Annotated in this window: 54 protein-coding genes; 26 read left to right on the top strand and 28 right to left on the bottom strand. The window is 72.3% G+C overall.

Translation table 11 applies throughout. The features are described 5' to 3' along the window. Positions 1-169 precede the first annotated feature (169 nt). A complete protein-coding gene (glnA, locus tag AB4Z02_RS13785) occupies positions 170-1,594 on the bottom strand; it encodes a type I glutamate--ammonia ligase (protein ID WP_441971587.1) in 1,425 nt (474 codons plus the stop codon). A 133-nt stretch (positions 1,595-1,727) separates the two neighbouring features. Between glnA and AB4Z02_RS13780 the strand changes: the two genes are divergently transcribed. Next, positions 1,728-2,204 carry an RDD family protein gene (locus AB4Z02_RS13780; protein WP_441971586.1) on the top strand — a complete coding sequence of 159 codons (477 nt, stop codon included), beginning with the start codon at positions 1,728-1,730 and terminating at the stop codon, positions 2,202-2,204. Here the strand turns inward: AB4Z02_RS13780 and AB4Z02_RS13775 are convergent. Both AB4Z02_RS13775 and AB4Z02_RS13770 read right to left on the bottom strand, forming a co-directional pair. Then, a complete protein-coding gene (locus AB4Z02_RS13775) occupies positions 2,188-2,793 on the bottom strand; it encodes a PadR family transcriptional regulator (RefSeq protein WP_056883903.1) in 606 nt (201 codons plus the stop codon). The two genes, AB4Z02_RS13780 and AB4Z02_RS13775, sit on opposite strands and share 17 nt — an antisense overlap. Further along, on the bottom strand, positions 2,790-3,611 hold the full coding sequence (locus AB4Z02_RS13770) for a DUF4097 family beta strand repeat-containing protein (RefSeq protein WP_441971584.1): 822 nt from the start codon (positions 3,609-3,611) through the stop codon (positions 2,790-2,792). Before AB4Z02_RS13770 ends, AB4Z02_RS13775 begins: the two co-directional genes overlap by 4 nt. Positions 3,612-3,746: 135 nt before the next feature. Between AB4Z02_RS13770 and AB4Z02_RS13765 the strand changes: the two genes are divergently transcribed. Continuing rightward, entirely contained in the window at positions 3,747-4,607 is an 861-nt protein-coding gene (locus tag AB4Z02_RS13765) for an ATP-grasp domain-containing protein (protein WP_441971583.1), read from the top strand. Between the two features lie 2 nt (positions 4,608-4,609). On the opposite strand, the gene AB4Z02_RS13760 is transcribed toward AB4Z02_RS13765, so the two are convergent. The 4 genes from AB4Z02_RS13760 to AB4Z02_RS13745 all read right to left on the bottom strand — a co-directional run bounded on the left by AB4Z02_RS13760 (position 4,610) and on the right by AB4Z02_RS13745 (position 7,977). Further along, on the bottom strand, positions 4,610-5,344 hold the full coding sequence (locus AB4Z02_RS13760; protein WP_441971581.1) for a DUF4191 domain-containing protein: 735 nt from the start codon (positions 5,342-5,344) through the stop codon (positions 4,610-4,612). A gap of 19 nt (positions 5,345-5,363) precedes the next feature. Then, complete coding sequence (lipA, locus tag AB4Z02_RS13755; RefSeq protein WP_056883907.1) at positions 5,364-6,401, bottom strand: lipoyl synthase; 1,038 nt, start codon at positions 6,399-6,401, stop codon at positions 5,364-5,366. A gap of 170 nt (positions 6,402-6,571) precedes the next feature. Next, positions 6,572-7,207, bottom strand: a complete 636-nt coding sequence (gene lipB / locus AB4Z02_RS13750) for a lipoyl(octanoyl) transferase LipB (RefSeq protein ID WP_056883908.1) — start codon at positions 7,205-7,207, stop codon at positions 6,572-6,574. 44 nt (positions 7,208-7,251) lie between these two features. Further along, positions 7,252-7,977: a Type 1 glutamine amidotransferase-like domain-containing protein gene (locus tag AB4Z02_RS13745; protein ID WP_441971580.1), complete on the bottom strand. Its 726-nt coding sequence runs from the start codon at positions 7,975-7,977 to the stop codon at positions 7,252-7,254. A gap of 66 nt (positions 7,978-8,043) precedes the next feature. On the opposite strand from AB4Z02_RS13745, the gene AB4Z02_RS13740 reads away from it, so the two are divergent. Next, a complete protein-coding gene (locus tag AB4Z02_RS13740; protein WP_441971578.1) occupies positions 8,044-9,642 on the top strand; it encodes a serine/threonine-protein kinase in 1,599 nt (532 codons plus the stop codon). Between the two features lie 24 nt (positions 9,643-9,666). On the opposite strand, the gene AB4Z02_RS13735 is transcribed toward AB4Z02_RS13740, so the two are convergent. Genes AB4Z02_RS13735 through lpdA form a run of 3 tightly spaced genes read right to left on the bottom strand, consistent with a single transcriptional unit; the run spans position 9,667 to position 13,979 of the window. Then, the gene (locus AB4Z02_RS13735) at positions 9,667-10,575 is read right to left on the bottom strand and encodes a TIGR01777 family oxidoreductase (protein ID WP_056883911.1); all 909 of its coding nucleotides are present in this window, start codon (positions 10,573-10,575) and stop codon (positions 9,667-9,669) included. Between the two features lie 56 nt (positions 10,576-10,631). Beyond that, positions 10,632-12,551, bottom strand: a complete 1,920-nt coding sequence (gene sucB / locus AB4Z02_RS13730) for a 2-oxoglutarate dehydrogenase, E2 component, dihydrolipoamide succinyltransferase (RefSeq protein ID WP_441971577.1) — start codon at positions 12,549-12,551, stop codon at positions 10,632-10,634. A gap of 48 nt (positions 12,552-12,599) precedes the next feature. Further along, complete coding sequence (lpdA, locus tag AB4Z02_RS13725; RefSeq protein WP_056883913.1) at positions 12,600-13,979, bottom strand: dihydrolipoyl dehydrogenase; 1,380 nt, start codon at positions 13,977-13,979, stop codon at positions 12,600-12,602. A 260-nt stretch (positions 13,980-14,239) separates the two neighbouring features. Here lpdA and AB4Z02_RS13720 point away from each other — a divergent pair, with 260 nt between their 5' ends. Then, positions 14,240-14,515, top strand: coding sequence for a hypothetical protein (locus AB4Z02_RS13720; protein WP_235531454.1), 276 nt, complete (start codon positions 14,240-14,242; stop codon positions 14,513-14,515). A gap of 120 nt (positions 14,516-14,635) precedes the next feature. Next, complete coding sequence (locus tag AB4Z02_RS13715; protein WP_441971575.1) at positions 14,636-14,842, top strand: DUF5302 domain-containing protein; 207 nt, start codon at positions 14,636-14,638, stop codon at positions 14,840-14,842. Between the two features lie 93 nt (positions 14,843-14,935). On the opposite strand, the gene AB4Z02_RS13710 is transcribed toward AB4Z02_RS13715, so the two are convergent. Then, positions 14,936-16,465, bottom strand: coding sequence for a leucyl aminopeptidase (locus AB4Z02_RS13710; protein WP_441971573.1), 1,530 nt, complete (start codon positions 16,463-16,465; stop codon positions 14,936-14,938). A 94-nt stretch (positions 16,466-16,559) separates the two neighbouring features. Between AB4Z02_RS13710 and gcvT the strand changes: the two genes are divergently transcribed. From gcvT to AB4Z02_RS13695, 3 genes are all read left to right on the top strand, one after another. Continuing rightward, positions 16,560-17,666 (top strand): glycine cleavage system aminomethyltransferase GcvT, encoded by a 1,107-nt coding sequence (gene gcvT / locus AB4Z02_RS13705; RefSeq protein WP_056883917.1) that lies wholly within the window; start codon positions 16,560-16,562, stop codon positions 17,664-17,666. Positions 17,667-17,681: 15 nt separating this feature from the next. After that, on the top strand, positions 17,682-18,140 hold the full coding sequence (locus tag AB4Z02_RS13700; RefSeq protein WP_056883918.1) for an OsmC family protein: 459 nt from the start codon (positions 17,682-17,684) through the stop codon (positions 18,138-18,140). Between the two features lie 78 nt (positions 18,141-18,218). Beyond that, positions 18,219-19,091 carry an LLM class flavin-dependent oxidoreductase gene (locus tag AB4Z02_RS13695; RefSeq protein WP_441971571.1) on the top strand — a complete coding sequence of 291 codons (873 nt, stop codon included), beginning with the start codon at positions 18,219-18,221 and terminating at the stop codon, positions 19,089-19,091. Between the two features lie 8 nt (positions 19,092-19,099). Here AB4Z02_RS13695 and AB4Z02_RS13690 read toward each other — a convergent pair whose 3' ends face one another. After that, on the bottom strand, positions 19,100-20,758 hold the full coding sequence (locus tag AB4Z02_RS13690) for an ABC transporter ATP-binding protein (protein ID WP_441971569.1): 1,659 nt from the start codon (positions 20,756-20,758) through the stop codon (positions 19,100-19,102). 95 nt (positions 20,759-20,853) lie between these two features. Between AB4Z02_RS13690 and AB4Z02_RS13685 the strand changes: the two genes are divergently transcribed. Continuing rightward, positions 20,854-21,069, top strand: coding sequence for a hypothetical protein (locus AB4Z02_RS13685; RefSeq protein ID WP_056883921.1), 216 nt, complete (start codon positions 20,854-20,856; stop codon positions 21,067-21,069). A gap of 1 nt (position 21,070) precedes the next feature. Here the strand turns inward: AB4Z02_RS13685 and AB4Z02_RS13680 are convergent, their stop codons facing one another. Further along, entirely contained in the window at positions 21,071-21,652 is a 582-nt protein-coding gene (locus tag AB4Z02_RS13680; protein ID WP_056883922.1) for a DUF3043 domain-containing protein, read from the bottom strand. A 70-nt stretch (positions 21,653-21,722) separates the two neighbouring features. Between AB4Z02_RS13680 and AB4Z02_RS13675 the strand changes: the two genes are divergently transcribed. The 4 genes from AB4Z02_RS13675 to AB4Z02_RS13660 all read left to right on the top strand — a co-directional run bounded on the left by AB4Z02_RS13675 (position 21,723) and on the right by AB4Z02_RS13660 (position 27,146). After that, on the top strand, positions 21,723-23,087 hold the full coding sequence (locus AB4Z02_RS13675; protein WP_441971568.1) for a dipeptidase: 1,365 nt from the start codon (positions 21,723-21,725) through the stop codon (positions 23,085-23,087). A 46-nt stretch (positions 23,088-23,133) separates the two neighbouring features. Continuing rightward, positions 23,134-24,153: a glutathione S-transferase family protein gene (locus AB4Z02_RS13670; protein WP_441971567.1), complete on the top strand. Its 1,020-nt coding sequence runs from the start codon at positions 23,134-23,136 to the stop codon at positions 24,151-24,153. After that, on the top strand, positions 24,150-25,385 hold the full coding sequence (locus AB4Z02_RS13665; RefSeq protein WP_441971566.1) for a saccharopine dehydrogenase family protein: 1,236 nt from the start codon (positions 24,150-24,152) through the stop codon (positions 25,383-25,385). Before AB4Z02_RS13670 ends, AB4Z02_RS13665 begins: the two co-directional genes overlap by 4 nt. Before the next feature lie 198 nt (positions 25,386-25,583). Then, positions 25,584-27,146, top strand: coding sequence for a DEAD/DEAH box helicase (locus AB4Z02_RS13660; protein ID WP_441971564.1), 1,563 nt, complete (start codon positions 25,584-25,586; stop codon positions 27,144-27,146). 356 nt (positions 27,147-27,502) lie between these two features. Here the strand turns inward: AB4Z02_RS13660 and nadA are convergent, their stop codons facing one another. Beyond that, positions 27,503-28,699: a quinolinate synthase NadA gene (nadA, locus tag AB4Z02_RS13655; RefSeq protein WP_441971562.1), complete on the bottom strand. Its 1,197-nt coding sequence runs from the start codon at positions 28,697-28,699 to the stop codon at positions 27,503-27,505. A gap of 172 nt (positions 28,700-28,871) precedes the next feature. Here nadA and AB4Z02_RS13650 point away from each other — a divergent pair, with 172 nt between their 5' ends. Continuing rightward, positions 28,872-29,978 carry an alpha/beta hydrolase gene (locus AB4Z02_RS13650; RefSeq protein ID WP_441971561.1) on the top strand — a complete coding sequence of 369 codons (1,107 nt, stop codon included), beginning with the start codon at positions 28,872-28,874 and terminating at the stop codon, positions 29,976-29,978. A gap of 27 nt (positions 29,979-30,005) precedes the next feature. Here AB4Z02_RS13650 and AB4Z02_RS13645 read toward each other — a convergent pair whose 3' ends face one another. Beyond that, on the bottom strand, positions 30,006-30,227 hold the full coding sequence (locus AB4Z02_RS13645; protein ID WP_441971559.1) for a hypothetical protein: 222 nt from the start codon (positions 30,225-30,227) through the stop codon (positions 30,006-30,008). A gap of 218 nt (positions 30,228-30,445) precedes the next feature. Here AB4Z02_RS13645 and AB4Z02_RS13640 point away from each other — a divergent pair, with 218 nt between their 5' ends. After that, on the top strand, positions 30,446-31,612 hold the full coding sequence (locus AB4Z02_RS13640) for a glycerate kinase family protein (RefSeq protein ID WP_441971557.1): 1,167 nt from the start codon (positions 30,446-30,448) through the stop codon (positions 31,610-31,612). A 103-nt stretch (positions 31,613-31,715) separates the two neighbouring features. Beyond that, positions 31,716-32,105 carry a HesB/IscA family protein gene (locus AB4Z02_RS13635; RefSeq protein ID WP_441971555.1) on the top strand — a complete coding sequence of 130 codons (390 nt, stop codon included), beginning with the start codon at positions 31,716-31,718 and terminating at the stop codon, positions 32,103-32,105. A gap of 112 nt (positions 32,106-32,217) precedes the next feature. On the opposite strand, the gene AB4Z02_RS13630 is transcribed toward AB4Z02_RS13635, so the two are convergent. Then, a complete protein-coding gene (locus tag AB4Z02_RS13630) occupies positions 32,218-32,958 on the bottom strand; it encodes a flavodoxin family protein (protein WP_056883932.1) in 741 nt (246 codons plus the stop codon). Positions 32,959-33,026: 68 nt separating this feature from the next. On the opposite strand from AB4Z02_RS13630, the gene AB4Z02_RS13625 reads away from it, so the two are divergent. Then, positions 33,027-34,013: a carbohydrate kinase family protein gene (locus AB4Z02_RS13625; RefSeq protein ID WP_056883933.1), complete on the top strand. Its 987-nt coding sequence runs from the start codon at positions 33,027-33,029 to the stop codon at positions 34,011-34,013. Positions 34,014-34,016: 3 nt separating this feature from the next. After that, a complete protein-coding gene (aat, locus tag AB4Z02_RS13620; RefSeq protein WP_441971554.1) occupies positions 34,017-34,697 on the top strand; it encodes a leucyl/phenylalanyl-tRNA--protein transferase in 681 nt (226 codons plus the stop codon). A 40-nt stretch (positions 34,698-34,737) separates the two neighbouring features. On the opposite strand, the gene AB4Z02_RS13615 is transcribed toward aat, so the two are convergent. Together AB4Z02_RS13615 and AB4Z02_RS13610 are read right to left on the bottom strand one after the other, a co-directional pair. Continuing rightward, positions 34,738-35,025, bottom strand: a complete 288-nt coding sequence (locus tag AB4Z02_RS13615; RefSeq protein WP_056883935.1) for a sulfurtransferase TusA family protein — start codon at positions 35,023-35,025, stop codon at positions 34,738-34,740. Next, complete coding sequence (locus AB4Z02_RS13610) at positions 35,022-36,317, bottom strand: cysteine desulfurase family protein (protein WP_441971552.1); 1,296 nt, start codon at positions 36,315-36,317, stop codon at positions 35,022-35,024. Before AB4Z02_RS13610 ends, AB4Z02_RS13615 begins: the two co-directional genes overlap by 4 nt. Positions 36,318-36,413: 96 nt before the next feature. Between AB4Z02_RS13610 and ctaC the strand changes: the two genes are divergently transcribed. The 4 genes from ctaC to AB4Z02_RS13590 all read left to right on the top strand — a co-directional run bounded on the left by ctaC (position 36,414) and on the right by AB4Z02_RS13590 (position 40,998). After that, a complete protein-coding gene (ctaC, locus tag AB4Z02_RS13605; protein ID WP_441971551.1) occupies positions 36,414-37,310 on the top strand; it encodes an aa3-type cytochrome oxidase subunit II in 897 nt (298 codons plus the stop codon). Further along, a complete protein-coding gene (gene ctaD / locus AB4Z02_RS13600) occupies positions 37,310-39,109 on the top strand; it encodes an aa3-type cytochrome oxidase subunit I (RefSeq protein ID WP_056883937.1) in 1,800 nt (599 codons plus the stop codon). Before ctaC ends, ctaD begins: the two co-directional genes overlap by 1 nt. A gap of 2 nt (positions 39,110-39,111) precedes the next feature. Further along, entirely contained in the window at positions 39,112-39,513 is a 402-nt protein-coding gene (locus tag AB4Z02_RS13595) for a cytochrome c oxidase subunit 4 (protein ID WP_056883938.1), read from the top strand. A gap of 267 nt (positions 39,514-39,780) precedes the next feature. Next, a complete protein-coding gene (locus AB4Z02_RS13590) occupies positions 39,781-40,998 on the top strand; it encodes a L,D-transpeptidase (protein ID WP_056883939.1) in 1,218 nt (405 codons plus the stop codon). On the opposite strand, the gene AB4Z02_RS13585 is transcribed toward AB4Z02_RS13590, so the two are convergent. After that, complete coding sequence (locus tag AB4Z02_RS13585; protein ID WP_441971549.1) at positions 40,991-41,248, bottom strand: hypothetical protein; 258 nt, start codon at positions 41,246-41,248, stop codon at positions 40,991-40,993. The two genes, AB4Z02_RS13590 and AB4Z02_RS13585, sit on opposite strands and share 8 nt — an antisense overlap. On the opposite strand from AB4Z02_RS13585, the gene AB4Z02_RS13580 reads away from it, so the two are divergent. Next, the gene (locus AB4Z02_RS13580) at positions 41,238-42,011 is read left to right on the top strand and encodes an alkaline phosphatase family protein (protein ID WP_441971548.1); all 774 of its coding nucleotides are present in this window, start codon (positions 41,238-41,240) and stop codon (positions 42,009-42,011) included. The two genes, AB4Z02_RS13585 and AB4Z02_RS13580, sit on opposite strands and share 11 nt — an antisense overlap. A 1-nt stretch (position 42,012) precedes the next feature. Here the strand turns inward: AB4Z02_RS13580 and AB4Z02_RS13575 are convergent, their stop codons facing one another. The 5 genes from AB4Z02_RS13575 to ctaE form a co-directional block, all read right to left on the bottom strand. Next, positions 42,013-42,354, bottom strand: a complete 342-nt coding sequence (locus AB4Z02_RS13575; protein ID WP_441971590.1) for a metallopeptidase family protein — start codon at positions 42,352-42,354, stop codon at positions 42,013-42,015. A gap of 145 nt (positions 42,355-42,499) precedes the next feature. After that, positions 42,500-44,260, bottom strand: coding sequence for a cytochrome bc1 complex cytochrome b subunit (qcrB, locus tag AB4Z02_RS13570; RefSeq protein WP_056883942.1), 1,761 nt, complete (start codon positions 44,258-44,260; stop codon positions 42,500-42,502). Further along, on the bottom strand, positions 44,257-45,351 hold the full coding sequence (gene qcrA / locus AB4Z02_RS13565) for a cytochrome bc1 complex Rieske iron-sulfur subunit (protein ID WP_441971546.1): 1,095 nt from the start codon (positions 45,349-45,351) through the stop codon (positions 44,257-44,259). The genes qcrB and qcrA overlap by 4 nt, the downstream gene beginning before the upstream one ends. An 85-nt stretch (positions 45,352-45,436) precedes the next feature. Beyond that, positions 45,437-46,219, bottom strand: coding sequence for a cytochrome bc1 complex diheme cytochrome c subunit (qcrC, locus tag AB4Z02_RS13560; RefSeq protein ID WP_056883944.1), 783 nt, complete (start codon positions 46,217-46,219; stop codon positions 45,437-45,439). Between the two features lie 85 nt (positions 46,220-46,304). Continuing rightward, entirely contained in the window at positions 46,305-46,979 is a 675-nt protein-coding gene (gene ctaE / locus AB4Z02_RS13555) for an aa3-type cytochrome oxidase subunit III (RefSeq protein ID WP_082590561.1), read from the bottom strand. 153 nt (positions 46,980-47,132) lie between these two features. Here ctaE and AB4Z02_RS13550 point away from each other — a divergent pair, with 153 nt between their 5' ends. Both AB4Z02_RS13550 and trpD read left to right on the top strand, forming a co-directional pair. Next, the gene (locus AB4Z02_RS13550) at positions 47,133-47,585 is read left to right on the top strand and encodes a hypothetical protein (protein ID WP_441971545.1); all 453 of its coding nucleotides are present in this window, start codon (positions 47,133-47,135) and stop codon (positions 47,583-47,585) included. After that, a complete protein-coding gene (gene trpD / locus AB4Z02_RS13545; RefSeq protein WP_441971588.1) occupies positions 47,582-48,667 on the top strand; it encodes an anthranilate phosphoribosyltransferase in 1,086 nt (361 codons plus the stop codon). The genes AB4Z02_RS13550 and trpD overlap by 4 nt, the downstream gene beginning before the upstream one ends. Positions 48,668-48,694: 27 nt before the next feature. Here the strand turns inward: trpD and AB4Z02_RS13540 are convergent, their stop codons facing one another. From AB4Z02_RS13540 to AB4Z02_RS13525, 4 genes are all read right to left on the bottom strand, one after another. Next, positions 48,695-51,205, bottom strand: a complete 2,511-nt coding sequence (locus tag AB4Z02_RS13540) for an SCO7613 C-terminal domain-containing membrane protein (RefSeq protein ID WP_441971543.1) — start codon at positions 51,203-51,205, stop codon at positions 48,695-48,697. 109 nt (positions 51,206-51,314) lie between these two features. Then, positions 51,315-51,599: an Lrp/AsnC family transcriptional regulator gene (locus AB4Z02_RS13535; RefSeq protein ID WP_056883947.1), complete on the bottom strand. Its 285-nt coding sequence runs from the start codon at positions 51,597-51,599 to the stop codon at positions 51,315-51,317. Between the two features lie 86 nt (positions 51,600-51,685). Continuing rightward, entirely contained in the window at positions 51,686-53,401 is a 1,716-nt protein-coding gene (locus AB4Z02_RS13530; protein WP_056883948.1) for a DEDD exonuclease domain-containing protein, read from the bottom strand. A gap of 54 nt (positions 53,402-53,455) precedes the next feature. Further along, entirely contained in the window at positions 53,456-54,370 is a 915-nt protein-coding gene (locus AB4Z02_RS13525; RefSeq protein ID WP_235531457.1) for a hypothetical protein, read from the bottom strand. 134 nt (positions 54,371-54,504) lie between these two features. Here AB4Z02_RS13525 and AB4Z02_RS13520 point away from each other — a divergent pair. Next, a partial coding sequence (locus tag AB4Z02_RS13520; protein ID WP_056884179.1) for a hypothetical protein occupies positions 54,505-54,723 on the top strand: 219 nt, incomplete at its 3' end.

Genomic DNA, 54,723 nt, shown 5'->3' with positions numbered 1-54,723 from the left:
GCCCACGAAGATCCGTGGGCAGAGCGCCTTCTCATGGGCAGAGCGCGGTGGCTCAGCTCGCAGGCTCGCAGGCTCGCTCAGATGTCGCTGTTTCTTCGTTCGACATCTGGCTCGCAAGCTCGCTCAGATGTCGCTGATTCTTCGTTCGACATCTGGCTCGCAGGCTCGCTCAGATGTCGAAGTACATCTCAAACTCGTGCGGGTGCGGGCGGAAGCGGATCGGGTCGACCTCGTTCTTGCGCTTCCACTCGATCCACGTCTGGATGAGGTCCTCGGTGAAGACGTCACCCTCGAGCAGGAACTCGTGGTCGGCCTCGAGGGCGTCGAGCACCTCAGGCAGCGACCCGGGCACCTGGTCGATCGCGTCGTGCTCCTCCGGCGGCAGCTCGTAGAGGTCCTTGTCCACCGGCTCCGGGGGCTCGATGCGGTTCTTGATGCCGTCGAGGCCGGCCATGAGCATCGCGGAGAACGCGAGGTAGGGGTTGGCCGACGGGTCCGGCACGCGGAACTCGACGCGCTTGGCCTTCGGGTTGTCGCCGGTGATCGGGATGCGGATGCAGGCCGAGCGGTTGCGGGCCGAGTAGACCAGGTTGACCGGGGCCTCGTAGCCGGGCACCAGGCGGTGGTAGGAGTTCACCGTCGGGTTCGTGAACGCGAGCAGCGCCGGTGCGTGCTTGAGCAGGCCACCGATGTACCAGCGGGCGATGTCCGACAGGCCGCCGTAGCCGCGCTCGTCGTAGAAGAGCGGCTCGCCGTCCTTCCAGAGCGACTGGTGGGAGTGCATGCCCGAGCCGTTGTCACCGAAGATCGGCTTCGGCATGAAGGTGACGGTCTTGCCGCCCTCCCAGGCCACGTTCTTGATGATGTACTTGAACTTCAGCACGTCGTCAGCGGCCTGCTTCAGCGTGTTGAAGCGGTAGTTGATCTCCTGCTGGCCGGCGGTGCCGACCTCGTGGTGGGCGCGCTCGACCGACAGGCCGACCTCCTCGAGGGCGAGGGTCATCTCGTCGCGCATGTCGGCGAAGTGGTCCACCGGCGGGACGGGGAAGTAGCCGCCCTTGTAGCGCGTCTTGTAGCCCTTGTTGCCACCCTCCTCCTCGCGGCCGGTGTTCCACGCGGCCTCGACGGAGTCGATGTAGTAGTAGCTGGCGTTCTGCTTGGTCTCGAAGCGCACGTCGTCGAAGACGTAGAACTCGGCCTCGGCGCCGAAGTACGCGGTGTCCGCGATGCCGGTCGACTTGAGGTAGGCCTCGGCCTTGGCGGCGATGTTGCGCGGGTCGCGGGAGTACTCCTCGCCCGTGAACGGGTCGACGATGGAGAAGTTGAGGATGAGCGTCTTCTCCTTGCGGAACGGGTCGAGGTAGGCGCTCGTGGGGTCCGGGACCAGCTTCATGTCGGACTCGTGGATGGCCTGGAAGCCGCGGATCGAGGACCCGTCGAACATCTGGCCCTCCTTGAAGAAGTCCGCATCCAGGCTCTTGGCAGGCACGTTGAAGTGCTGCATCACGCCCGGCAGGTCGCAGAAGCGCACGTCGACGAACTTGACGTCCTCGTCCTTGATGAACTTCAGGACCTCGTCAGCATTGCTGAACAAACCAACCTCCTGTGGTGGGGCGGGCGAAACCGCCCAAGGACTCAACTCATGTCGTCCACGACCCTAACGGGTGGGGATTTCTCGGCCATGACCCGAATGTTTCACCGGTGTTACACCGTGAGAGGCTGGCGACGTGGTCGACCGCAGGGACATCGGGTCCTGGCTTGAGGGGCCGGGTTCGCGCTCAGGCGCCTCCTCGGCATACCCCGGCGAGCGGCTCGGTATGCCGCGCGAGGGCGCGGGCTCGATGGGCCGGTTCGGGCGTCGCCTGGTCGGCGTCGTCTTGGACTGGACCGCCTGCCAGCTGATCGCGTTCGCGTTCTTCGGCGTGCCGCTGCCCTTTGCGGGCGTCGCCACCGGTCGCGACACCGCGGTGCTGCTGGCGGTCTTCGCCCTCGAGAACCTGCTCCTCGTCGGAACGCTCGGCTCGACCCTCGGTCACCGCGTCGTGGGGTTGCGGGTCCAGTCCACCGACGGGCGGCTGCCGCGACCGTTCCAGACGCTGGTGCGCACCGTGCTGCTCTGCCTGTTCCTGCCGGCGATGTTCTGGGACAAGGACGGCCGCGGCCTGCACGACAAGGCCGCCGGCACCGTCATCGTCCGGACCTGACCACGACCTCCCGGATCCGCGTCGACGCCTCGGTGAGGATGTCGACGATCTCGCGGGTCTGCTCGCTGGTCAGCCCGTGGCGTTTCCACGCGCTGCGCGCCTCCTGGCGCAGCTGCTGCACCGCCTGCTCGAGCTCGCCCATGGCCCCGCCCTCCCGGGGGTGTGACCACCCGTCGTGGCCGCCCGCGGGCGTCGCCGTACGGCGTGCCTCCTGGGCTGCCGCGCGGAGCTCGGCTCGCAGGTCGCTGGTCTGTCCGCGCACCCGCGAGCGCACCTGCTCCGCCAGCTCGCGCACCGACAGGTCGAGGTCGGACTGCAGGCTGGACAGGTCGTCGGCCCGTGCCCGCACCTCGGCCCGCCCGGCGTCGGTGATGCTGTAGACGGCCTTGCGGCCCTCGTCGGTGCGCTCGACCAGCCCTTCCTCCTCCAGCTTGGCCAGCCGTGGGTACACCGTGCCGGCGCTGGGGGAGTAGAGGCCGTTGAACCGCTGCTCGAGGTCCTGGATGACCTCGTAGCCGTGCCGCGGACCGTCGGCCAGCAGCGAGAGCAGGTAGAGCCGCAGCTGCCCGTGGGCGAACACGGGGCTCATGCGGGGCTCCCCTCGGCAGCGAGCACCACGACGTTGCCGGAGACGGCGCTCGCCTTGAGGCGCAGGCTCCCGGCACCGGCGGCGAGGCGACCGTTGGCAGGGCGGGAGAGCTTGTCGAAGGTCCGGCCGTCGATGACGACCTGCCCCGACGCGAGGCTGGCCTTGACGTCGTACCCGTCGTGCGGGGCCCGCACCGTGACGTCACCCGAGACCGAGCTGGAGGCGATCGTCGTGGTGGCGTTGACGAGGTCGAGCGTCACGTCGCCGCTGACGGTCTTGATGCTCACCTCCGGCACGTCGCTGTGCTGGGCGGTGACCGACCCGGAGACCGTGTTGACCTTGAGCGGCCCGTGCAGCGCGCCGCACTCGATGTCGCCGCTGACGGTGTTGACGTCGACCGGACCGGCGATGTCGTCCAGGGTCATCGACCCGGAGACGGTGTTGGCCTTCGCGCCGCGGCGCAGCCCGGCGAGCAGCCCCGTCGCGCTCACGGTGCTCACCGAGGCCTGGACGTCCTCCGGCACCGAGATGCTCAGCGCCACCCGGTTGTGCTCGAGCCCGTCGAAGGCCTGCCGCACCTTGTCGAGGATGCTCGACCCGTCGACGCCGTGCGTGATCCTCAGCTTGCTGCCGTCCCAGACGACCTTGAGAGGCATGCCCTGGATCTCGGCGACCTCGATGCGGGCGGTGGGGGAGTCGTCGTGGGTCACGACGTCGACCCGGCCGCCGACGACGGCGACGCTGAGGGCGCGCACCTGCTCGCCGTCGCCGCCGATGTCGAGGACCCGGGGTGAGTCGATGGACCATTCCTGGCTCATGGGAGCTCCTTCCAGTTTCACGTTGTATCGCGTTTGTGGACTCACGTTATATCGCGTTGTTGGGCATGGCAAGACCCAGACCAGCTGGCAGGGCGGGGAGGCAGGTCGGGGAGGCCGATCCGGCAGACTGGGCCGGTGACTTCGCACCGCATCGCCCTGTGCACCTGGTCCGACCCCGCCTACGTCGACCCCGAGCCGCCGCTCGTCGCCGAGCAGCTCACCGCACGCGGTCACCGGGCCGACGTCGTGGTGTGGCACGACGACGTCGACTGGAGCGCCTACGACCTCGTCGTCATCCGCTCGACGTGGGACTACTTCGAGCGGCTCGAGGAGTTCCTGGCCTGGGTCGACCGCGTCGACGTCGAGAGCCGCGTCGTCAACCCGCCCGCCGTCGTGCGCTGGAACGTCCACAAGGGCTACCTCGCCGAGCTCGGGGCGGCGGGGGTGCCCGTTCTGCCGATGCTCGTCGTGCCGCGCGGCGCCGCGGACATCGACGCCCGGATCGCCGCGACCGGCTGGGAGCAGGTGGTCGTCAAGCCGGCCGTCGACGGGGGAGCCCGCAAGGCGGCCCGGGGCGAGGCGACGTCACCCGCCCTTGTCGAGCACGCCCGGGTCGTGGTCGAGCTCGGCGACGTCGTCGTGCAGCCCTACGCGCCGGGCATCGAGGACGGCGAGGTGTCGCTGTTCGTCTTCGGCGGCGAGGTCTCGCACGCCGTCCGCAAGGTGCCGGCCGACGGGGACTACCGCGTCCAGGCGCACCACGGCGGTGCCGAGCACCCCCACACCGCGACCGAGGCAGAGCTGGCCACGGCCCGGGCCGCGCTGGCGGTCGCCCCGGACGGCGTCACCTACGCGCGGGTGGACCTGGTGGAGCACGAGGGCGTGCCGACGGTCATGGAGCTCGAGCTCATCGAGCCGGACCTCTTCCTGCGGATGGATGCCGGTGCGCTCGATCGCTACGTCGACCTCGTGGAGGCCCAGCTCCGGCCTGCCTGACCTCAGCGGCCGCGCATGGCCTTGCGGTCGACGCGGGCGCGCATGGGGTCGGTGCCGGCGGGGATCGGGGGACGCATGCCGCCGAGCGACTTCAGGCGCTTGTTGACCGCCGAGACCTCCTCCTTGGTCAGGACGGGCTTCATGCGGGTCAGCTTGCTGCTGAGCTTGCGCACGGATACCTGGTCGTCGCCGTCACCCACGGAGATCGCGGTCACGGGCACACCGGGCGCCACGCGCTCGACCTTGCGGCGTTCCTGGACGATGAGCTTCTTGCGGCGCGCGTCCGGGCCCTCGGCGACCAGGACCACGCCCGGGCGACCGACGGCGCGGTACACGAACGCGGCCCCGACCATGTCCTCGGGGCGTGTGCCGCGGGCACCGTCAATGGCCACCGGCTCCTGGGAGAAGAACCACCCGCGGCGCAGCGCACCGAGGGCAGCGCCGGCCGCGCCGGGCTGGCCCTCGAGGCTGCGGTAGGCAGCGCGCTCGGCCTTGCGGCTCAGGACCAGGGTCGCGGCGAGCAGGCCGACGGGGATGCTGAGGACCAGCGCGTACTTCCAGTGCCCGAGGAGCAGGCCGATGACGGTGCCGACCACGACGACGGCGACGAAGGCGAACAGCATCCACCAGGGGATGGTCGGGTCGGCCTTGCTGGCCGCGCTGTAGACCTGTCGGACCTGGGCGAACCGTCCCTGCTTTGCGGGGGCGTCTGACTGCTGCTTCTCCTTGCGGGCCATGGGGGTCAGGATACGGGTGTCAGGCAGGGGTTCCCAACGCGGCCGGGCGGCGGGCGGCGACCAGCGACGCAGCCTCCTGGCGGGCGGGGTCGCCCGCGGCGTCGGCGAGGTGCTGCAGGTGCTCGGGGATCTCGCGGCCCCACTTCTTCATGGCCGTCGCCCAGAGGCGGCCGGCCCGGTAGGACGAGCGCACGAGCGGCCCCGCCATGACGCCCTTGAAGCCCATGTCCTCGGCCACCTGGCTCCAGTGCACGAACTCCTCGGGCTTGACCCAGCGGTCGATCGGGTGGTGCAGCTTGGAGGGGCGCAGGTACTGGGTGATGGTGAGGATGTCGCACCCGGCGTCGTGCAGGTCGCGGATGGCCTGCTCGACCTCGTGGTCCTCCTCGCCCATGCCGAGGATGAGGTTGGACTTGGTCACCAGCTGCGCCTCGCGGGCCATCGACAGCACCTTGAGCGACTTGTCGTAGGTGAAGGCGGGGCGGATCTGCTTGAAGATGCGCGGCACGGTCTCGAGGTTGTGCGCGAACACCTCCGGCTGGGCCTCGAAGAGCTGACCGACGAGCTCGGGCTTCGCGCCGAAGTCGGGCGGCAGGATCTCCACGCCGGTGTTGGGGTTCTTCTCGTGGATCTGGCGGATCGTCTCGGCGTAGAGCCACGCCGCGCCGTCGGGCTGGTCGTCGCGGGCGACGCCGGTGACGGTCGAGTAGCGCAGGCCCATCTGGGCGACCGACTCGGCCACCCGGCGGGGCTCGTCACGGTCGAGGGCCTCGGGACGGCCGGTCGCGATGTCGCAGAAGTCGCAGCGGCGGGTGCAGACGTCACCACCGATGAGGAAGGTCGCCTCGCGGTCCTCCCAGCACTCGAAGATGTTGGGACAGCCGGCCTCCTGGCAGACCGTGTGCAGCCCCTCGGTCTTCACCATCGAGTGCAGCTTGGTGTACTCCGGCCCCATCTTGGCGGTCGTGCGGATCCACTCGGGCTTGCGCTCGATCGGCGTCTCGGCGTTGCGTGCCTCGACGCGCAGCAGTCGACGACCCTCGGGTGCGACAGTCACGAAGACTCCCTTGCCTTGCGTTCGGTGCGCCGCCACCGGCCGGTATGCCGGGGGGCACGGGCGCGCCCGGAGGTCACCGGGCGTCCTCCAAGACTACGCCTGCCCCGTTCGAGGTATTCCGCCACCGTCTCGTGGTAGCCGAATACCTCGACCCGGACGGGAGATCCGGCTCAGGCCGCGGCGAGGACGTCCGCGAGGTGCTTCTCGGCATACGGGAGCACGTCCTGGACGGTGACCGCACGCCCGGCCTCGCGGCTGATCGAGCTCACCCCGGCGTCCTCGATGCCGCAGGCGATGATGTTGTCGGCCCACGAGAGGTCGGCGTCGCAGTTGAGGGCGAAGCCGTGCATCGTCACCTGCCGGCTCACGCGGACCCCGATGGCGCCGAGCTTGCGGTCGGGGCCGCGCTCGTCGGCGAGCACCCAGACGCCGCTGCGACCCTCGACCCGGACGGTCTCGACCCCGAAGTCACGGCAGGTGCGGATCATGACCTCCTCGAGCCGGCGGACGTGGGCGACCACGTCGATCGGCACACCGTGCAGCCGCACGATGGGGTAGCCGACGAGCTGTCCGGGACCGTGCCAGGTGATGAGCCCCCCTCGGTCCACGTCGATGACGGGGGTGCCGTCGACGGGGCGCTGGTGCGGCTCGGTGCGCTTGCCGGCGGTGTAGACGGCGTGGTGCTCCAGGAGCAGGACGGTGTCCTCGCCACCTGCCACCACACCGGCATGGACCTCGCGCTGCAGGGCCCAGGCGGCCTCGTAGTCGACGAGGTCCGGGGCGAAGCCGACGTGCTCGAAACGCATGGCTCGACCTTACGCCTGCGTCCCGGCGGCGCCGGGTCGGGCCCTCAGAGGCGCCGGGGCTCCAGCCGCTCCTCGACGGCGCGGTCGCCCTCACGGGTGACGACGTAGGCGCCCTTGCCGTCGACCTCCGACACCGCCTCGACCAGTTCGGTCCCGTGGTAGACGAGGCCGACCCCGTCGTCGGTGCAGTGGGTCGTCGACAGCGTGCCGTCCGCGACGAGCTGGTGGACCAGGGGTCGACGGCGCTCCTCGGAGTCGTAGTGCACGCCGTTGCCGTAGGGGAGCAGGGCCAGGCCGTTGGTGACGGCGCGCAGCTCCGGGCCGAAGGAGTCGGTGGTGCCGCCCTCGTACCAGCAGATCGACCCGGCAGAGACGCCGGACAGCACCACACCGGCCTCCCAGGCGCGGCGGAAGATCTCGTCGAGGCCGTGCACCCGCCAGACGGCCAGCAGGTTGGCCACCGAGCCGCCGTTGACCCAGACGACGTCCTGCTGCAGCAGGTGACCCTCGATGTCCTCGACGTTCGGCATGGAGAACAGGTTGAGGTTGGTCAGGTCGAACCCGGCGACGCCGGCCGCCTCGCCCATCCAGCTGTTGAAGTAGGCCTGGTCGCCGCCGGCCGTGCCGAGGTGGGTCACGCGTGGCGCCCGTCCGTCGACCCCGGAGAGCTCGACGGCGTGGTGCACCAGGGCGTTGAACTCCAGGCGGGTTCGGGAGCCGTAGCGGTAACCACCGGAGGTGGCGAGGATGGTCGGCTGGTCGGCAGGCATGACCCGACTCTAGGGGCCTGTGGACAACCGCCCGGGTGCCGGGTCGGGCGTCGGCAGACTGGCCGGATGGGAGCGACGGAAGGCAGCGAGGGGCAGCCGGGTGTGCCGCCGCATGTCCCGGGCTACCGGCTCGGCGACCTGCTGGGCGCCGGCGGCACCGGCACGGTCTGGGCGGCGACCCGGGAGGCCGACGGGGCACAATGTGCGGTCAAGGTCGTCGCGGTGGGGACCGATGCCGACACCTCCGCGGCGGCACGCGAGCTCGCGGTGCTCGGCCGGGTGGACGTGGAGGGGCTCGTGGGCTTCCACGAGGCGGTCGCCCTGGGCGACGAGGGAGCGGCCTCGATCGCGCTCGTGCTCGACCACGTCGGCGGCGGCTCGCTCGAACGGGTCGTGCGCGCCCGCGGTCGGCTCAGCGTGGGCGAGTCGGTCACGGTGCTCGCCCCGGTTGCCCGCACGTTGGCCGGACTGCACGCGCTGGGGGTCACCCACGGCGACGTCAGCCCCGCCAACGTGCTGTTCGAGCGCTCGGGCCGGCCACTGTTGGGCGACCTCGGGGTGGCGCGGCTCGCGGGCGAAGGCTGGGCAGACGCCTACGGCACCGACGGGTTCGTGGCGCCCGAGGTCCTCGACGGGGCCCCGGTGGGCCCCGCCGCCGACGTGTATGCCGTGGGTGCCCTGGCCTGGTACTGCGTGACCGGGGCGCCACCGGGGCCTGCTGCGCTGCGGCCCCCGCTCGAGTCGCTCGTGCCGGACCTTCCCCCCGCATGGCTCGACGCGACGCGGCTGGCCCTGAGGGGCGATCCCGAGGTCCGGCCCACCGCCGCGGAGCTCGCCCTCACGTACTTCGACGCCGCCGCCTGCGAACCGCTGCGGCTCGTCGTGGGCACGGACGACACCTCGATGCTGACGCACCGGCTGCGCAACGCCCCAGCCCCCGCTCCGGCCCCGCCGTCCCGACAGGCTGAGCGTGTGGGTCTGCCGCGCGCGGCTCTGGCACGTCTACTTCACAGGGTTCGGGTCGCCCGGCCCGGGGCGCGGACGACGCGCGCGGTGGCCACCACCACGGCACTGCTCCTCCTGCTCGGCACCGGGGGCCTCATGGCGGCCGGGACGGTGGCGGCACCGCGGTGGCTGTCGCCCGACGGCCGGCGCGCGGAGCCCACGACGTCGCAGGCCCCGGCGGGTGCGAGCGAAGCCCCCGGCCCGACCCCCGACCCGACGCGCGACCCGAGCCCTGCCCCTCCGTCCGACCCGCAGCTGGACCCGTCGGCGCCCCGGGACCGGGCGCAGCGGCTGATGCAGGCGCTGTCGGACCTGCGGGCGCGTGCCATGGAGTCGAGGGCGGCGGCCGACCTCGACCACCTGGACGCGCCCGGGTCACCGGCCCTCGCCGCCGACACCGCGACGCTGGCCGGCCTGCGGCAGGTGGGGCAGTCCTACGAAGGGGTGCACCTGGTCGTGCGCCGGGCCGACGCGACGACGGTCGCCCGGGGGTCCGCCACCGTCGAGGCGGTCGTGGACACCGCGGCGTACCGCGTCGTGACGGCCGGCTCGAGCAGCACCCGGGCGGCGGTGGCAGGCCAGCGGTTGAGGTTCGAGCTGGTCTGGACCGGAGATCGCTGGCTCGTGGCCCGGGTCGGCGCCGTTCCCGGGACAGGGTGACGTGGCGACCGGGGGAGGGAGCGGCTAGTCCTGGGCGTCCTGCGAGAGCGCCCAGCGCAGTGCCGAGTCGATGGTGGGGTCGGCGTGGACGAACCCCGAGGCGGGGAGGCGCTCGGCGACGACCCGCTTGCTCGTGAGGATCTCGTCGGAGAAACCGCCCAGCACCAGCTTGATCCCGAATGCAGGCGCCGGGAAGACCGCCGGCCGGTGGAGCTGCTTGCCGAGGGCCCGGGCGATGTCGAGCTGCCGGGCGGGCAGGGGAGCGACGAGGTTGACGGGCCCTTCGACCTCGGGGTGGTCGACCAGGTGCACCAGCGCAGCGACGGTGTCGCGCAACGAGATCCACGGCCACCACTGCTGCCCGCTGCCCAGCGGGCCGAGGATCCCCAACCGGGCCAGCGGCAGCATCCGGGCCAGCGCTCCGCCCTTCGGGGACAGCACGATGCCGGTGCGCGGATGGGCCACGGCGAGCCCCGCCTCGCGGGCCGGGTCGGCGGCGGCCTCCCACGCACGGACGACCTCGCTGAGGAACCCGTTGCCGAAGGAGGACTGCTCGGTGAGCACCTCGTCGCCGCGGTCGCCGTACACACCGACCGCGGAGCCGCTCACCAGCCGCACCGGCTCCCCGAGGTCGGCGAGAGCCTTGGCGATCGTCTGCGTGCCGTCGACCCGTGAGCCGAGGATCTGCTGCTGGTAGGACGGCGTCCACCGGTGGTCGCCGACCCCGGCGCCCGCCAGGTGCACGACCGCCGTGACCCCGGTGAGGTCAGCCGGGGCGAGCAGGTGCGCGGCCGGGTCCCAACGCACCTCGTCGGGAGCCTGGACCGGGCGTCGCACGAGGCGCACCACCTCGTCCCCCCGCCCACGCAGGTATGACGACAGCGCGCTGCCGATCAGTCCGGTGGAACCGGTGATGGCAACGCGCTGCGGCATGTCACTCCTGCGGTCGAGCGGGGTGGGCCGGACGCGCCGGCCCACCCCTCAGCGGGTCAGAGCCCGAGGTCGGACTCGAAGTGGCCGTCCTCGAGGCGCGTCTTCATCGTGGTGAGGAAGCGCGCCGCGTCGGCACCGTCGACGACCCGGTGGTCGTAGGACAGGGCCAGGTAGACCATCGAGCGGATGGCGATCGTCTCGCCGCCCTCGCCGTCGGAGACCACGACCGGGCGCTTGACGACCGCGCCGGTGCCGAGGATGGCGACGTTGGGCTGGTTGATGATCGGGGTGTCGAAGAGCGCGCCGCGGCTGCCGGTGTTGGTCAGCGTGAACGTGCCGCCGCCGAGCTCGTCGGGCCCGATCTTGTTGGTACGGGTGCGCTCGGCGAGGTCGGCGATCTTGCGGGCCAGCCCGGCGATGTTGAGGTCACCGGCGTCCTTGATCACCGGGACGAGCAGGCCCCGCTCGGTGTCGACCGCGACGCCGAGGTTCTCGGTGCCGTGGTAGGTCACCTCGGTGCCCTCGACGCTGGAGTTGACCGACGGGTGGGCCTTGAGCGCCTCGACGGCGGCGAGCGCGAAGAACGGCAGGAAGCTGAGCTTGGTGCCCTCGCGCTGCTCGAACTCCGACTTCGCCTTGGCCCGCAGGCGCGCGATCTTCGTGACGTCGACCTCGACCACGGTGGTCAGCTGCGCGGACACCTGCAGCGACTCGACCATGCGCTTGGCGATGGTCTGGCGCAGGCGCGACATCTTCTCTGTGGTCCCGCGCTTGGGGGAGACCGCCGCGGAGCCGGCCGAGGGGGCCGAAGACGCAGCCTGAGCCGCGGAGGCAGCCGGTGCAGCAGCGGAGGCCGGTGCCGGGGCCTTGGCGGCCTCCTCGGCGGCCTTCGCCGCGTCGAGGACGTCCTGCTTGCGGATGCGGCCGCCGACGCCGGTGCCCTTGAGCGAGCCCAGGTCGACCTTGTTCTCGGCCGCGAGCTTGCGCACCAGCGGGGTGACGTAGGACGAGGCGTCCTGGCTGTCTCCCGAGGGCTGCGCGGCCGGTGCCTGGGACTGCTGGGGTGCGGCCTGCTGAGCCGGAGCCGACTGGGCGGCGGGGGCCTGCTGCTGGGGCGCCTCCTGCTTCGGCTGCTCCTGCGGCGCCTCCTGCGGCGCCTCCTGCTTCGGGGCTTCCTCCTTCGGGGCCTCGGGCTCGGGAGCCTGCTCCTGCTTCGACTCCTCCTGCGGGGCCGCGGCGGGGGCGCTGTCGCCGGAGCCACCGGCTGAGCCACCGATGACGGCCAGGTCGCCGCCGACCGGGACGGTGTCGTCCTCCTGGACGAGGATCTTGGTCAGGGTGCCGGCGAACGGCGAGGGGATCTCGGTGTCGACCTTGTCGGTGGAGACCTCGAGCAACGGCTCGTCGACCTCGACGGTGTCGCCCTCGGCCTTGAGCCAGCGGGTCACGGTGCCCTCGGTGACGGACTCGCCGAGCGCCGGCATCGTCACCGTCTCGCCGGAGCCGCCACCGGAACCGCCGTCGCCCGAACCACCCTGGGCGGCCGGAGCGGAGTCCTGCTGGCCTTGCCCCTGCTGGCCCTGCTCGGGCTCGGACGTCGACTCCTGGGGCGCCTGCTCGGTCGAGGGAGCCTCGGCCGGCGGCTCCTCGGAACCGGCGGACGCCTGCTCCTGCGAGGCCTCGGCACCAGCGTCCTGCTGGCCACCCTGCTGGTCGGACTGCTCGCCACCGCCGGAGCTGCCGTCGCCAACGACGGCGAGGTCGGCGCCGACCGGCACCGTGTCGTCCTCCTGCGCGAGGATCTCCTGCAGCACGCCCGCGACGGGCGAGGGGATCTCCGTGTCGACCTTGTCGGTGGACACCTCGAGCAGTGGCTCGTCGACCTCGACGGTGTCGCCGACGTTCTTCAGCCAGCGCGTCACGGTGCCTTCGGTGACCGACTCACCCAGGGCCGGCATGGTCACGCGTTCAGACATGTGCCTCTATCTCCTTGTTTCGTGTTCGCTGGCGGATCAGCAGTACGTCTAGTTGTGGGCGTGCAGGGGCTTGCCGGCGAGCGCGAGGTGGGCCTCGCCGAGCGCCTCGTTCTGCGTCGGGTGCGCGTGGACGAGCGCGGCGACGTCCTCCGGGAACGCCTCCCAGTTGTAGATCAGCTGGGCCTCCCCGATCTGCTCGCCCATGCGGGCGCCGACCATGTGGACACCGACGACCGGGCCGTCCTTCTCGCGGACGAGCTTGACGAAGCCGGCGGTCTGCAGGATCTGGGACTTGCCGTTGCCGCCGAGGTTGTACTCGTAGGTCTCGACCTCGCCGTACTTCTCCCGGGCCTGGGCCTCGGTGAGCCCGACGGAGGCGATCTCGGGGTCGCAGTAGGTGACCCGCGGGATACCGAGCTCGTCGATCGGCGTGGGGGACAGGCCGGCGATCTCCTCGGCGACGAAGATGCCCTGGGCGAACCCTCGGTGGGCGAGCTGCAGGCCCGGCACGATGTCGCCGACGGCGTAGACACCCTCGACACCGGTGCGCAGGCGCTCGTCGGTGGTGACGAAGCCGCGGTCGAGGCGCACGCCCGCCTCGGCGTACCCGAGCCCGTCGGTGACCGGGCCGCGGCCGACGGCGACGAGCAGCAGGTCGGCCTCGATCGAGGAGCCGTCCTCGAGCGAGACCGTCACGGTGTCACCGGACTGCGTCGCGCCCGCGAACTTCACCCCGGTCCTGAACGCGATCTTGCGCTTGCGGAACGAGCGCTCGAGCGTCTTGGAGACGGCCTCGTCCTCGGCGGCCACCAGCCGGGGCAGCGCCTCGACGATGGTGACCTCGGAGCCGAAGGAGCGGAACACCGACGCGAACTCGACGCCGATGACGCCACCGCCGAGGACCACGACACGCGGCGGGACGAAGTCGAGCGACAGCGCCTGCTCGCTGGTCATGACCCGGCCGCCGATCTCGAGGCCGGGCAGCGACTTGGCGTAGGAGCCGGTGGCGAGGACGACGTTGCGACCGGTGACCCGGCGACCGCCGACCTCGACGGTGGAACGGTCGACCAGGCGTCCCTCGCCCTCGACCAGCTCGATCTTGTGGGCCTTGGCCAGGCCCTGCAGGCCCTTGTAGAGGCGTCCGACGACGCCGTCCTTGTAGGCGTTGACGCCGGACATGTCGATCGACTCGAACGTCGACTTCACGCCGAACTGCGCACCCTCGCGGGCGGTGTCCGCGACCTCGGCGGCGTGCAGCAGCGCCTTGGTGGGGATGCAGCCGACGTGCAGGCACGTGCCCCCGAGCTTGCCCTTCTCGACGAGGGCGACGGTGAGCCCGAGCTCGGCGGCGCGGAAGGCGCAGGCGTAGCCGCCACTACCCCCACCCAGGATGACGACGTCGAAGGTGGTCTCGGCGTCAGCCGGCATGCTCGCTCCCTTGCGTGGTGGGCACTGGACGGTCGTTGACGACCGGCAGCGAGGTCAGGTCGTGACCAGACGCGATCGACACAGAGCATCTTGTCACTGTTCGGCCTGCGGGGTGCAAGCAGGTCCAGCGTTCGCGGACCGCACGGCGCGTACGGCGCAGATGCCCGCCCGCGCGGGTCGCCGCCCCGTATCGTGTGGCCATGGCGTGGTGGAAGCGGGGACGCAAGGGCCGGGGTCGTGGGCCCTCCGACGGACCCAACATGGCAGTCGACCAACGCGCCGTACGGGCGCACCTGGCCGACTTCGCGGCGACCCGTCGTGGGGTCGAGGCCTACGTCGAGCCGCCGACCAACGTCACCGCGACCACCGTCATCCTCATCGCGCACGACGGTGAGTGGACCCGCCGCGCGGCGGGCACGCGGCAGTCCGCCTTCGACCTGGCCGCGAGCCTGGGGGTGCCCGTGTACGACGTGCTGCAGACCGGGTACCCGAACCGCATGCGCGAGTGGAACTCGCGCCAGCGCAAGAAGGACTGACACCGCAGGCCGCTCGGCGGCGCAGGGCATATGTGCTGGTGCCCGCCCGTGACGAGGTGCGAGGCTGGAGGTCCGGCGGGTCCGCACGCGGCCCGCTCCGCACGAGGAGCAGGAGTCACCATGGCCAAGTCCGACGGCGCACGGTCGCAGGGGAGTGCCGGTCCCAGCGACGAGATGAAGCGCAAGTTCCGCGAGGCCCTGGACAAGAAGCGCTCGCACGCCGGCAAGGACGTCTCCGACGACCACGAGCACGGCAAGGTGGACCACGCCCAGGGCGCTGCCACCTCGGCGACGCAGCAGATGTTCCGCCGCAAGAGCGGCGGCTGAGCCGCACCGCCACGCACGGAGGGGCCCGTCCGACTCGGACGGGCCCCTCTGTGCGTCAGCGCCGGTGTGCGCTTCGCGCCTGCGTACTGTGCGTCAGCCGGCGTAGCCCTCGACCAGCGAGAGCAGCGTGCCGACGCCGAACCCGGTGCCGCCCTTGGGGGTGTAGCCCCACGGGGAGCCCTCGTTGAAGGAGGGGCCGGCGATGTCGACGTGTGCCCACGGCGTGCCCTCGGTGACGAACTCGCCGAGGAACAGGCCGGCCGTCAGCATGCCGCCCCAGCGCTCACCCTTGTGGGAGAGGTCGGCGACCGACGACTCGAGCTGCGGACGCAGGTCCTCCGGCAGCGGCATCGGCCAGGCGGTCTCACCGGCGGTGTCGGCGGCAGCCCGGACGCGGTCGCGGAAGGTGTCGTCGTTGGCCATGATCCCGGCGACGCGGGCGCCGAGGGCGACCATCTGGGCGCCGGTGAGGGTGGCGATGTCGACGATGGCGTCGGGGGCGGACTCGGCGGCGAGGCAGATGCCGTCACCGAGGACCATGCGGCCCTCGGCATCAGTGTCGATGACCTCCACGGTGGTGCCGTTGCGCATGGTGACGACGTCGCCGGGGCGCTGGGCCGAGCCGCTGGGCATGTTCTCGGCGAGGCACAGGTAGCCGGTGACGGCGACCGGCAGGCCGAGCTGGGCGGCGGCGAACACGGTGGCCGCCACGGCGGCGGCGCCGGCCATGTCCGACTTCATGCTCAGCATGGAGGCCGGCGGCTTGATGCAGAGGCCGCCGGAGTCGAAGGTGATGCCCTTGCCGACGAGGGCGACCGAGTGGGTGGCCTTGGCCGGGGCCCACGTCAGCGTGACGATGCGGGGCGGGCGCACCGAGCCCTGGCCGACCCCCACGATGCCGCCGAAGCCGCCCTTCTCGAGAGCCTTCTCGTCGAGCACCTTGACGGTGACCTTGGCCTTGCCGGCGCTGCTGCGCTCCTTGACCGAGTCGGCGAACGACTGCGGGAACAGCAGGTTGGGCGGGGTGTTGACGAGGTCGCGCGCGTAGGCCTTCGCGTCGGCGAGCACCGCGGCGCGGGTCGCGGCGGCCTTGACGGCCTTGTCCTTCGCCTGCCCGGTGACGACGGTGACGGCGCTGACGCCCTCGTCGGCGGCCTTGCCCTTGGCCGCCTTGTCCTTCGTGTCCTTGCCCGGGCCGCGCACCCCCGCGTAGCGGTAGGCCCCGAGGGCGGCGCCCTCGGCGACGGCGGCGACTGCCGCGACATCCTCCGAGGGCAGGGCGACGACGACCTTGGCGGCGTTCTTCAGTGAGCGCACGGCGGCACCGGCTGCGCGGCGCAGCACCTCGTCACCGACGCCGGCTCCGTCCGCGGCCGAGCCGAGCCCGGTGAGGACGACGCGGCTCGCCGCGACACCGGGGACGGCCGCGACCGTGAGGACCTCCTCGGCCTTGCCCGTGGCGTGGAGGGCGGCGAGCTGGGCCGAGAGGTGGCGCTCTGCGTCACTGGGCAGGCCGTGGCCGGCGGCCAAGGCGGCGGAGCGCTCGCCGGCGACCGTGCCGAGGACGAGGGCGTCCGCCTTGAGGTCGTGGGCGGCGCGGTCGGAAACGCTGACGGTGGTCACGTTCGCATCCTTCGAGGTGTGTGGGGTGGTCCCTGCTGCGCGCAGGATATCCGTGCCGTCGGGACGCTGCCCGCGGGGCGGTAGCGTTCGACCCATGAGCGACGCAGCCCTGAAGACCTCGCCCCTGCACGACCGGCACGTGGCCCTCGGGGCCAAGATGGCGGACTTCGGCGGCTGGGAGATGCCGATCGAGTACCCCGGCGGCGGCGTCGTCCGCGAGCACACCGCGGTCCGCACCTCCGTGGGGCTCTTCGACGTCTCGCACCTCGGCAAGGCGCGCGTGTCCGGCCCCGGCGCCCGTGACTTCGTCAACTCCTGCCTGGCCAACGACCTCGGGCGCATCCACGAGGGCAAGGCGCAGTACACGCTCTGCTGCGACGAGGACGGCGGTGTCGTCGACGACCTCATCGCCTACCTGCGCAGCGACGAGGACGTGTTCCTCATCCCCAACGCCGCCAACACCGCCGAGGTCGTGCGCCTGCTGTCCGCAGCCGCGCCCGAGGGCATCGTCGTCGAGGACCTGCACGAGTCCTACGGCGTCATCGCGGTGCAGGGCACGAAGTCCGACGAGGTGCTCGACGCCCTCGGCCTGCCGTCCGGCCACGAGTACATGTCGTTCGTCGAGACGGACTGGAACGGCCTGCCCGTCATCGTCTGCCGCACCGGCTACACCGGCGAGCGCGGCTACGAGCTCGTGCCGGCGTGGGACGTCGCGGGAGAGCTGTGGGACGCCCTCGTCGAGGCGGCGAAGCCCTACGACGGGCTGCCCTGCGGCCTCGGCGCCCGCGACACCCTGCGCACCGAGATGGGCTACGCCCTGCACGGCAACGAGCTGTCCCGCTCCATCACTCCCGTGCAGGCGCGGGTCGGCTGGGCGGTCGGCTGGAAGAAGGACACCTTCTGGGGCAAGGACGCCCTCGTCGCCGAGAAGGCAGCCGGCCCGGCCCGGGTGGCCTGGGGCCTGCTGGCCACCGGTCGCGGCATCCCGCGCGCCCACTGCGAGGTCAAGGTGGACGGCCAGGTCGTGGGCGAGGTGACGTCAGGGACCTTCAGCCCCACCCTGCGCAACGGCATCGCGCTCGCCCTGCTCGCGCCGTCGGTCGCCGAGGGCGACGAGGTCGTCATCGACGTGCGCGGCCGCGAGGTCCCGGCGACGGTGGTCAAGCCCCCGTTCGTCACCGTCGACGTGCGCGAGGGCTGAGGACCGGCGACCGGTATGGCGTCGCACTCCTACCGTGCGCAGGTGCGCTGGGAGGGCTCGACAGGTGCGGGGTACCGCGAGTACCCGCGCGCCCACTCGGCATCCGTGCCCCCGGCGCCTGAGGGCTTCGACCTGTCCGCGGACCCGCAGTTCCGCGGCGACGCCGACCTGCCCAACCCCGAGCAGCTGCTCGTCCTCGCGGCGTCGTCGTGCCAGCTCCTGTCGTTCCTCGCGGTCGCCGCGCGGGCCGCGGTCGACGTCGTGGGCTACGCCGATGACGCCTCGGGCGAGATGCCGCCGGACGCCAAGCCGCTGCGCATCACGCGCATCGTCCTGCGGCCGGTGGTGACGGTGCGCGGTGAGGTCGAGGTGGCGGTCGTCGAGCGGCTGCTCCACCAGGCCCACGAGGAGTGCTATGTCGCCAGCTCGCTGCGCTCGGAGGTCGTGCTGGAGCCCGAGGTCCGCCGCGCCTGAGGTGCAGTCCAGGGCCCGCCGGGTAGCCAGGGCGTCGACCGTGGGGCGTTGTCGGTGGTCGCGGCTAGCGTGACCGGGATGAGGTTCGGGTTCGTGGTGCCGTTCGCCGACGCGCGGGAGTTCGCCGAGCTCGCCACCCTCGGTGAGCAGCACGGGTGGGACGGCGTGTTCACGTGGGAGTCGCTGTACGGCGAGCACGCGTGGGTGACGCTGGGCGCCGCCGCGATGACCACGTCACGGATCCGGTTCGGGACCCTCCTCACCCCGGTCTCCCGCCACCGCCCGTGGGACCTCGCCTCGATGGTGAGCACGGTCGACCGGCTCAGCGGCGGCCGCGTGGTCATGTGCGCCGGGCTCGGCGCGCTGCACCCGGGCTGGACGCGGTTCGAGCCCGACGAGGGCCGGCGGGTGCGCGCGGAGAAGCTCGACGAGGGGCTGACGGTGCTCAGCGGCCTGCTCGGCGACGAGGAGTTCACCTTCGACGGGCGGCACTTCCCGGTGGGTCCGACCGGACCCGGTGGGCCGCCGGGCCCGCCGCCGCCGGTGCAGCGACCGCACCCTCCGGTCTGGGTCGTGGGCGCCTACCGTCGCGGCCGGACGCGGCAGCCCTCGCTGGAGCGTGCCGCCCGCTGGGACGGGCTGCTCGTGTCGGTCGTCGGTGACGAGCCGCTGGAGCCCGGGACGGCAGTCGACCTCGAGACCTACGGCCGGGTCGTGCAGACCGTCCGCGGCATCCGCGAGGACGCCGGCCTGTCCTGGGAGGGCTACGACGTCGTGGTGGAGGCAGACAGCTCAGGCGAGTTCGTGCAGCTCGAGGGCACGCCGGCCGACTGGCAGGAGGTCGGGGCGACGTGGTGGGTCGAGAGCTGGTGGAGCGTCACGCCGGGTCCCGAGGGGCTGGCTGAGGTGCGCCGTCGCGTCGAGGCCGGCCCGCCGAGTGGGCCCGGCTGACCCGGGGGTCAGGCCGGGGTGCGGCCTACGGCTGCCACGAGCCGGTCCACCGTGAGGTAGGGCAGCGGCCGGACGACTTTGGCCACCTGAGGGGCGAAGGCGGGGGAGTCGAGCAGGACCGTGGTGCTCGGGCCGTCGGCCACCAGCTCGCCCTCGGCGAGGACCGCCACCCGGGTCGCCACCTCCGCGGCCAGCTCCACGTCGTGCGTGGCCAGCACCACGGCGACCCCGCCCTTCGCGGCACGCCGCAGGAGCACCGCCAGCCGGCCCTTCGCGCCGTAGTCGAGCCCCCGGGTCGGCTCGTCCAGGAGCACGACCTCGACCTCCCCGGCGAGCACAGGGCCCAGGACCGTCGCGAGGACGAGGCACATCTGCTGGCCCTGCGACAGCTCGCTCGGGCGCCGGGCGTGGTCGAGGTCCGGGGAGAGGTCGCGCAGCACGTCCGCAGTGGTGCCGTGCGCGAGGGCGTGCTCGAGGTCCGCAGCGTCCAGTAGGTCGGAGACCGTGCGGTCTGGCGCCGTCTGGCGCAGGACCGCGCCGGGGTCCTGTGGCGACAGGGCCACCTGCACCGTGCGGCCGGTGCTGCTCGACGGGAGCGCGCGCACGCGACCCGTGGTGGGTCGCAGGCTGCCCGTCAGCGCGTGGAGCAGGGTCGACTTGCCGGCGCCGTTGCGCCCCATGAGCGCCACCACCTCACCGGGGGACACCGCGAGGTCGACGCCCCGCAGCGCCACGGCACCGTCGCGCACGACCCCGAGGCCGCTGGCGGAGATGACCGGCGTCCCGGATGCCGGCGTGCGTGCGGAAGGTGCCGATGCCGATGCCGATGCGGGTGCGGATCCTGACGCCCATGCGGCCGCGGCCGCCTCCAGGGTGGCGGGCAGGTCGCGTGCGGCGCGGCGGGCGTCCCTGACCGAGAGGGGCAGCGGGTCCCAGCCCAGCGCCCGGCCGAGGGCCACCAGCGGGGGGTGGATGCTCGAGACCGCCATCGCCTGCTCCGGTGAGAGCAGCGCGCTCGTGCCGTCACCGCCGACGAGCAGGACCGAGTCGGCGTGGTGGACGACCCGCTCGAGGCGGTGCTCGGAGAGCAGCACGGTGACGCCGACGTCGTGCACCAGCCGGTGGAGCGCAGCCAGGACGTCCTCGGCGGCGACCGGGTCCAAGGCAGACGTGGGCTCGTCGAGCACCAGGACGCGGGGACCTGCGACGAGGGCCGCAGCGATGGCGACGCGCTGCTGCTCGCCGCCGGAGAGCCGGTCGAGCGGGCGGGCGCGCAGGGGCGTCAGGGCGAGCAGGTCGAGGGCCTCCTCGACCCGCCGCCGACCGCCGTGCGCGTCGTGCGCGCCGGGCCGGACGTGGCGCGCGACCTCGCCCTCCACCGTGTCGGCGGCGAACACCGAGGCCGGGTCCTGCGGCACCCAGCCCACCAGCGCGGCGAGGGCACCGGCGTCCAGGTCACGAAGGTCCACACCGTCCACGAGCACCCGGCCGGACGTCATGCAACGGCGGGCGTGCTCGCCGTCGCCCAGGCACCGCAGCAGCGAGGTCTTGCCGGAGCCGGTGGGCCCGACGACCAGCACGAGCTCGCCCTCGGGGACCTCGAGGGTCAGGTCCCGCAGCGCCGGCCGCGCGCCGTACGCCACGCTCACCCGCTCGAGGACGATCACAACGTCGAACCGTCGCAGCCGGTCCCGCGGGTGTCAAAGCCGGCCGCGGGCCGAGGAGCGAGGCGACGGTCGGTGGCGCCGCCTACAGTGGCGCCATGAGCGATGCGTGGACGTGGACCTATCTCGACGCCGACGGACGGGAGATGTCGGGGGAGCAGCTCGTGACGACGGCGTTCCCGTCGCAGTCCGACGCCGAGAACTGGTTCGGGGAGACGTGGCACGAGCTCGGCGAGGCGGGCGTCGACGCCGTTGTGCTGCACCACGAGGGAAGCGTCGTCTACGGCCCGATGAGCCTGCGCGCCGCCGAGTAGGTCAGGCGGGGAACTCGCCGCGCTTGACGAGCACGCGCGGCATCCGCGAGCGGCGGATCTGGAAGCCTCGCATCACGGCGTACATGGCCAGCCCGCGACCCACCTTGTCGGCGCCGAACTTCGCGACGAGGCGCTGCTTGAGGCGGCGCCACATGAGCCACGAGTCGATCGCCGCGGCGAAGAGCAGGCCGTAGACGCCGATCGACACGGCGGCGAAGACCCACGGCAGCTTCAGGAACGACAGCGCCAGGACGACGATCATCACCGGGAGCATGATCTCGCCGAGGTTCCAGCGCGCGTCGACGTAGTCGCGGATGTAGCGGCGCACGGGGCCCTTGTCGCGGGCAGGCAGGTGCGCGTCGTCACCGGTCGCCATGGCCTGCCGCTGCAGCAGGGCCGCCTCCCGACGCTTGGCGCGGTCGAGGTTCTTGGCCTCCTTGCGGTCCGCGACGACGAGAGGACGCTTGCGAGCCGCCTCCTGGTCCCGGCGCTTGGGCGTGGGCCGGTTCTTGGCGCCCTCGCGGGGCGTGCGGTCGAGCGTGGAGGTCTGCTGCTCGTTGAGGGTCTTCTGGCGTCCGAACACGTGCCCACTGTATGCCGCGACGGCACCTTCCCCGGAATCGTCCGAGGAGGCACCCGTTAGGCTCCCCGCCGTGACCGACGACGTGCTCAGCCCCGACCAGGTTTCCGCCCTCAAGGCCACGGTGGCCGACCTCATGCCCGGCCTGCGCGCCGACCTCGAGGCGCTCACCCGGATCCCGAGCGTCAGCCTCGACGCCTTCGACCAGGCCCACGTGGAGGCCAGCGCGGAGGCGACCGCCGAGCTGCTGCGCGCCGAGGGCCTCCAGGTCGAGATCGTCCGCGAGGGTGGCCGACCCGCCGTCATCGGGCACATCGACGGGCCCGAGGGTGCCCCGACCGTGATGCTCTACGCCCACCACGACGTGCAGCCGCCCGGCGACGACAAGGACTGGGACAGCGCACCCTTCGAGCCGACCGAGCGCGACGGGCGGCTCTACGGCCGCGGTGCCGCCGACGACAAGGCCGGGATCATGGCCCACCTCGCCGCGCTGCGCGCCCACCGCGACCGGCTGCCCGTCGGCGTCACCGTCTTCGTCGAGGGCGAGGAGGAGATCGRCTCCGACTCCCTGCCGACGATCCTCGAGCGCCACGGCGAGAAGCTGCGCGCCGACGCCATCGTCCTGGCCGACTCGACCAACTGGGCCATCGGTGAGCCCGCCCTGACCACGACCCTGCGGGGCCTCATCCGCGTCGTCGTCACCGTCACGACCCTCGACCACGGCATCCACTCCGGCATGTTCGGCGGTGCCGTCCCCGACGCGGTCACGGCGCTGGTGCGCCTGCTCGCGACCCTGCACGACGACGCCGGCGACGTCGCCATCGCGGGCCTGCGCTCCGGTACGGCGAGCCAGCTCGACTTCGACGAGGCCCGCCTGCGCGAGGAGTCGGGGCTGCTCGACGGCGTCGAGGTCATCGGCACCGGCTCGCTGCTCGACCGCATCTGGGCGAAGCCGACCGCCACCGTCATCGGCATCGACGCACCGTCGGTCGCGAAGTCGTCCAACACCCTGGTGCCGACCGCGAGCGCGAAGGTCTCGATCCGGCTCGCCCCCGACGAGGACCCGATGGACGCCTATGCGGCGGTGCAGCGGCACGTCGAGGCCAACATCCAGTGGGGCGCCAAGGTCGAGGTGCACCTCGACGACCAGGGCTCGGGCTTCGCCGCGGACGCCGACGGACCGGTCTACGACCAGGCCCGCGCGGCGTTCACCGACGCCTGGGGCGTCGAGCCGGTCGACATCGGCGTGGGCGGCTCGATCCCGTTCGTCGCGGCGTTCGCCGAGAAGTTCCCGCAGGCCGCCATCCTCGTCACCGGCGTCGAGGACCCTGACACCCGCGCCCACGGTGCCAACGAGTCGCTCCACCTCGGCGAGTTCGAGAAGGTGTGCGCCGCCGAGGCGCTGCTCCTCGCCCGCCTGGGGGCCATGCCCCGCTGAGCCTGCCGCGCTGCGACCCGGGCACGGTCCGGTTAGGTTCGTGGCCATGGTGACCACCACGGCCAAGGGCTATGTCGAACCCTCGTACGAGCGCGACACCCGCTACATCGACGACCGCATCACCGTCTCCGGCGACGGCGAGCGCGAGTGGCCCGTGGAGGCCGGTCGCTACCGCCTCGTCGCGGCCCGGGCCTGTCCCTGGGCCAACCGCACCATCATCGTGCGGCGTCTGCTCGGGCTCGAGGACGCGATCTCCCTGGGGTTGTGCGGACCGACGCACGACGAGGACAGCTGGACGTTCGACCTCGACCCCGGCGGGGTGGACCCGGTGCTCGGGATCCCGCGGCTCAAGGACGCCTACGAGGCGCGTCAGCCGGGCTATCCCCGTGGCATCACGGTCCCCGCCCTCGTGGAGGTGGACAGCGGCGAGGTCGTCACCAACGACTTCGCCCAGATGACGCTGGACTTCTCCACGCAGTGGGGCGCCCACCACCGCGAGGGTGCGCCCGACCTCTACCCCGAGGACCTGCGCGAGGAGATGGACGAGGTGATGCAGCGCGTCTACACCGAGGTCAACAACGGGGTCTACCGCTGTGGCTTCGCGGGCACGCAGGAGGCCTACGACCAGGCGTACGACCGCCTCTTCACCGCGCTCGACTGGCTCGAGGACCGCCTCACCGACCGGCGCTACCTGATGGGTGGCTCCATCACCGAGGCCGATGTGCGGCTGTTCACGACCCTGGCGCGGTTCGACCCGGTCTACCACGGCCACTTCAAGTCCAACCGGTCCAAGCTCAGCGAGATGCCGGTGCTGTGGGCCTACGCCCGGGACCTGTTCCAGACGCCCGGGTTCGGCGACACCACCGACTTCGCGCAGATCAAGCGGCACTACTACGTGGTCCACCACGACATCAACCCGACCGGCATCGTCCCGGCCGGCCCCGACCTGTCCGGCTGGCTGACCGAGCACGGGCGCGAGGCCCTGGGCGGTCGACCGTTCGGTGGCGGCACCCCGCCGGGGCCGGTGCGCGAGGGGGAGGCCGTCGCTTCCGAGGGCCGGCCGTGAGCGGCCGCGCCCATGACGTCGTGGTCTACGGCGCCACGGGTTTCGTCGGACGCCTGCTGGCCGAGTACCTCGCCGAGCACGCTCCCTCCGGCACCCGCATCGCCCTGGCCGGTCGTTCCCGCACCCGGCTCGAGGAGGCCAGGCGCGGGCTCCCCGCGGCCGCCGGTGACTGGCCCGTCCTGGTGGCCGACGCCACGGACGAGGCGGCACTGGAGGAGCTGGCCGCCTCGACCACCGTCGTCGCGACGACCGTCGGCCCCTACCTCCGGTACGGCCTCCCGCTGGCCCTGGCGTGTGCCCGGACGGGCACCCACTACGCGGACCTCACGGGCGAGGTGCTGTTCGTGCGCAGGGTCATCGACGCCTGCGACGACCTCGCCCGCAGCACCGGTGCGCGCATCGTCACGGCCTGCGGCTACGACTCGGTCCCCTCGGACCTGGGAGTCCACCTGCTGCACCAGCGGGCCCGCCACGACGCCGCCGGGGCCCTGCTCGACACCACCCTGCACGCGAGGGCCAGGGGAGGGCTGAGCGGTGGCACCATCGACTCCTCCAGGGCCCAGGTCGAGGCCGTCGAGGCCGACCGTCGCGCACTGAAGGTGCTGTTCGACCCGTACGCCCTGAGCCCCGAACGCGCTGCCGAGCCCGACCTGGGCAAGGAGCGTGACGTCACGACCGTCTTCGAGGACGCGCAGACCGGTGACTGGGTCGGGCCGTTCGTCATGGCGGCGTTCAACTCGCGAATCGTCAGGCGCAGCAACGCCCTTCGCGGCCACGCGTACGGGCGCCGCTTCCGCTACCGGGAGGTGAACGCCTTCGGTCGGGGTGCCCGTGGCCACCGCCGCGCCCTCGTGCAGAGCGCCGCACTGGGTCTGGCGATGAAGGCCATGGCCGACCCGCGCACGCGTCCCCTCGTCGACCGCCTAGCCCCGTCGCCCGGCCAGGGGCCGAGCGAGCAGACCCGGCGCACCGGGTGGTTCTCGATGACCCTGCGCACCACCACCGAGACCGGGCGCCGCTACGTCGCCACCGTGCGCGCCCAGGGCGACCCCGGGTATGCCGCGACGGCGGTCATGCTGGGGGAGTCGGCGCTCGCGCTGGCGCTCGACGGCGACCGGCTGCCGGCCGCCGCAGGGGTCCTCACCCCGGCGACCGCCATCGGCGACGTGTTGGTCGAACGTCTGCGCGCACGTGACTTCGCACTCACCGTGGAGGAGCTGCCCACCGCCTGACCTGCTCAGACGCGGCCACGCCGCCGCACCGCCGCGCGGTGCGTGTCAGGGCGCCGGCTGCCGGACCGATAGGGTGGGAGCACCGGCCCGCACAGTTCTGCCTCGGGCCGTGGCTTGTGATCATGCTCTTGCGCTGCGAACCCAGTGTCGGGTCGCGCCGGGCGGAACACCCCTTTGACTGTTCTGGAGTACCCACCTGTGTCTGTCGACACCACCTTCCCGAGCCTCGGCGTCCCCGACGCCCTGGCCACCGTCCTCGCCGCCCGCGGCATCACGGTTCCCACCCCCATCCAGGCCGCGACGCTGCCCGACTCCCTCGCGGGCCGGGACGTCCTCGGCCGCGGCCGGACCGGTTCCGGCAAGACCTACGCCTTCGTGCTGCCCCTGCTGGCGCGCCTCGCCGCAGGCCGGACGGCCCGGCAGCCGAGGCGCCCCCGTGCGCTCGTGCTGGCGCCGACCCGTGAGCTCGTCACCCAGATCCAGGCCGCCATGGCGCCGCTGGCCGAGCCGCTCGGAATCACCTCGCTGACGATCTTCGGTGGTGTCGGCCAGAACCCCCAGGTCGCTGCCCTGCGCAAGGGTGTCGACGTCGTGCTCGCCTGCCCGGGACGCCTCGAGGACCTGCTCCAGCAAGGCGCGCTCACCCTCGACGGGGTCGAGGTGACGGTCCTCGACGAGGCCGACCACATGGCCGACCTGGGCTTCCTGCCCGGCGTCAAGCGGATCATGGACAAGACGCCCAAGCAGGGGCAGCGGCTGCTGTTCTCGGCCACCCTCGACGCCGGCATCGACGTCATCGTCAAGCGTTACCTGTCCAATCCCGTGACGCACCAAGCTGATTCGGCCCAGTCGCCGGTCGCGACCATGGCGCACCACATCTTCCACGTGCACCGCGACGCGCGGCTCGACGTGCTGCTCGACCTCACCTCCGCCCCGGGGCGCAAGGTCGTGTTCACCCGCACCAAGCACGGTGCCAAGAAGCTGGCCAAGCAGCTCAACGCCTCCGGTGTGCCGGCCGTGGAGCTGCACGGCAACCTCGGCCAGGGCGCCCGCGACCGCAACATGGCGGCGTTCCACGAGGGCAAGGCGTCCACGCTGGTCGCCACCGACATCGCCGCGCGGGGAATCCACGTGGACGACGTCTCCCTGGTCATCCACGCCGACCCGCCGGTCGAGCACAAGGCCTATCTGCACCGCTCCGGTCGCACCGCCCGCGCCGGCAACGACGGCACCGTCATCACCCTGATGACCGACGACCAGGTCGCCGACGTGCGCATGCTGACCAGCAAGGCCGGCATCAAGGCCAGGACCACGCGCCTCGGCGTCGGCCACCCCATGCTCCTCGAGGTCGCCCCGGGCGAGCGGGTCGCCACCGGCGGTCTGACCCTGGTCGCGCCGGCCCAGCCGTCCGGCTCGGGTCGCTCCGGCGGCGGGCAGTCACGACGCGGCGGTTCCGGGCGCTCCGGTGGTCAGGGCGGCGGCGGACGGCGCTCTGGAGCCCAGGGCTCCGGCGGGCAGGGCCCGGGCCGGACCTCCGGGTCCAAGGCAGCAGGCGCCGGTCGGTCCGGCTCCGCGACGTCGGGAGCCAAGACCCCGGGAGCCAAGACCTCCGGCGGGCAGCGTTCCGGCGGGCAGCGTTCCGGCGGTCGCGCTCTGGGTGGCTCCACCACCGCGTACTCCACGTCCACGGGCTCCGGCTCGTCCGGCGGCGCCGCCGCGTTCTCCGCGGGCAGCCGCGCAGGCACCCGCCGAGGACGCTGAACCACGCCGTACGGGGGCGCTGAACCGCGCCGTACGAGGACGCGGTCCCCGACACCGCACCGTCCTGGACGCGGCGGTCCCCGTCACCGCACCGCCCCCGCGGGCGGTGACGGGGACAGCCCCCCGTGGCAGGTGCCGCGGCCGGGATGAGTCGGCCGGACCCGCCCCCCGAACGTGACGCCTCCTCGGACAGCTCGAGACCGGTGTGCACGGGTGGCGGGGAGCCTCGTGCCGCCCGTACAGGTCACCCAGTCTGGGCCTGCTGCACGGCGGCTGCCTCCCGCATCCGGACTAGTCCGCCACGGCGCGGCTCGACGGCTCAGCAGCCCTCCGGGGCTCAGCAGGCCACCGGCGGCTCAGTCCTTCGAGGTCTCCCCGGGCAGGGCGAGCATCTGGTCCAGCGCCACGCGGGCGTGGTGCGCGACCTCGGGGTCGACCCGGATCGGGTTGACCACCCGACCCTCGACGAGGGACTCCAGGGTCCACACAAGGTGCGGCAGGTCGATGCGGTTCATCGTCGAGCAGTAGCAGACGTTCTTCTCGAGGAAGGCGATCCTCTGCTTCGGGAACATCGCGCCGAGGCGCCGCACGAGGTTGAGCTCGGTACCGACGACCCAGGACGTGCCGTCTGGGGCGGCCGCGATGGTCTTGATGATCTTCTCCGTGGAGCCGACCTCGTCGGCCGCCTCGACGACCTCGTGGCGGCACTCGGGGTGCACGATGACCTTGACGTCCGGGATCTCCCGCCGTGCCTGCTCGACGGCCTCGAGCGAGAACCGCCCGTGCACCGAGCAGTGCCCGCGCCACAGGATCATCGTCGCGGCCTCGAGCTCTGCCCGGGTCAGCCCGCCCATCGGGCGGTGCGGGTCGAACACCACGCAGCCGTCGAGCGATCCGCCGAGGTCGCGCACGAACGTGTTGCGCCCGAGGTGCTGGTCGGGCAGGAACAGCACCTTGCCGCCCTCGCCGGCCTGCTCCAGGGCCCAGGTCAGGGCCGTCCTGGCGTTGGATGACGTGCAGATGGTGCCGCCGTGGCGCCCGGTGAACGCCTTGATCGCGGCGGAGGAGTTCATGTAGGTCACCGGCACGGTCCGGTCGGCGACGCCCGCCTCGACGAGGTCGTCCCACGCGTCCTCGACCTGCCGGATCGCTGCCATGTCGGCCATGGAGCACCCTGCGGCGAGGTCGGGGAGGATGACCGTCTGGTCGTCGCCGGTGAGGATGTCGGCCGACTCGGCCATGAAGTGCACGCCGCAGAACACGATGTACGGCGCGGTCGGCCGGGCCGCAGCGTCCTTGGCCAGCTTGAAGGAGTCGCCGGTGACGTCGGCGAACTCGATGACCTCGTCGCGCTGGTAGTGGTGCCCGAGGACGAACACGCGGTCGCCGAGGGCCGCCTTCGCCGCGCGGGCGCGGGCGACCAGGTCCGGGTCGGACGCGGCGGGGAGCTCGCCGGGGCACTCGACCCCGCGCTCGGTGTGCAGCTCACGCCCCCGGCCCAGCACGAGCAGGGGCAGCGGCGTGGCGGGGGAGGCGTCCGTGGTGGTGCTCACGCGGGCATCGTATGCCGTGCCGGCAGTGGTCCCGTCCCGCCGTCTCCGGGGATGGTCACAGCCGGCGTCCAGCACGCTCCCAGCCACCTGTCGCACCGTGGGGGACCGGGGCACCGGAGAGCCTCCCGGCACGTGCCGGGGCCGGGGCCGGGGCCCCGATCGGAGGTCGTCGGTGGCACTCACGTCCACAGGGCTGCTGGTGGTGCTCGGCCTGCTGGCGCTCGCGGTGTTCGCGGCGCTGGTGCTCGGGCGCCCACGGCTGCGCCGCCGGGGTGCGCAGATGGCGACGCGCGCCGTCTCCGTGCTCGTCCTCAACGTCCTCGTCCTCTCGCTCGCCGGAGCCGCCCTCAACGACCAGTTCGGCTTCTACGTGAGCTGGTCGGACCTGGCCGGCGCGCGCTCGCCGGTCACGGTCACCCACCACGGCGCCTCGGCCAGGAAGGCCGCCACCGCCGCGCTGGGGCACGGGGTGGACGTGGGCGGTGCGTTCTCCGCGGCCACCCTCGCCGCGGGCCGCATCCAGCACCTCGACGTCGTGGGGACCCACAGCGGGGTGCACGCCCCGGTCAGCGTGCTCCTCCCCGCCGGCTACTCCGCGTCGTCCAGCACGCGGTACCCCGTGATCGAGGCACTGCACGGGTTCCCCGGCAGCAGCACCTCCTGGCTCACCGGGATGCGGGTCCAGCAGGCCCTCGACGGGCTCGTCGCGTCGCGCACCATCCGGCCGTCGATCGTCGTGATGCCGCAGATCAACATCCCGGGCAACATCGACGCCGAGTGCGTCAACGGCCCGCGCGGGACGCCGCAGGTGGAGACGTGGCTCGCCAAGGACGTCCCGGAGTACGTCGCCGGCCACTTCCGCGTCGACACCCGACGGTCGTCCTGGGCCGTCGCGGGCTACTCCGAGGGCGGGTGGTGCGCCGCCATGGTGGGGCTGCGGCACCCCGACGTCTTCGGCGGCGACATCGTGTTCAGCGGGTCGTTCCAGCCCGAGTTCACCCGGGCGTACCGGCCGTTCGGAACCACCACGCCGGCCCGGTACGACCTCATCCGGCTGGCGCGGACCGCGCCGCCGCCCCTGGCCATGTGGGTCCAGTCCGCGAAGCCGGACGGCTACTCCTACCCGCAGACGGCGCGGTTCCTCAAGGCGGTGCGGGCGCCGCTGTCGGTGACGACCGACCTGCTCAAGACCGGGGGACACCGTGAACCCCTGTGGGCGGCCGAGCTGCCGACCGCGCTCACCTGGCTGGCGCACAACGTCCCGGGGTTCGCGGCGTGACCCGGGCGGCGGTGGGCGGGAGGCGGCCTAGAGGGGGTGGATCTTGGTGCTGTTGAGCGCCACGCTGACGGTGCTCTGCCCGAACCGGACCTCCATGCGGTCACCGGTGATCCGGAGCACGGAACCCAGTCCGTGACGGTCGTGGGTGACCCTGTCGTTGACCGCGAAGTCGTGCAGCTCGGGGGTCGGCTGGGCCTGGAACGGGCTGTTCTTCAGGACGGGTTTCTTGGCGGGCTGACGGGGGCGCATTGGTCCAGTCTCCTCCACTTCGGCCGGGTCTGGTGACGCGAGGGGTGCCTGATTCGTCTTGCTCGACCCTGGCGACACCCCTGGTCCGGCAGGCGCCAGGGAGTGGCGAGGCGCTGTACGCGCCGCTGACCTGCGCAAACGTCCGGAAAGCAGCCCTTGCCGGGCGTCCGCGGCCCTCGCGGCACCCGGCTCCCACCGGCCGGTGGAAGGATGGGCGCGTGCACGTCGTCATCGCCCCGGACTGCTTCACCGGCACCCTCACCGCCCAGCAGGCCGCGCAGGCCATGGCCGACGGCTGGGCCCAGACCGCACCGCAGGACCTGCTGACCCTGCTGCCCCTGTCGGACGGCGGCCCGGGCTTCCTCGACGTGCTGGGCTCGGCGCTCCCGGAGGCGCAGACCCTGGCCGTGACCGTCGCCGACCCCCTGGGTCGGGAGGTGCCCGCCGCCGTGCTCGTGGTCGAGGACGGCGCGCGACGCACCGCGTACGTCGAGTCCGCCCAGTCCGCCGGGCTCCACCTGCTCGACGCGGGCGAGCGCAACCCCGCCCTGACCAGCACGTGGGGAGTGGGCCAGCTGCTCGAGGCGGCGCTGTCCATGGGGGCCACGCGCATCGTCGTGGGGCTGGGCGGCAGCGCCACCAACGACGGGGGAGCAGGGCTGCTCGGGGCGCTGGGCGTCGGCCGGCCCGAGGACCTGGCCCGGGGCGGGCTCCAGCTCGGCGACCTGCGCGACGACGCACTGTCCGGTCTGGACTCGGTGCGGGAGCGGTTCGCCGGCGTGGAGCTGGTGCTGGCCAGCGACGTCGAGTCGCCGCTGCTCGGCCTGCAGGGCGCCTCGGCGGTGTTCGCGCCGCAGAAGGGGGCCTCGCCCGAGCTCGCGCAGGCCCTCGAGGGCGCGCTGGGCAGGTACGTCGAGGTGGTGCGCCGCAGCCTTCCCGAGACGACCGACCTGCTCACGGGCAAGCCGGTGCGCCTGGACAAGCAGCCGGGCGCCGGCGCGGCGGGCGGGCTCGGCTACGCGCTCTACCTGCTGGGCGGCCGACGCGTGAGCGGGGTGGGGGAGGTGCTGTCCGCGGTGGGGTTCCGCGACCTGCTGGCGGCCGCCGACCTGGTCGTCACCGGCGAGGGCAGCTTCGACTGGCAGAGCCTGCAGGGGAAGGTCGTGGCGGGCGTCGCCGCGGTGGCCCTCGAGACCGCGACGCCGAGCATCGTCATCGCCGGCCAGACCCTCGTGGGCCGCCGTGAGGCGATGACCCTGGGGCTGTCGGGCACCTATGCCGTGGCCACGTCACGCGAGCAGGTCGAGGCGGCCATGGCCGACCCGGTCGGCACGCTGGCGGCGCGCACCGCCCGCGTCGCGGCCACCTGGTCCCCCCAGCGGTAGGCACGACGTACAGTGGTGTGCGCGGGGGAACATTCCCCGCACCCCGTGGGTTGGCACCGATGGTCAGCCGACCCCCGACCACCGACATGAAGGACGCATCACGATGAGTGTTCAGGACCAGACCGCTCCGGCCAGCACCACGGCTCCGGCCGAGGCCGCCGAGACGACCCACGGCGTCCTCCTCTCCGACGTCGCCGCCGCCAAGGTCAAGTCCCTGCTCGAGCAGGAGGGTCGCGACGACCTCCGGCTGCGTGTGGGTGTGCAGCCCGGTGGCTGCTCCGGCTTGATCTACCAGCTCTACTTCGACGAGCGCACCCTCGACGGTGACCTCGTCCGTGACTTCGACGGTGTCGAGGTCGTCGTCGACCGCATGAGCTCCCCCTACCTCGAGGGCGCCAGCATCGACTTCGCCGACACCATCGAGAAGCAGGGCTTCACGATCGACAACCCCAACGCCGGCAGCTCCTGCGCCTGCGGCGACTCGTTCAGCTGAGCCACCGCGGCGCCTGCCGCACCTCGAAGGGCCCCACCGCGCGGTGGGGCCCTTCGTCGTGTCCGCGGTACGGCGCGCGCCCAGCCGGCCTCGCCGGGGCGGCCATGCCCGGTCAGCGGTACTCGGGGTTGGGGTGCTCGGGGTTGGGGTGCTCGGGGAAGTCGAAGCGCGCCCCGGCGTCCCACTCGGTGCGCTGGTTGCCGCCGACGGGGAACCCGCCCGCCGCCTTGAACATGGCGGCGAGGTGCATGAGGTTCCACGTCATGAAGGTGGTGTTGCGCTGGGTGAACTCGTTCTCCGGGCCTCCGCTGCCGGGGTCGAGGTACGAAGGCCCGGGACCCGCCTCGCCGATCCACCCCGCGTCGGCGCCCGGCGGGATGCTGAACCCGATGTGCTGCAGGCTGTAGAGGATGTTGGACGCACAGTGCTTGATGCCGTCCTCGTTGCCGGTGATGACCGCGCCACCGACCTTGCCGTAGTAGACGTACTGCCCCGCGGCGTTGGTCATCGAGGAGCCGGCGTACAACCGCTCGATCACCTTCTTGGTCACCGAGGAGTTGTCGCCGAGCCAGATGGGGCCGGCGAGCACGAGGATGTCGGCGTCGAGGATGCGGGCGAACAGCAGGGGCCACTCGTCGCGGTCCCACCCGTGCTCGGTCATGTCGAGGTAGACGCCGGTGGCGATGTCGTGGTCGATCGCCCGGACGACCTCCACCTCGACACCGTGGCTGGTCATGATCGCCGCACTGTTGTCGATGATGCCCTGGGTGTTGCTCTGCTCGGGAGAGCGCTTGAGCGTGCAGTTGACGAACATGGCGCGCAGTCCGGAGAAGTCGTGCTCGAGGTCGGTCATGGCCAAATGCTCCTCCCGCCGCCGCACCTCGGCAACGCCCACCGCGCCGACCGGGTAGGTTGCCGGACGTGCAGATAGCCATCACCGGGTCCATCGCCACCGACCACCTCATGACCTTCAAGGGCAGGTTCCGCGACTCGCTGGTCGTCGAGCAGCTCGACAAGGTGTCGCTGTCGTTCCTCGCCGACGACCTCGAGGTCCGCAGGGGAGGCGTGGCCGCCAACATCGCGTTCGGCATGGCCAACCTCGGGCAGCGCCCGATCCTGGTCGGCGCGGTCGGTGAGGACTTCGCCGACTACCGCAGCTGGCTGGAGCGCAACGGCGTCGACTGCACCTCGGTCCACGTCTCGGACTCCAAGCACACCGCCCGCTTCGTCTGCACCACCGACGAGGACATGGCCCAGATCGCGACCTTCTACGCCGGCGCCATGAGCGAGGCCCGCGCCATCGAGCTCGGGCCCATCGCCGACCGGGTGGGCGGCCTGGACCTCGTGGTCATCGGGGCCAACGACCCCGAGGCGATGCTCCGCCACACCCGCGAGTGCCGTTCGCGGGGCATCCCGTTCGCGGCCGACCCGAGCCAGCAGCTCGCGTTCGCCGACGGCGAGACCATCCGCCAGCTCATCGACGGCGCCGACTACCTGCTGACCAACGAGTACGAGGCGGCGCTGACCTCCCAGAAGACGGGGTGGAGCGCGGAGGAGATCGCCGACCGCGTCACCACCCGCGTCACGACCAAGGGCAAGGACGGCGTGGTCATCGAGCGCCGGGGCGAGGAGCCGGTCGAGGTGCACGTCGCCCGCGAGGTCCGTCGCGCCGACCCGACGGGTGTGGGCGACGCCTTCCGCGCCGGGTTCCTCACTGGCCTCGCTGCCGACCTCGGGCTGCGGCACGCGGCCGAGCTCGGGTCGATGCTGGCCACCTACGTCATCGAGACGGTGGGCACGCAGGAGTACACCCTCGGCAAGGCGAGCTTCCTGCAGCGCCTCGCCGACGCCTACGGCCAGTCCTCCGCCGACGCCATCGAGCCCCACATCGCCTGCGTGGCGCCCTGACCCGTGAGGGACCCCATCGAACCGCTCCCGACGTCGTGGGAGTTCGACCTGACGGAGGTCGAGGCCGGGGAGGACCTGGTCGCGGTCGGGGGTGACCTGCGCGCCGGCACGTTGCTCGAGGCCTACCGCAGCGGGGTCTTCCCCATGGGTCTCGGCGAGCACGGCGCCCGGCCGCTGGGCTGGTGGTCGCCGGACCCCCGCGGTGTCCTGCTGCCCGGGGCGGCTCACGCGAGCCGCTCGCTGCGCCGGTCCCTGCGCCACTTCGAGACGCGGGTCGACACCGCCTTCGACGAGGTGCTCGCCGCGTGCGCCGACCCCACCCGCGACGGTCGCTGGATCACGCCTGAGATCGTCGACGCCTACACCGAGCTGCACGCCCTGGGCTGGGCCCACAGCATCGAGACCTGGCGCGACGGCGAGCTCGTGGGAGGGCTCTACGGCCTCGCGGTCGGTGGCCTGTTCGCGGGGGAGTCGATGTTCCACCGGGAGACCGATGCGTCCAAGGCCGCGGTGCTGGCCATGGCGGGCTTCGTCTTCGCCGACGGCGACCCGCGCCGGATCATCGACGTGCAGTGGGCCACCGACCACCTGCGCACCCTCGGCATCGTCTCGATACCCCGCGAGGACTACCTCGAGCGGCTCGACGCCGCCCTGGACCTCGCGCCGCCCACCTTCACGGCCTGAGGGCGGGGCGGTCCGGAGCGGTCAGCGCCGCCCGGAGCGGTCAGGGCGGCGCGGTCACCCTGACGCGGTACGCCGCGTAGCTGTTTCCGTCGTCGGCCGTGACCGACCGCGCGCCGAGGTAGTCCTGTCCGCGCATGCGGCACCACGCAGGGACGTCCGCGGCGGCCGCCGCGTCCGTGGCCCACACCTCCACGACGGTGCCGGGGGAGGCGTCGCGGGCGTGCTGGGCGAGGCGGATGACCGGTACGGGGCAGGCTAGCCCTCGGGCGTCCACGACCTCGACGTCGCGCTCGTGCGCTGCCGCCGTGCCCGGACCGGTGCCGCTCACAGGTGCTCGGCCCCCAGCTCGGCGCGGACAGCGGCCACCGCGGGCGCCACCTGCGCGGCGAAGGCGCGGACGTCCTCGGCTCGGTGCGGCGCCACGGAGGCGAGCGGCAGGGTCACGCGGACGTTGCCGTGCGTCAGGGCGCCCATGGCGGCCAGCACGTGGCTCGGCTCCAGCGTGCTGGAGGTGCACGCGGACCCCGAGGCGACCGCGAAGCCGCGCCGGTCCAGCTCGCGCACCAGCGCCTCCCCGTCGGCGTACAGCGCGGAGAAGGTCACGACGTGGGGGAGGCGGTCCTGCGGGTCGCCCACCACCTCGACGTCCGGCACCGCGGCTGCGGCCTCGCGGACGAGGTCGACCAGGGCGCGTGCCTGCGCCGCGTCGGCCTCCCGGTCGGATGCCGTCTGCTGCCACGCCTCGGCGGCGGCGAGGGCGAGCGGCACCCACGGGTGGTGGCGTGAGGGGCCGTTGAGCCCGGCGTCGGGGTCGACCGGTCCGGGGCGCAGCCACCGGGTGCGCGAGGGCACCACGAGCACGCCCACACCGCCGGGGCCGCCCCAGGACAGGGCGTCACCGGCGAGGACGTCGTAGTCGACGGGCGGTGCCACCCGGCCGAGGGACGACTGGGCGTCGACGGCCAGCGGCACACCGGCGGCGCGACAGGCCTCGAGCGCCGCCCCGAGGGGCTGGATCGTGCCGACCTCACCGTTGGCGTGCTGCAGGAAGGCGGCGACGGTCCCGGGCAGCGAGACGGCAGTGGACCAGGCCTTGAGGTCGACCCGGCCGAGGTGGTCCACGGCCACCTCTTCGACGAGGTCGGCGTCGCCGGCGAGGGCCGCCGCGTGGCGCGCCGGGACAAGCACCGCGGAGTGCTCGACCGCCGAGGCGACCACGCGAGCCCCCCGGCGGCGGGCGGCGTGCGTGAGGCCCTGCGCCATCCAGCGCACGGCGGTGGGCCCGTCCGGGGCGAAGGCGACCTCCTCGGCCCGCACGCCCAGGCCCTCGGCGAGGACGGCCCTCGCGTCGTCGAGCAGCCGGCGGGCCGTGCGTCCCTCCCGGTGGAGCCGGCGCGGGTCGGCCCAGCCGGCGTCGACCGCGGCGGCGAGCGTCTCCCGGGCCACCGGGTGCATCGGGCCGGGGGAGGCGTCGAGCAGGACGCGACGACCGCCCTCACCGGCTCGTGCACGACCGCCGTCGACGGCACCCCTTCGGGCGCCGTCGGCAGGGCCTGCCGAGGCGCTGCCGGGGGCACCCTCGGAGGCGTCGCCGGGGCCGTCGGGATGGGGGTTCGCCACACCCCGACGTTAGCCGCACCCTGCCCGGACGAGCCGCATGGGCTGGAGTAGGGTTTGCGCTTGATGGCCCATCACTGTTTCGAAGAAGGTGCACCGTTGCGTCAGCACGACGTCTCTGCGCCGCGCCCTCACCGGCGGCGGTCCGTTAGCAGGAGATCCACCACGGCCCTCGGCCTGGCGGTCGTCGCCCTCGCCCTGTCCGGCTGTGCCGGCCGGGTCCAGGACGGCTTCCTCCCGCGTGCCGCCAGCGAGAACGGCGAGCACGTCACCCGGCTGTGGAACGGCGCCTGGATCGCCGCCCTCGCCGTGGGTGTGCTCGTCTGGGGCCTCATCCTGTGGTGCGTCGTGGCCTACCGCCGCAAGAAGGACGACACCACCCTCCCGGTGCAGCTGCGCTACAACGTGCCGATGGAGATCCTCTACACGGTCGTCCCGGTCTTCATGATCGCGGTGCTCTTCTACTACACCGCCCGTGACGAGGCCACGCTGCTCGACACCTCCAAGCACCCCGACGTCGTGGTCAACGTCGTCGGCAAGAAGTGGAGCTGGGACTTCAACTACGTCAACGAGCAGACCTACGAGACCGGCACCCAGGCCGAGCTCACGGGCCAGCCCGGTGCCGAGAAGGACCTCCCCACGCTCTACCTGCCGGTCAACAAGCGCACCGAGTTCGTGCTCACCGCGCGCGACGTCATCCACTCCTTCTGGGTGCCGGCGTTCCTGCAGAAGCTGGACATGATCCCGGGCCGGGTCAACCGGTTCCAGGTCGTCCCGACCGAGATCGGCGAGTTCAAGGGCAAGTGCGCCGAGCTGTGCGGCGCATACCACTCGCAGATGCTCTTCAACGTCAAGGTCGTGTCGCAGGCCGACTACGAGGCGCACATCTCCCAGCTGAAGGCCGCAGGCAACGACGGCCAGCTGGACAACAGCCTCAGCACCAAGAAGGTCATGCCCAACCAGCAGGACATCCTCAAGGACTCAGGGACCAAGTGATGGCAGCCGCAACCGAGTCGACCTCGACCTACTTCCGCTCGACGGAGGCCACCGCGACCCGCCGGCTCACCAAGGGCCAGACGGTCGTGAAGTGGATCACGACGACCGACCACAAGGTCATCGGCAACCTCTACTTCATCACCTCCTTCATCTTCTTCATGTTCGGCGGTGTGCTCGCGCTGCTGATCCGCGCCGAGCTGTTCCAGCCGGGCCTGCAGATCGTGGACAACCCCGAGCAGTACAACCAGCTGTTCACCATGCACGGCACGATCATGCTGCTGCTGTTCGCGACGCCCCTGTTCGCCGGCTTCGCCAACGCCCTCATGCCGATCCAGATCGGCGCGCCCGACGTGGCGTTCCCGCGGCTCAACATGTTCGCCTACTGGCTCTACCTCTTCGGTGGCCTCATCGCCTCGGCCGGCTTCCTGACCCCGAGCGGTGCCGCGTCCTTCGGCTGGTTCGCCTACGCGCCGCTGTCCGACGCGTCCAACAGCCCCGGCCTCGGTGGCGACCTGTGGGTCTTCGGCCTCGCGCTCGGTGGTTTCGGCACGATCCTCGGCGCCGTCAACTTCATCACCACGATCATCTGCATGCGCGCGCCCGGCATGACGATGTTCCGGATGCCGATCTTCACCTGGACCATCCTCATCACCTCCCTGCTGGTGCTGATGGCCTTCCCGGTGCTCGCCTCCGCGCTCCTGGCGCTCGGCGCGGACCGCAAGTTCGGTGCCCACGTGTTCGACCCCAGCAACGGTGGGCCCATGCTGTGGCAACACCTGTTCTGGTTCTTCGGGCACCCAGAGGTCTACATCATCGCCCTGCCGTTCTTCGGCATCATCTCCGAGATCCTGCCGGTGTTCTCGCGCAAGCCGATCTTCGGCTACAAGACCCTGGTCTTCGCCACCATCGGCATCGCGGCCCTGTCGGTCACCGTCTGGGCGCACCACATGTACGCCACCGGTCAGGTGCTCCTGCCCTTCTTCTCGGTCATGACGATGTTGATCGCCGTGCCCACCGGTGTGAAGTTCTTCAACTGGATCGGCACGATGTGGGGCGGCAAGCTCTCGTTCGAGACGCCGATGCTCTGGGCGATCGGCTTCCTCGTGACGTTCCTGTTCGGCGGCCTGACGGGCATCATCCTGTCCAGCCCCGCCCTGGACTTCCACCTCTCCGACAGCTACTTCGTCGTCGCCCACTTCCACTACGTCGTGTTCGGCACCGTGGTGTTCGCGATGTTCGCCGGGTTCTACTTCTGGTGGCCGAAGTTCACCGGGCGCATGCTCGACGAGACGCTCGGCAAGATCCACTTCTGGATGCTGTTCATCGGCTTCCACACCACGTTCCTCATCCAGCACGTGCTGGGTGTCGACGGCATGCCGCGCCGCTACGCCGACTACCTGCCCGAGGACGGCTTCACCTGGGAGAACCAGGTGTCGACCTACGGCTCGTTCCTGCTGGCCGCCTCGACGCTGCCCTTCCTCTACAACGTGTGGAAGACGTGGCGCACGGCCCCGCTCGTGGAGACCGGCGACCCGTGGGGCTACGGCGCCTCGCTGGAGTGGGCGACCTCCTGCCCGCCGCCGCGGCACAACTTCGACACCATCCCGCGCATCCGCTCGGAGCGTCCGGCGTTCGACCTGCACCACCCGGAGGCAGCTCCCGGGGGTGGGCTCCAGGCCGACCCCGACACGCTGACGCGGATCATCGGCCCCGCCGAGGTGTCCGAGGACGAGCACGGCCACCGCACCGGTGAGTACGACCAGGACCTGCACCCCCGGTTCCACGAGGAGCGCGACTGACCATGAAGATCGAGTACAAGCTCTTCGTCATCCTCGCTGCCTTCTTCGCGCCGGTGGGCCTGGCCTACGGCATCTTCACCCACTGGAAGGAGCCCGTCGGCCCCGCCGGCCTGTTCCTCTCCTCCGGGCTCGGGATCATGGTGGCCTTCTACCTGTGGGCCACCGCCCGCCGGCTCCCCGAGCGCCCCGAGGACAACCCCAGTGGTGAGATCGCCGAGCAGGAGGGCGAGTACGGCTTCTTCAGCCCGCACTCCTGGTGGCCGCTGCCCCTGGCCGCCGGTGCCGCGGTGTGCTTCCTCGGTGTCGCCGTCGGGTGGTGGCTGTTCATCATCGGTGCCGCCTTCGGCGTCGTGGCGCTCGTCGGCTGGACGTTCGAGTACTTCAAGGGCCCGCACGCAGTCTGAGCGCAGCCTGAACGACAGGCGTCCCACCGCACGGCGGCGAGGGCGCCTGTCGGCGTTGGGGGCCGGCCGGCAGCGTACGATGGGCACGCGGTCCGCGGGGTGGACCGTGAACCGCCAACCTGACGGAGTCCCCAGGCGTCTGTCCAGGTGTGGGTGCTCCACGGCACGTGCCGTACCGCGCCCACGGTGGACCGAGTACGAGCAGGAGGCGCCGCGCGGCGGCGCAGGGACACAGGGAGCTTTGACGTGGTGGGTAGGTCACTTCGGATGCGCGGCGCCGCCGGCGTCCTCGCAGCGGTCTTCGCCGCGGCGCTGGTCGCGGGCTGCCAGGGCAGCCCTGCCAGCCCCGGCACGAGCGCTGCCGGCACCGCCGCGGCAGCCGGGGACACGCCCTCCTCCTCGTCGAGCTCGACCCCCACGACCGTGCCCGCCGAGCTCCAGGTCAGCCCTGCTGACCAGGCCACCGGGGTGCGCCCGGACGCGTCCGTCACCGTCAAGGCGGTCACCGGTGAGCTCGGTACGGTGCGCGTGACCGGTCCCGACGGCGCCCCGGTCCCGGGACGGGTCGTGCAGGGCGCGTGGACGTCGACGGCCCTGCTGGCGCCCAGCACCTCCTACACGGTCACCGTCTCGGCCAAGGGCGAGGACGGCAGCCCGTCGACGACCACCTCGACGTTCAGCACCCTCAAGCCCAAGGTCACGGCCACCTACGGCATCCTCTACGCCGGCCAGACGGTCGGCGTCGGCATGCCCGTCAGCATCCAGTTCGACTCCGCCGTCGCGTCCAAGGCGATGCGCGCCGCGGTCGAGAAGCGGGTCAGTGTCACCACGACGCCCAAGCAGGCGGGTGCCTGGGGCTGGCTCGACGACCGGCAGCTGATGTGGCGCCCGGCCACCTACTGGCAGCCCGGGACGACCGTGTCCGTCAAGGCACCCCTCACCGGCCTGCAGACCGGCCCGGACAAGTGGATCGCGAACGACGACTCGGCAGGCTTCACGGTGGGGTCGACGATGGTCTCGACCGTCGACATCAAGGCCCACACCATGACCGTCCGGCGTGACGGCAAGGTCCTCAAGGTCATCCCCGTGAGCACCGGGCGTCCCGGCAAGCTCACCGAGACCCGGTCGGGCACCAAGGTCATCATCCGCAAGGAGGGTGAGGTCACCATGGACTCCACCACCCTCGGCATCCCCAAGGGCAAGCCCGGCTACTACAAGGAGGTCACCCAGTCCAACCTCCGCGTGACCTGGACGGGGGAGTACCTCCACTCGGCGCCGTGGTCGGTGGCCTCCCAGGGCAACGCCAACGTCAGCCACGGCTGCGTCAACATGTCGCCGGCCAACGCCAAGTGGATGTTCGACGCCTCCAAGGTCGGCGACGTCGTGAAGTTCACCGGCTCCAACCGGCCGTTCCTGCCCACCGAGGGCATCGGGGTCTGGCAGTACACCTTCGACGGGTGGAAGGCGCAGAGCGCCCTCACATGACCGGGCGGACGCGGCGAGGGCAGAGGCTGACGGGGCGGGTGCTCGCCTCGCGGGCCCTGGTGGCCGGCGTCCTAGTCGCCGGGCTCGCGGTGGCGGGCTGCAGCGGCCCCGGAACGGGGTCCGACGCGTCGTCGACCGCCACAGCCCGGGCCTCGGGGTCGTCCAGCGGCACTGCCCAGCCGCCCGCCGCGACATCCGCGACGGCCGGTGGCCCCTCGGCCACGCCGTCGGCGCGGAGCGTGGTCGACAAGCTCCTCGTCGTGGTGGTGGAGAACCACTCGCTGGCGCAGATGCAGGCGGCCATGCCGTACACCTCCGGCCTCGCGCGCCAGTACGGCTATGCCACCCACTACACCGCCACCCGGCACCCGTCGCTGCCCAACTACCTGGCCATGGTCTCGGGGAGCACCCACGGTGTCGCCGACGATGCCGCCCCCGCGGCGCACGCGGTGCCCGGTCCGACCGTTTTCGGCGCGGCCCTCGCCAAGGGACGGACCGCGGCGGTCTACGTCGACGGCATGGCGACCCCGTGCGAGCTCGCCAGTGCTGGGGACTACGCGGTCAAGCACAACCCGTGGCCGTACTTCGTCGACGAGCGGGCCCAGTGCGCGCGCCACAACCTGCCGCTGGCGGCGTTCGACACCGCCGTCCGCACGGGGACCCTCCCGAACGCCGGCATGCTGCTGCCCGACCTGTGCCACGACGCGCACAACTGCCCCCTGGCGACTGCTGACAGCTGGTTCGCGGCCCGGATGAAGGACATCCAGGCCGGGCCGGACTGGCGCTCGGGACGCCTCGCCGTGGTCCTCACCGCCGACGAGGACGACCACTCCGCCGGCAACGTCGTGCTCACCGTGGTCGCCCACCCCTCACTGCGCGGTGTGGTCGTCACCACGCCGTTGACCCACTACTCGCTGACCCGGCTCTACGCCGAGGTGACCGGCACCGCGCCGCTCGGGTATGCCGCGTCGGCACCCTCGATGGTCAAGGCGTTCGGCCTGCGCCTGCGCTGACCTAGCCCCAGCCGAGGGCATGGAGCCGTGCGTCGTCGATGCCGAAGTGGTGGGCGATCTCGTGCACGACGGTGACGGCGATCTCGTCGAGCAGCTCGTCCCGGTCCTCGCACATGCGGGTGAGCGGCCCGCGGTAGATCGTGATGCGGTCAGGGAGCGCCCCGGCCCACCCGTCACCGCGCTCCGTCAGCGGGGTGCCGTCGTAGACGCCCAGGAGGTCCGGGTCGTCGGGCGGTGGCTCGTCCTCGATGAGGAAGACGATGTTGTCCAGCAGCTCCATCAGCTCCGGCGGGACCTCGTCCAGGGCGTCGCCGACCGCCTCCTCGAACTCCCGGGCCCCCATCTCCACCACGGCCCCAGCCTGCCACGGGTGCCAGCGGACCTGGGACGAGGCCTTGGGACGGGGCCGGAAACGCCGTGTGCCGCCTGCTCGGGCGAGCGGGCGGCACACGGTGCGGGGAGGTGGTTCCCCAGCCATTAGGCGGGCGTCAGGGACGCTTGGGGGGCTCCCGGCGGGCGCTCTCCAGGGCCGGGCGCGAGCCCGACTCCTCGTGCGGGGCCTCCTCGATGGCCTCGAGGGCGTGGCCGTCGTGGTGGGCCGCAGCCAGCTCGGCCGGGGTGACCGGGTCGATGCGGTCCTCGAAGTAGAACCGCGACAGGGCGGCGCGGACCTTGTCCTTGCGCGCGGTGGGGGAGACCACCCCGTGCTCGTCGGTGCCGGCGGTGAGCTGCAGCGGCTCGTGCTTGTCGTGCTGCACCAGCAGCCAGCGGGTGTACTCGTCGAGCGGCTCGTGCTGCTCGAAGAACCTGCCGTCGGCGGTGCGCACGATGCGTCCGGTCTCGCGGCCGTGCAGGACCAGGTCGCGGTCACGGCGCTGCAGCGAGAGGCAGATGCGCTTGGTGACCCAGAACGCGATCGGCGGGGCCACGAAGAACGCCGCACGCAGGATGTGCGTGATGTCGTTGATCGACAGCCCCAGCTTGATCGCCATCAGGTCGTTGCCGGCGGCGAACATCAGGACGCCGTACGCCGTCAGGCCAGCCATGCCCAGGCCGGTGCGGGTCGGGTTGTTGCGCGGGCGGTCGAGCAGGTGGTGCTCGCGCTCGTCACCGGTCACCCAGCGCTCGAGGAACGGGTAGGCGGCCATGAGCCCGTACATCACGGGGATGAGCAGGATGGCGCCGATCATGACGTTGAAGGAGAACGTGAACCCGAAGGCGTTGAACTCCAGCCAGCCGGGCAGCAGTCGCAGCGCACCGTCGGCGAAACCCATGTACCAGTCCGGCTGGGAGCCGGCGGTGACCGGCGACGGGTCGTAGGGCCCGTACGCCCAGATCGGGTTGATGGTGACCAGGGCGGCGATGAGGGCCAGCACACCGAAGACGATGAAGAAGAACCCACCGGCCTTCGCGGCGTACACCGGCATGACGGGGAAGCCCACGACGTTGTCGTTGGTCTTGCCCGGTCCGGGGAACTGGGTGTGCTTGTGCACGAAGACGAGGCCGATGTGGGCCACGAACAGGCCGACGAGGATCGCGGGCAGCAGGAGCACGTGCACGGAGTACAGGCGGGGGATGATCGCCTCGCCGGGGAAGGGGCCGTCGAAGACGAAGTACGACAGGTAGGAGCCGATGACCGGCACCGAGCGCATGAAGCCCTCGGCGGCGCGCAGGCCCGTGCCGGACAGGAGGTCGTCCGGGAGGGAGTAGCCGGCGAAGCCCTCGACCAGCGCCAGCATCGACAGGATGCAGCCGATCACCCAGTTGATCTCACGCGGCTTGCGGAACGCGCCGGTGAAGAACACGCGCAGCATGTGCACGGACAGGGCCACGATGAACATCAGGGCGGCCCAGTGGTGGATCTGGCGGATGAGCAGGCCACCGCGGATGTCGAAGGAGATGTTGACCGTCGACTGGTAGGCCTCGGACATGGTCACGCCACGCAGCGGCAGGTAGGAGCCGTCGTAGACGACCTGCCCGGCGCTCGGCACGAACCAGAACGTGAGGAACGTGCCCGAGATCAGGCAGATGATCATCGAGTACATGGCGACTTCGCCGAGCATGAAGGACCAGTGGTCGGGGAAGACCTTCTTCATGAGGTAGCCGATGGGCTTCGCGGCACCCGTGCGGTCGTCGAGCCAGCCCGCGACCCCGCCCACGGCCTTCAGGCCGGCGGCCGGAGGGGCCTCGGTCCTGGCGTCGTCAGCGCGGAGCCGGTCGGCACCGCGGGAGGTCTGTGTGGTGCTCATGCGTGTCCACGCTCCCAGAAGCTCGGGCCGACAGCCTCGCGGAACGGGGAGTCGGCCACCAGGTAACCCTCGGAATCAACGGTGATCTTCAGCTGCGGCAGCGGCCGCTTGGCCGGGCCGAAGATGACCTTGCAGTCCTGCGTCACGTCGAACGTCGACTGGTGGCAGGGGCACAGCAGGTGGTGCGTCTGCTGCTCGTACAGACCCACGGGGCAGCCCACGTGGGTGCAGATCTTGGAGTAGGCGACGATGCCCTCGTGGCCCCAGTCGCGCTCCTTCTGGGGCTTGATGTCCTCGGGGTTGAGGCGCATGAGCAGGACGGCGGCCTTGGCCTTGTCCTCCAGCACGTGCTCGGAGTCCTTGATCGACTCGGGCAGCACGTGGAAGACCGACCCGATGGTGACCTGGTCGGCGCGGATCGGGGTGCGCTCGGGGTCGCGGACCAGCCGGTCGCCCTTCTTCCACATCGTCTTGGAGAGCGCGTCCTTGGGGACCGGGCCGAGCCCGGCCGCGAGCGGCACGACGAGGGTGATGGGGGGCAGCGCCAGCGCGCCGAGCAGGGAGTACTTGATCAGCGGGCGCCGGCCGAGCTGGGCCTTCTCGCCGCCCTGGGTGAGCTCGGAGACCACGCGCTGGCGGTCCTCGTCGCTCGCGCGCTGGGTGTGGCGGTACTCGACCGACTCCTCGTCGGGCATGAGCGTCTTGGCCCAGTGGACCGCACCGACGCCGACGCCGAGCAGGGCGATCGCCATGCAGACGCCGATGACGACGTTGTAGAGGCTCGTCTGCCCGATGCCGGGGATGAACGTCGTGCTCTCGCGGTCGATCGCGAAGAACGCGACGACGAACACGATGGTGAACAGGCTGGACAGGCCGAACAGGGTCGCGACCTGCTTCTCGGCCCGCTTGGCGGCCTTCTCGTCGTGGTCGGCCATGCGCGCGACGTGCGGCGGAAGGCCGGGGTTCTCGAAGCGCTCGGGGAGGCCCCCGGTGCCCTCGATGTGACCCTGGTCCAGACGGACGGCGGTGGCGCCGTAGCCGTCGGAGTCGTGGCCGACGACCTCGCCGTGGGGCGTGCCGTTATCGCTCATCGTGAGATCGGTCCTGTCGCGTCGCAGTCGTGGGTTCCATGGTGCGCCTTCGGCGCAGAAGTGGCCATCGGATGTGAGCTGCTCATCACGCGGCCTTCTTCCCGAGCCACACGGCGAAGGCGACCATGATGCCGAGCCCGAAGACCCAGACGAACAGGCCCTCGGAGACCGGCCCGAGGTTGCCGAGGTTCATGCCGCCGACGTTCTCCTCCTTGTCGACCGCGTGGAGGTAGGCGACGATGTCGTTCTTGGACTCGGGGGCGATGTTGGTGTCGTTGAACACCGGCATCGACTGCGGCCCGCTGACCATCGCCTCGTAGATGTGCTTGCCCTCGACGTCACGCAGGCTCGGCGCGTACTTGCCCCGGGTCAGCGCCCCGCCGGAGCCGGCGAAGTTGTGGCACATCGCGCAGTTGACGCGGAAGAGCTCGGCGCCCTTGGCGACGTCGCCGCCCTTGCCGCTGCTGACGTCGGCGTCAGGGATTGCGGGGCCGGGGGCCAGCGAGGCGACGTACGCGGCGAGCGCGGAGATCTCCTCGTCGCTGAACTGCTTGCGCTTCCGGGGTGCCTGCACGTCCGGGGCGGCCATCGGCATGCGGCCGGTGCCCACCTGGAAGTCGACGGAGGCGGCACCGACACCGGCGAGGCTCGGGCCCGCCTTGGTGCCCTGCGCCTGCAGGCCGTGGCACGTGGCGCAGTTGGCGAGGAAGAGCTTCTTGCCGTCCTGGACCTGGCTGGCGGCAGCCGGGGCGGCGTCGGCCTGCTTCGGCGAGAGGAACGAGTAGGCGACGCCGGTCACGACGAGGCCGAGCAGCAGGAGCAGGGCGATCGCGGCGGGGTGTCGTCTGCGGGCGGCCAGGGCGTTCACGGGGCGGTCCTGTCGGTGGGGGCGGTCAGGGCGGTCTGGGTGAGGCTCACGTCGGGGTTCTCGGGGTGGCTCACGTCGGGCTGCGTCACTGCAGCAGGTAGATCGTGGCGAACAGCGCGATCCACACGACGTCGACGAAGTGCCAGTAGTAGGAGGTCACGACCGCGCCCGCGGCCTGCGCGTGGCTGTAGTGCCGGGTCGTGAAGGTGCGGCCGATGATGAGCAGGAAGGCCAGGAGGCCGCCGGTCACGTGCAGGGCGTGGAAGCCGGTGGTGAGGTAGAAGACCGAGCCGTAGGCGTCGGACGACAGGGTGATGCCCTCGTGGACGAGTTCGGAGTACTCGAGCACCTGCCCGGAGACGAAGATCGCCCCGAAGATGTAGGTCAGGACGTACCACTCGCGCATGCCCCACTCCTTGAGGGAGAACAGGCTCGCGGTGCCGCGGTGCGGCTTGCCGTGCTCGGCAGCGTGGACGCCCAGCTGGCACCACACCGAGGAGATCACGAGGATGACCGTGTTGACGGTGGCGTAGGGGACGTTGAGCACGTCCGTCTTCACCTGCCACAGGTCCGGCTCGACCGAGCGGATCGTGAAGTACATCGCGAACAGGCCCGCGAAGAACATCAGCTCGCTGGAGAGCCAGACGATCGTGCCCACCGACACCATGTTGGGTCGGGAGACCGGACCGTGTCCGGGAATGCTCCCGGCGGAGCGGGAGGGTTCGCTGGTCACTGCGGATGCTGTCGCCACGAGCGCCATTATTGCCCATTGCGCAACAGGCACGCCTCCGACCCCCCGACGGGTGGCGAAGCAGGTCCCGGTATGCCGCCGGGAGGCTCGTCCCGGCCCGTGGCGCCGGCTCGCGGCGGCCACTCGGCGGTCGGGCGGACACGCACCGGTAGCATCGGCGCCATGACCGCTTCGCACGCGACCGCTGCCGACACCCCGACCTCTGCGGGCACCTCCGTCCGCAAGATCTCGGTGCTCCTCTACAGCGACGACCGCACGACCCGCGACGCCGTGCGCGTCAACGTCGGACGCCGTCCCGCGCGGGACGTCGAGGTCGCGACGTGGCGCGAGTGCGCCACCGCGGCGGCCGTCATCGAGGCCGTTGAGTCGTCCTCCTTCGACGTGCTGGTGCTCGACGGCGAGGCGGCCCCCGTCGGCGGCCTCGGCCTGTGCCGCCAGCTCAAGAGCGAGATCTTCCAGTGCCCCCCGGTGCTCGTGCTCACCGGACGTCCCCAGGACGGCTGGCTCGCGACGTGGTCCCTGGCCGACCTGGCCGTGCCGCACCCGCTCGACCCCATCGCCCTGGCTGCTGCCGTGGCGGAGCTGGGTCGGCGCGGACGCCCGACCGCCTCCTGACCGGGGTGTCCAGCCCCGTGGCCCCCGCAGGCGACACGCAGGCCGGGCCCACCTGGCCCGACCTGCTCACCCGGCTGATCGCCGGCCATGACCTGACGACGCCGCAGGCCGCCTGGGCCATGGACCAGGTGATGGCTGGTGAGGCGTCCCCGGTGCAGGTGGCCGGCTTCCTCGTCGCGCTGCGCTCCAAGGGCGAGACGGTCGAGGAGCTCCGTGGGCTCGCCGACGTGATGCTGGCGCACGCCAACCGCATCGAGGTCCCCGGCCCGAGCCTCGACATCGTGGGCACCGGAGCCGACCGGTCCAACACCGTGAACATCTCGACCATGGCCGCCGTCGTCATCGCCGCGAGCGGTATCCGGGTGGTCAAGCACGGCAACCGTGCGGCCTCCTCGTCCTCGGGCTCGGCGGACGTCCTCGAGGCGCTAGGGGTCAGCCTGACGCTGTCGCCCGAGCGCGTGCGGCAGGTGGCCCACGAGGCGGGGATCACCTTCTGCTTCGCCCAGGCCTTCCACCCGGCCATGAAGCACGCCGCGGCGGCGCGCAGTGGGCTCGGCGTCGGCACGACGTTCAACGTGCTGGGGCCGCTCACCAACCCCGCCCAGCCCACGTATGCCGCCGTCGGTGTCGCCGACCCGCGTATGGCGCCGCTCATGGCCGGCGTCTTCGCCGGCCGCGGCAAGGACGCGGCCGTCTTCCGCGGCGACGACGGGCTCGACGAGCTGACCCTCAGCACGACGTCGACGGTGTGGTGGGTCAGGGACGGAGCCGTCACGGAGCGGGTGCTCGACCCGGTCGACCTCGGCCTGGAGCGTCAGCCCATCGAGGCGCTGCGGGGAGCCGACGCCGCCCACAACGCCGCCGTGGCACGGGACCTGTTCGCCGGGGCGCGCGGCGCCGTCCGCGACGCGGTGGTCCTCAACGCCGGGATCGCCCTGGCGCTGACCGTGCCAGACCGTGGCCCGGGTGACGCCGACTTCGTCGCCGGTGTGCGCGCCGGCATGGACCGGGCCGAGCAGGCGCTCGACTCCGGCGCCGCGCAGCGGCAGCTGCAGACCTGGGCCGACGCGACGGGCGCCTGAGCGCCGGTTCACGTCAGCCCAGGTCGGTCAGGTCAGGGAGGACAGCCAGCTCAGTGCCTGGCGGGCGTTCTCGCGACGCTGCTCGTAGCGCGCCCCGACCATGAGCAGCAGGACGCCCAGCGTGCCGAGGGTGAGGAAGCGCGGGGCGTGCAGGGTGAACGGCCCGAGCTGGGTGACCGCCACGAGTGCCGCCGCAGCCGCTCCGACGACCACGAGCGCCTGCCAGCGGCGCCAGGCGCCGACCACGAGGACGGCCACTGCGGCGGTCGCCGTCAGCAGGGCCCGGGGGAGGTCGTCGCTGACCGCGGTGGCCGCGGCCGACGGCACGAGCGCCACCAGCAGCGCTGGTCCGGCCACCGTCCACGAGCGGTCACCCAGCTCGCGGTGCGACCACAGCCCGGCGGCCAGCAGCAGCGCCGCACACGGCAGCGTGTAGGCCTCCAGCCGCATCACGTCCGCCTCGAGCAGCTCGACCCAGACGGCGGTGGTGAGGCCTGCGACCGCCACCGCCGCGAGGGCGCGGCGGTGGGGGAGCGCGGCGTACACGACGGCCAGGACGCCGTAGGCCGCGGCCGATCCTGAGGCGGCGTGCGGCCAGCCGCGGTCGAGGGCGAGGGTGACGGTGGTGACGGCGACCAGCCCTGCGACGATGCCCAGCACGGCCTCCTCGGGGCGCTCGCGCAGCCAGATGGCCAGCGTCGCCAGCAGCGCCGCAGCCAGGGCGAGCAGGATCCACTGCACGTCGGGGGAGACGAGGCCGCCCACCAGCCACAGGGACGAGGTGCCGGTGACGGCCGACACCCCGGCCGCGACGGGGCGGAGGCGTGGGCGCAGCACTGCCGTCGCGGCGGCGRCCGCGGCCAGGACGGCGAGCGAGGCCGCGGCATACCCGTCGGGCAGCGGCGTGGAGGCTGCCAGCGCCAGCACGAAGGAGAGCGCGGCGACCACTCCGGTGGTCTGCTCGTCCGGCCGCCCACGGCGGGCCAGGGCGAACGCGGTGAGCACGGCTGCGTATGCGGTCACGGCGAGGACCTGGGTGCCGGGCGAGCGGAGCTGGCCGGCGACGGCCACGGCGAACAGCAGCGCCAGCGCGCTCACGCCCGCCGCGGGGGCCAACCAGCGGGGGCGCAGGACCGCGGCCGCGGCCGCCAGCGCCGCGGTGGCGACGAGGGTGGCGATGGTGGGGACGTCGGCGTGGTGCAGCGCCGCCAGCGCGACCAGGACGAGCTCGCCCGCTGCCACCTGCCCGAGCAGCCACAGGTCGCCGAGCGACTGTCGCGCCGGTCGCAGGGCGAGCAGGCCGGCGCCGACGGCTGCCACGAGCACCGAGAGCAGGGCCGTCCCGACCGGCCCCACCTGCGACCCGAGGCCGAGGACCGCGGCGGGACCGGCAGCGGTGGCCACCAGCGCCACCAGGGTCACGGCGCGCCAGTCCCCGGACACCGGCCGGGCCGACCAGTCGGTCCTGACGGCGGCCCGCGACCCGAGCACGCCGGCCCGGACTCCGACGACGCTGCGCACGACGAAGGCGCCACCGACGCAGAGCGCCACGAGCACCGCGACGCACGCGAGGCCGCTGGCGGTGGGACCGGCGATGTCCGCGCCGAAGGGCTCCGGGCGGGTGTCCCGCACCGCGCCGACGAACGCGGTGGCCAGGGCGACCGCGCTCCACAACGACGCCGGGCCGCCGGTCGCCCTCCGGGTCAGGCCCAGCGAGCCCGGCAGCGCGACCCGGGCTGCGCCGAAGGCAGCCGCCCCGAGCAGGGCCAGCGACGCAGCCCCGGCAGGGCCGTGCGCGAACGACACGACCCCGGCCCAGGCGACCGAGGCAGCAGTGAGCGAGGTCAGGGCGTAGGCAGCGATGCGACGGTCGACCCGGTGCAGCGCCGCGAGCCCGGTGGCCACCAGCAGGCCGGTCACGACCGTGTAGCCGCGCCCGCTCACGAGGTCGAGTCCGAAGAGGCCGAAGCGGCGCGCCGCCGAGACGTCGAGGAGCAGCAGGCCGGCCGCGACGATGGCGAGGGCCTCGGCGCTGCTCGGCAGGGCGCGGCGGGAGACGTAGAGGGAGGAGTAGACGGCCAGGCCGGTGAAGCCGCCCATGACGACCATCTGGCCGTAGGGGCCGATGACGAACCAGGCGAAGGCGAGCGCGATGGAGGCTGCCACCAGGACGAGCAGGACCCCGACGGCGAGCAGGGTCTGCTGGGTCGTCCACCGGCGACGAGGCGCCGACAGCGGGGCCGCGGGCCCTGTGGTGCCGGCCGCCCCCAGGTCCTGCGGACCAGCACTCTGCAGGTCGGACGTCTGCGGCCCGGGGAGGGCCGGGCCGAGCCGGCTCGGTGCGGGGACCGTGGTGGTGCCTCGGGCGCGCAGGGCGCCGATGAGGGCCAGGCGCTCGGTCTGCAGGGAGGCCAGCTGCTGGTCGAGCTGCCAGAGCTGGACCGCCTCGGGGCCGGTCAGGGGCAGCTGGCAGGCAGGGCAGACCACTGGGGAGGGCGGAAGGGTGGCGCCGCAGGACGGGCAGGGGATCGGGGGCATCGGTCCTCCAGGAACGGGCGCGCTGGTGCGCGTGGTGTCCCCGAGTGTGTCGGGGCGGGCGCCCCCACGGATGAGGAGTCGTACTCAGATCGGCCGAACGGCCGTGCCCTCAGTCGCCGTCGAGCCCGAGGCTGAACGCGGCCTCGAGGTCGTGCTTGGAGTAGGTGCGGAACGCGATGTGGGTGTTGGTGCCCGTGACGCCCTGGACCTTGTTGAGCCGGCCGGCGATGACGTCGTGGAGGTCCTCGTGGGCCCGGACCCTCACCAGGGCGATGAGGTCGGCGTCACCGGCCACCGAGTAGACCTCGCTGACCCCCTCGAGCTCGGCGATGGCCTCGGCCACCTCGGGGATCCGGTCGACTTCGGCGTTGATGAGGACGATGGCGGAGATCACGCGCCCACTGTATCGGCGGTGGTCGCGGCCGCGAGGCTGGTCGCGGTGAGTCGCGGTGAGTCGCGGTGAGTCGCGGCCGGCGGTGGTCAGGAGGCTGCGACGAAGACCGGCGCCTCGCGGCGTTCGGCCGGTCCCTCCAGCTCGGCTCGTGCCCCTGCCGCTCCACCCACCGGGCACGTCCACGCCCCCTCGACGTCGACGATGCGCACGCCGGGCTGCTCCAGCCACCGCAGCACCTTCTCGGTCTCCTCGGGGATCGCGGCCGGGGCGGGCCACGGCGCCGGCAGGACGACCTCGGCGGTGTCGCGGACGGCCTTGACGTAGGGCATCGGGTCGGCGCCGCGGGGGGACACGGTGCTCGCCGCCAGCCGCCCGTGCCGGACGACGACGACCTCCCAGCCGCCCACGGCGGCGGGCCGGGCGGCGACCAGCTCAGGGCTCGCAGCCAGGGGCGCGATGCGCTGGGCGCGCGCCATACCCCGCACGAGCGCGAGGAGGCGGTCGCGCAGGGTGCCGGCGTCCTCGTAGCGCTCCTGGTCGGCGAGGGTGCCCATCCGGGCGCGCAACGCCTGCACGACGGTGCGCGAGTCGCCCACGAGCGCGTGCTCGGCGACCTGGACCACCCGGCCGTAGTCCGCCACGCTCTGGGCGCCCGTGCACGGGGCCCCGCAACGGCCCATGTCGGCCAGGGCGCACGAGCCGACCCTGCGGGTGGGGGACAGGCGCTGCACGCACTGGCGCAGCGGGACGACCTCGTGGACCGCGGCGACGGCCGCCTCGGCCGACGCGCGGCTGCCGAAGGGCCCGATGTAGCGGGCGCCGTCGGGGCGCACCTCGCGCACGATGGACAGTCTCGGGAACGCCTCCACGGTGAGCTTGACCCACGTCGCGCGCTCGGGCGTCTTGGACCGGCGGTTGTAGCGCGGCTTGTGCTCGGCGATGAGCCGCAGCTCGCGGACCTCCGCCTCGAGGGTGGTCGCACACACGACCGGGGTCACGCTCTCGGCGAGCCGGACCATCTCGGCCATGCGGGTGCGGTGCTCGGAGGCGGTGAAGTAGCTGCGGACCCGGGTGCGGATGTTGACCGACGTGCCGACGTAGAGGACCCGGCCGTCGCCGTCCTTGAACATGTAGACCCCGGGGGCGTCGGGCAGGCCGTCGGCGAGCCAGCGCTTGCGACGCTGCGCCGGGCTCACCCGGGAGGTGTAGCTCGTGAGCTCCTCGAGGGTGTGCACGCCGAGGCTGCCGACGCGCCCGATCAGCGCGTGCAGGACGTCGACGGTGGCGCGGGCGTCGTGCAGCGCCCGGTGGTCGGGCGTGGTGGTGGCGCCGAAGAGGGCGGCGAGGGTCGACAGCTTGTGGTTGCGCGCCTCGTCGCGGGGGACGAGCTGGCGCGCGAGGTGGACGGTGTCGAGGACGGTGTGCCGTGGCCACTCGATGCCCTGCAGCTGGGCGGCCATCTTGAGGAAGCCGATGTCGAAGCGGGCGTTGTGGGCGACCAGTGCCGTGCCCTGCGCGAACTCCATGAACGCGGGCAGCGCCGACTCGATGCGCGGGGCGTCGGCGACCATCGCCGTGGTGATCCCGGTGAGCGCCTGGATGAACGGCGGGATGGGCACGTGGGGGTTGACGAGTGTCTGGAACTCTCCGAGCACGACCCCGCCGCGCACCTTGACCGCGCCGATCTCGGTGATGGCCGAGTCGGCCGGGCTGCCGCCGGTGGTCTCGAGGTCGACGACGACGAAGGTGACGTCGGCCAGCGCCGTCCCCAGGTCGTCGAAGGTGCCCTGGACCATCTGCATGGGAGTGACGGTATGTCGGTGGTGTGACAGCCCGTCGCAGGCGCGCCCGCCGCGCTAGCCGCCGGTGGGGGTCAGCTTGTAGTGCAGCCTCAGGACCGTGGACGACCAGAGCTGCAGCAGGTGGTCCGTGCGCAGGACCCCCTCGTCGTCGACGTGGACGCGGAAGAGCTCGTGGATCGGGAGGCGGGCGGCGTGGGTACGTGCCCCAGTCGTGTTCCCGGCCCCGTTCGCAGTCCTGTCCCCGGTCCTGTACCCGGTGCCGGCGTTGCGCTCGCCGACCAGGACGTAGGCGCCGTCCTGGCCGAACCTGCCTGCAGGAGAACGCAGCTCGAGCCCGCCCCCGGGCAGGACGGACGGCCGGAGGAACACCTGGACGTTGCCGGCCTCGAGCGGGAAGGCGACGTGCACGCTCGGCTGGCGGGAGCCGGGCAGGGTGCGGCTGGAGTAGCAGCCGCTGTAGACGTACCCGCCGGTCGAGCGCAGCGTGCGCAGCCAGCCGGCGGCGCGCTGCCGGCCGGAAGGGTCGAGGATCGTCACGACCCGGCTGTCCATGCCACGGGCCACGTCGAGGGGACGGGTTGGCAGGGCGAGCTGGTGGACCCGGCGCCCGAAGTACCGCGAGACGAGTTCGCCCCCGGGCTGGAACAGGGCGTTCCACTGGGTCCACACCTCCATCCTCCACCGTGCGGTGTGCTCGTAGAAGTCCTTCACCTCGGGCCGCAGGTCGGCGGCGCGGAAGGTGGGCCCGTCGAGGGCGGACAGGTCCGGCAGCAGGCCGGCGCCAGGCTCCTCCTGCAGCGTGCCGCCGACCCGGGCTGCCTCAGCCGCGAGCCAGCGGTCGCCGATGGTGGCCCCGTCGTGCACGGGTGCCTCCAGCCAGCGCTCGCTGCCCAGGAGGTCGACGGGTCGCCCCACGGTGCGCCAGAACGTCCGGGTCACCCGGTCCAGCCGCGGCATCAGCGAGCTCACGCGCGTCACTGTGCCAGAGGGATGCGGAGGGGGGAGGAGGTTTGGTGCGGAGGGCGTTGTCGGTGGCTTCTCGTACCGTCGTCGGCAGGTGGAAGACATCCACCCGTGGTGCCGAACAGGAAGGGGTGATCGCGATGATCATCGACTGCCAGAGCTGCCCCGTGCGTGACCTGCACTGTGACGACTGCATGGTCACGGCGCTGCTCACCCCCACGACGTCCGAGCTCCCCCTCGACGCGGCCGAGCGCGCGGCCGTCACCCGGTTCGCCGCGGTCGGCCTCGTGTCCGCCGTCGAGGCCGGGTCGGTCACCGCGCGGCGGGAGCCGTGGGCGGCGCACGCCCGCGCCGTCGGC

It is taken from the genome of Pedococcus sp. 2YAF34 (assembly GCF_052114585.1).
Taxonomy (GTDB): Bacteria; Actinomycetota; Actinomycetes; order Actinomycetales; family Dermatophilaceae; genus Pedococcus.
Note: the sequence above shows the minus strand (reverse complement) of the source record. Positions and strands in the feature narration are given on the sequence as shown.

Coding starts and splice junctions, on each gene's coding strand:
- AB4Z02_RS13775 (WP_056883903.1), bottom strand. CDS start 2,793: ATGAGCCCCGTGTTCGCCCACGGGCAGCTGCGGCTCTACCTGCTCTCG.
- AB4Z02_RS13770 (WP_441971584.1), bottom strand. CDS start 3,611: ATGAGCCAGGAATGGTCCATCGACTCACCCCGGGTCCTCGACATCGGC.
- AB4Z02_RS13760 (WP_441971581.1), bottom strand. CDS start 5,344: ATGGCCCGCAAGGAGAAGCAGCAGTCAGACGCCCCCGCAAAGCAGGGA.
- lipB (WP_056883908.1), bottom strand. CDS start 7,207: ATGCGTTTCGAGCACGTCGGCTTCGCCCCGGACCTCGTCGACTACGAG.
- AB4Z02_RS13745 (WP_441971580.1), bottom strand. CDS start 7,977: ATGCCTGCCGACCAGCCGACCATCCTCGCCACCTCCGGTGGTTACCGC.
- AB4Z02_RS13740 (WP_441971578.1), top strand. CDS start 8,044: ATGGGAGCGACGGAAGGCAGCGAGGGGCAGCCGGGTGTGCCGCCGCAT.
- AB4Z02_RS13735 (WP_056883911.1), bottom strand. CDS start 10,575: ATGCCGCAGCGCGTTGCCATCACCGGTTCCACCGGACTGATCGGCAGC.
- sucB (WP_441971577.1), bottom strand. CDS start 12,551: ATGTCTGAACGCGTGACCATGCCGGCCCTGGGTGAGTCGGTCACCGAA.
- lpdA (WP_056883913.1), bottom strand. CDS start 13,979: ATGCCGGCTGACGCCGAGACCACCTTCGACGTCGTCATCCTGGGTGGG.
- AB4Z02_RS13720 (WP_235531454.1), top strand. CDS start 14,240: ATGGCAGTCGACCAACGCGCCGTACGGGCGCACCTGGCCGACTTCGCG.
- AB4Z02_RS13715 (WP_441971575.1), top strand. CDS start 14,636: ATGGCCAAGTCCGACGGCGCACGGTCGCAGGGGAGTGCCGGTCCCAGC.
- gcvT (WP_056883917.1), top strand. CDS start 16,560: ATGAGCGACGCAGCCCTGAAGACCTCGCCCCTGCACGACCGGCACGTG.
- AB4Z02_RS13700 (WP_056883918.1), top strand. CDS start 17,682: ATGGCGTCGCACTCCTACCGTGCGCAGGTGCGCTGGGAGGGCTCGACA.
- AB4Z02_RS13695 (WP_441971571.1), top strand. CDS start 18,219: ATGAGGTTCGGGTTCGTGGTGCCGTTCGCCGACGCGCGGGAGTTCGCC.
- AB4Z02_RS13685 (WP_056883921.1), top strand. CDS start 20,854: ATGAGCGATGCGTGGACGTGGACCTATCTCGACGCCGACGGACGGGAG.
- AB4Z02_RS13670 (WP_441971567.1), top strand. CDS start 23,134: ATGGTGACCACCACGGCCAAGGGCTATGTCGAACCCTCGTACGAGCGC.
- AB4Z02_RS13645 (WP_441971559.1), bottom strand. CDS start 30,227: ATGCGCCCCCGTCAGCCCGCCAAGAAACCCGTCCTGAAGAACAGCCCG.
- AB4Z02_RS13635 (WP_441971555.1), top strand. CDS start 31,716: ATGAGTGTTCAGGACCAGACCGCTCCGGCCAGCACCACGGCTCCGGCC.
- AB4Z02_RS13630 (WP_056883932.1), bottom strand. CDS start 32,958: ATGACCGACCTCGAGCACGACTTCTCCGGACTGCGCGCCATGTTCGTC.
- ctaD (WP_056883937.1), top strand. CDS start 37,310: ATGGCAGCCGCAACCGAGTCGACCTCGACCTACTTCCGCTCGACGGAG.
- AB4Z02_RS13595 (WP_056883938.1), top strand. CDS start 39,112: ATGAAGATCGAGTACAAGCTCTTCGTCATCCTCGCTGCCTTCTTCGCG.
- AB4Z02_RS13590 (WP_056883939.1), top strand. CDS start 39,781: ATGCGCGGCGCCGCCGGCGTCCTCGCAGCGGTCTTCGCCGCGGCGCTG.
- AB4Z02_RS13575 (WP_441971590.1), bottom strand. CDS start 42,354: ATGGGGGCCCGGGAGTTCGAGGAGGCGGTCGGCGACGCCCTGGACGAG.
- qcrB (WP_056883942.1), bottom strand. CDS start 44,260: ATGAGCACCACACAGACCTCCCGCGGTGCCGACCGGCTCCGCGCTGAC.
- qcrA (WP_441971546.1), bottom strand. CDS start 45,351: ATGAGCGATAACGGCACGCCCCACGGCGAGGTCGTCGGCCACGACTCC.
- ctaE (WP_082590561.1), bottom strand. CDS start 46,979: ATGGCGCTCGTGGCGACAGCATCCGCAGTGACCAGCGAACCCTCCCGC.
- AB4Z02_RS13550 (WP_441971545.1), top strand. CDS start 47,133: ATGACCGCTTCGCACGCGACCGCTGCCGACACCCCGACCTCTGCGGGC.
- AB4Z02_RS13530 (WP_056883948.1), bottom strand. CDS start 53,401: ATGCAGATGGTCCAGGGCACCTTCGACGACCTGGGGACGGCGCTGGCC.